This window comes from Actinophytocola sp. (genome assembly GCF_036378875.1).
GTDB lineage: Bacteria > Actinomycetota > Actinomycetes > Mycobacteriales > Pseudonocardiaceae > Actinophytocola.
Genome location: NZ_DASUVO010000142.1, coordinates 1 through 57,516 on the forward strand (window position 1 = coordinate 1; position 57,516 = coordinate 57,516).

General features: G+C 69.9%; 48 protein-coding genes, 1 tRNA gene and 1 pseudogene (1 of these 50 only partly in view). 29 read left to right on the top strand and 21 right to left on the bottom strand.

Translation table 11 applies throughout. The features are described from left to right. From VF106_RS40975 to VF106_RS40990, 4 genes are all read left to right on the top strand, one after another. The coding region (locus VF106_RS40975; protein WP_330845411.1) for a fibronectin type III domain-containing protein at positions 1-1,294 on the top strand (1,294 nt) is incomplete at its 5' end. Between the two features lie 8 nt (positions 1,295-1,302). Continuing rightward, complete coding sequence (locus tag VF106_RS40980; protein WP_330845474.1) at positions 1,303-2,250, top strand: AAA family ATPase; 948 nt, start codon at positions 1,303-1,305, stop codon at positions 2,248-2,250. After that, positions 2,250-3,407 carry a DUF58 domain-containing protein gene (locus tag VF106_RS40985; protein WP_330845412.1) on the top strand — a complete coding sequence of 386 codons (1,158 nt, stop codon included), beginning with the start codon at positions 2,250-2,252 and terminating at the stop codon, positions 3,405-3,407. Before VF106_RS40980 ends, VF106_RS40985 begins: the two co-directional genes overlap by 1 nt. Next, a complete protein-coding gene (locus VF106_RS40990; protein WP_330845413.1) occupies positions 3,404-5,548 on the top strand; it encodes a transglutaminase TgpA family protein in 2,145 nt (714 codons plus the stop codon). The genes VF106_RS40985 and VF106_RS40990 overlap by 4 nt, the downstream gene beginning before the upstream one ends. Here the strand turns inward: VF106_RS40990 and VF106_RS40995 are convergent. Both VF106_RS40995 and VF106_RS41000 read right to left on the bottom strand, forming a co-directional pair. Beyond that, the gene (locus tag VF106_RS40995) at positions 5,537-5,905 is read right to left on the bottom strand and encodes a hypothetical protein (RefSeq protein ID WP_330845414.1); all 369 of its coding nucleotides are present in this window, start codon (positions 5,903-5,905) and stop codon (positions 5,537-5,539) included. The two genes, VF106_RS40990 and VF106_RS40995, sit on opposite strands and share 12 nt — an antisense overlap. A 3-nt stretch (positions 5,906-5,908) precedes the next feature. Beyond that, a complete protein-coding gene (locus tag VF106_RS41000; protein ID WP_330845415.1) occupies positions 5,909-9,412 on the bottom strand; it encodes a DUF8616 domain-containing protein in 3,504 nt (1,167 codons plus the stop codon). A gap of 965 nt (positions 9,413-10,377) precedes the next feature. Here VF106_RS41000 and VF106_RS41005 point away from each other — a divergent pair. The 3 genes from VF106_RS41005 to VF106_RS41015 all read left to right on the top strand — a co-directional run bounded on the left by VF106_RS41005 (position 10,378) and on the right by VF106_RS41015 (position 13,460). Then, positions 10,378-10,704, top strand: coding sequence for a hypothetical protein (locus VF106_RS41005; protein ID WP_330845416.1), 327 nt, complete (start codon positions 10,378-10,380; stop codon positions 10,702-10,704). A 1,502-nt stretch (positions 10,705-12,206) separates the two neighbouring features. After that, positions 12,207-12,335, top strand: coding sequence for a hypothetical protein (locus VF106_RS41010; protein WP_330845417.1), 129 nt, complete (start codon positions 12,207-12,209; stop codon positions 12,333-12,335). Between the two features lie 501 nt (positions 12,336-12,836). Further along, a complete protein-coding gene (locus tag VF106_RS41015) occupies positions 12,837-13,460 on the top strand; it encodes a hypothetical protein (RefSeq protein ID WP_330845418.1) in 624 nt (207 codons plus the stop codon). A gap of 211 nt (positions 13,461-13,671) precedes the next feature. On the opposite strand, the gene VF106_RS41020 is transcribed toward VF106_RS41015, so the two are convergent. From VF106_RS41020 to VF106_RS41035, 4 genes and pseudogenes are all read right to left on the bottom strand, one after another. Further along, positions 13,672-14,775 (bottom strand): hypothetical protein, encoded by a 1,104-nt coding sequence (locus tag VF106_RS41020; RefSeq protein WP_330845419.1) that lies wholly within the window; start codon positions 14,773-14,775, stop codon positions 13,672-13,674. Positions 14,776-15,433: 658 nt separating this feature from the next. Beyond that, positions 15,434-15,820, bottom strand: a pseudogene (locus tag VF106_RS51220) (WXG100-like domain-containing protein); the annotation flags it as partial. A gap of 12 nt (positions 15,821-15,832) precedes the next feature. Further along, positions 15,833-16,189, bottom strand: coding sequence for a hypothetical protein (locus VF106_RS41030; RefSeq protein ID WP_330845421.1), 357 nt, complete (start codon positions 16,187-16,189; stop codon positions 15,833-15,835). Continuing rightward, positions 16,186-16,572 (bottom strand): YbaB/EbfC family nucleoid-associated protein, encoded by a 387-nt coding sequence (locus tag VF106_RS41035; RefSeq protein ID WP_330845422.1) that lies wholly within the window; start codon positions 16,570-16,572, stop codon positions 16,186-16,188. Before VF106_RS41035 ends, VF106_RS41030 begins: the two co-directional genes overlap by 4 nt. A gap of 120 nt (positions 16,573-16,692) precedes the next feature. Here VF106_RS41035 and mycP point away from each other — a divergent pair, with 120 nt between their 5' ends. After that, positions 16,693-17,961 carry a type VII secretion-associated serine protease mycosin gene (mycP, locus tag VF106_RS41040; protein WP_330845423.1) on the top strand — a complete coding sequence of 423 codons (1,269 nt, stop codon included), beginning with the start codon at positions 16,693-16,695 and terminating at the stop codon, positions 17,959-17,961. 65 nt (positions 17,962-18,026) lie between these two features. Here mycP and VF106_RS41045 read toward each other — a convergent pair whose 3' ends face one another. Beyond that, a complete protein-coding gene (locus VF106_RS41045) occupies positions 18,027-18,335 on the bottom strand; it encodes a hypothetical protein (protein WP_330845424.1) in 309 nt (102 codons plus the stop codon). Between the two features lie 30 nt (positions 18,336-18,365). Continuing rightward, positions 18,366-18,677, bottom strand: a complete 312-nt coding sequence (locus VF106_RS41050; protein ID WP_330845425.1) for a hypothetical protein — start codon at positions 18,675-18,677, stop codon at positions 18,366-18,368. A 179-nt stretch (positions 18,678-18,856) separates the two neighbouring features. On the opposite strand from VF106_RS41050, the gene eccCa reads away from it, so the two are divergent. From eccCa to VF106_RS41065, 3 genes are read left to right on the top strand one after another with little or no spacing between them, the layout of a single operon-like run. After that, complete coding sequence (eccCa, locus tag VF106_RS41055; RefSeq protein WP_330845426.1) at positions 18,857-22,831, top strand: type VII secretion protein EccCa; 3,975 nt, start codon at positions 18,857-18,859, stop codon at positions 22,829-22,831. A gap of 24 nt (positions 22,832-22,855) precedes the next feature. Next, positions 22,856-23,173, top strand: coding sequence for a hypothetical protein (locus tag VF106_RS41060; protein ID WP_330845427.1), 318 nt, complete (start codon positions 22,856-22,858; stop codon positions 23,171-23,173). 9 nt (positions 23,174-23,182) lie between these two features. After that, positions 23,183-25,003, top strand: a complete 1,821-nt coding sequence (locus tag VF106_RS41065) for a hypothetical protein (protein ID WP_330845428.1) — start codon at positions 23,183-23,185, stop codon at positions 25,001-25,003. A gap of 52 nt (positions 25,004-25,055) precedes the next feature. Here VF106_RS41065 and eccB read toward each other — a convergent pair whose 3' ends face one another. Both eccB and eccD read right to left on the bottom strand, forming a co-directional pair. Then, positions 25,056-26,468, bottom strand: coding sequence for a type VII secretion protein EccB (eccB, locus tag VF106_RS41070; protein ID WP_330845429.1), 1,413 nt, complete (start codon positions 26,466-26,468; stop codon positions 25,056-25,058). A 1-nt stretch (position 26,469) separates the two neighbouring features. Then, positions 26,470-27,852, bottom strand: coding sequence for a type VII secretion integral membrane protein EccD (eccD, locus tag VF106_RS41075; RefSeq protein ID WP_330845430.1), 1,383 nt, complete (start codon positions 27,850-27,852; stop codon positions 26,470-26,472). Positions 27,853-27,981: 129 nt separating this feature from the next. Here eccD and VF106_RS41080 point away from each other — a divergent pair, with 129 nt between their 5' ends. From VF106_RS41080 to VF106_RS51225, 3 genes are all read left to right on the top strand, one after another. Next, positions 27,982-28,515: a hypothetical protein gene (locus VF106_RS41080; RefSeq protein WP_330845431.1), complete on the top strand. Its 534-nt coding sequence runs from the start codon at positions 27,982-27,984 to the stop codon at positions 28,513-28,515. Between the two features lie 115 nt (positions 28,516-28,630). Then, the gene (locus VF106_RS41085; RefSeq protein WP_330845432.1) at positions 28,631-29,179 is read left to right on the top strand and encodes a hypothetical protein; all 549 of its coding nucleotides are present in this window, start codon (positions 28,631-28,633) and stop codon (positions 29,177-29,179) included. Further along, positions 29,176-31,659, top strand: coding sequence for a protein kinase domain-containing protein (locus VF106_RS51225; protein ID WP_524535874.1), 2,484 nt, complete (start codon positions 29,176-29,178; stop codon positions 31,657-31,659). Before VF106_RS41085 ends, VF106_RS51225 begins: the two co-directional genes overlap by 4 nt. Here VF106_RS51225 and dusB read toward each other — a convergent pair whose 3' ends face one another. Both dusB and VF106_RS41105 read right to left on the bottom strand, forming a co-directional pair. Next, on the bottom strand, positions 31,660-32,787 hold the full coding sequence (gene dusB / locus VF106_RS41100) for a tRNA dihydrouridine synthase DusB (protein ID WP_330845435.1): 1,128 nt from the start codon (positions 32,785-32,787) through the stop codon (positions 31,660-31,662). It abuts the gene before it with no gap. A gap of 26 nt (positions 32,788-32,813) precedes the next feature. Continuing rightward, the gene (locus tag VF106_RS41105; RefSeq protein WP_330845436.1) at positions 32,814-33,338 is read right to left on the bottom strand and encodes a macro domain-containing protein; all 525 of its coding nucleotides are present in this window, start codon (positions 33,336-33,338) and stop codon (positions 32,814-32,816) included. 77 nt (positions 33,339-33,415) lie between these two features. Between VF106_RS41105 and VF106_RS41110 the strand changes: the two genes are divergently transcribed. Beyond that, positions 33,416-33,913: a DUF1707 SHOCT-like domain-containing protein gene (locus VF106_RS41110; protein ID WP_330845437.1), complete on the top strand. Its 498-nt coding sequence runs from the start codon at positions 33,416-33,418 to the stop codon at positions 33,911-33,913. Positions 33,914-34,154: 241 nt separating this feature from the next. On the opposite strand, the gene VF106_RS41115 is transcribed toward VF106_RS41110, so the two are convergent. Further along, on the bottom strand, positions 34,155-37,316 hold the full coding sequence (locus tag VF106_RS41115; RefSeq protein WP_330845438.1) for a DEAD/DEAH box helicase: 3,162 nt from the start codon (positions 37,314-37,316) through the stop codon (positions 34,155-34,157). A gap of 10 nt (positions 37,317-37,326) precedes the next feature. Continuing rightward, complete coding sequence (locus VF106_RS41120; protein WP_330845439.1) at positions 37,327-38,523, bottom strand: MFS transporter; 1,197 nt, start codon at positions 38,521-38,523, stop codon at positions 37,327-37,329. Between the two features lie 103 nt (positions 38,524-38,626). Here VF106_RS41120 and VF106_RS41125 point away from each other — a divergent pair, with 103 nt between their 5' ends. Then, positions 38,627-39,421: an FHA domain-containing protein gene (locus VF106_RS41125; RefSeq protein ID WP_330845440.1), complete on the top strand. Its 795-nt coding sequence runs from the start codon at positions 38,627-38,629 to the stop codon at positions 39,419-39,421. Next, complete coding sequence (locus tag VF106_RS41130; protein ID WP_330845441.1) at positions 39,418-40,203, top strand: FHA domain-containing protein; 786 nt, start codon at positions 39,418-39,420, stop codon at positions 40,201-40,203. Before VF106_RS41125 ends, VF106_RS41130 begins: the two co-directional genes overlap by 4 nt. Here the strand turns inward: VF106_RS41130 and VF106_RS41135 are convergent. After that, a complete protein-coding gene (locus tag VF106_RS41135; protein WP_330845442.1) occupies positions 40,200-41,039 on the bottom strand; it encodes a serine/threonine-protein kinase in 840 nt (279 codons plus the stop codon). The two genes, VF106_RS41130 and VF106_RS41135, sit on opposite strands and share 4 nt — an antisense overlap. Positions 41,040-41,186: 147 nt before the next feature. On the opposite strand from VF106_RS41135, the gene VF106_RS41140 reads away from it, so the two are divergent. The 5 genes from VF106_RS41140 to VF106_RS41160 are packed head-to-tail and all read left to right on the top strand — an operon-like array spanning position 41,187 to position 44,587. Next, complete coding sequence (locus VF106_RS41140) at positions 41,187-41,852, top strand: TetR/AcrR family transcriptional regulator (RefSeq protein WP_330845443.1); 666 nt, start codon at positions 41,187-41,189, stop codon at positions 41,850-41,852. Beyond that, entirely contained in the window at positions 41,849-42,349 is a 501-nt protein-coding gene (locus tag VF106_RS41145) for a hypothetical protein (RefSeq protein WP_330845444.1), read from the top strand. Before VF106_RS41140 ends, VF106_RS41145 begins: the two co-directional genes overlap by 4 nt. Before the next feature lies 1 nt (position 42,350). Beyond that, positions 42,351-43,214, top strand: coding sequence for a DUF1266 domain-containing protein (locus VF106_RS41150; RefSeq protein WP_330845445.1), 864 nt, complete (start codon positions 42,351-42,353; stop codon positions 43,212-43,214). Then, positions 43,211-44,092 carry a hypothetical protein gene (locus tag VF106_RS41155; RefSeq protein WP_330845446.1) on the top strand — a complete coding sequence of 294 codons (882 nt, stop codon included), beginning with the start codon at positions 43,211-43,213 and terminating at the stop codon, positions 44,090-44,092. Before VF106_RS41150 ends, VF106_RS41155 begins: the two co-directional genes overlap by 4 nt. Positions 44,093-44,101: 9 nt before the next feature. After that, positions 44,102-44,587, top strand: coding sequence for a DUF6328 family protein (locus VF106_RS41160; RefSeq protein WP_330845447.1), 486 nt, complete (start codon positions 44,102-44,104; stop codon positions 44,585-44,587). Here the strand turns inward: VF106_RS41160 and VF106_RS41165 are convergent. Together VF106_RS41165 and VF106_RS41170 are read right to left on the bottom strand one after the other, a co-directional pair. Next, a complete protein-coding gene (locus VF106_RS41165) occupies positions 44,584-45,213 on the bottom strand; it encodes a hypothetical protein (protein WP_330845448.1) in 630 nt (209 codons plus the stop codon). The genes VF106_RS41160 and VF106_RS41165 overlap by 4 nt on opposite strands. 112 nt (positions 45,214-45,325) lie before the next feature. Beyond that, complete coding sequence (locus tag VF106_RS41170) at positions 45,326-45,817, bottom strand: bifunctional DNA primase/polymerase (protein WP_330845449.1); 492 nt, start codon at positions 45,815-45,817, stop codon at positions 45,326-45,328. Positions 45,818-45,980: 163 nt separating this feature from the next. Here VF106_RS41170 and VF106_RS41175 point away from each other — a divergent pair, with 163 nt between their 5' ends. Further along, positions 45,981-46,466, top strand: a complete 486-nt coding sequence (locus VF106_RS41175; protein ID WP_330845450.1) for a methylated-DNA--[protein]-cysteine S-methyltransferase — start codon at positions 45,981-45,983, stop codon at positions 46,464-46,466. Between the two features lie 302 nt (positions 46,467-46,768). Here VF106_RS41175 and VF106_RS41180 read toward each other — a convergent pair whose 3' ends face one another. Then, entirely contained in the window at positions 46,769-47,302 is a 534-nt protein-coding gene (locus VF106_RS41180) for a bacterial proteasome activator family protein (RefSeq protein WP_330845475.1), read from the bottom strand. A 76-nt stretch (positions 47,303-47,378) separates the two neighbouring features. Here VF106_RS41180 and VF106_RS41185 point away from each other — a divergent pair, with 76 nt between their 5' ends. Further along, positions 47,379-48,587 (top strand): cysteine desulfurase-like protein, encoded by a 1,209-nt coding sequence (locus VF106_RS41185; RefSeq protein WP_330845451.1) that lies wholly within the window; start codon positions 47,379-47,381, stop codon positions 48,585-48,587. On the opposite strand, the gene VF106_RS41190 is transcribed toward VF106_RS41185, so the two are convergent. Next, a complete protein-coding gene (locus tag VF106_RS41190) occupies positions 48,580-49,563 on the bottom strand; it encodes an NAD(P)H-quinone oxidoreductase (protein ID WP_330845452.1) in 984 nt (327 codons plus the stop codon). The two genes, VF106_RS41185 and VF106_RS41190, sit on opposite strands and share 8 nt — an antisense overlap. A gap of 149 nt (positions 49,564-49,712) precedes the next feature. Here VF106_RS41190 and VF106_RS41195 point away from each other — a divergent pair, with 149 nt between their 5' ends. Continuing rightward, positions 49,713-51,260: a M28 family metallopeptidase gene (locus tag VF106_RS41195; RefSeq protein ID WP_330845453.1), complete on the top strand. Its 1,548-nt coding sequence runs from the start codon at positions 49,713-49,715 to the stop codon at positions 51,258-51,260. 424 nt (positions 51,261-51,684) lie between these two features. On the opposite strand, the gene VF106_RS41200 is transcribed toward VF106_RS41195, so the two are convergent. Next, positions 51,685-52,407: a TetR/AcrR family transcriptional regulator gene (locus VF106_RS41200; protein ID WP_330845454.1), complete on the bottom strand. Its 723-nt coding sequence runs from the start codon at positions 52,405-52,407 to the stop codon at positions 51,685-51,687. A 102-nt stretch (positions 52,408-52,509) separates the two neighbouring features. Here VF106_RS41200 and VF106_RS41205 point away from each other — a divergent pair, with 102 nt between their 5' ends. Beyond that, on the top strand, positions 52,510-53,994 hold the full coding sequence (locus VF106_RS41205) for an MFS transporter (RefSeq protein ID WP_330845455.1): 1,485 nt from the start codon (positions 52,510-52,512) through the stop codon (positions 53,992-53,994). Between the two features lie 633 nt (positions 53,995-54,627). On the opposite strand, the gene VF106_RS41210 is transcribed toward VF106_RS41205, so the two are convergent. Next, positions 54,628-55,761 carry a glycosyltransferase family protein gene (locus VF106_RS41210; RefSeq protein ID WP_330845456.1) on the bottom strand — a complete coding sequence of 378 codons (1,134 nt, stop codon included), beginning with the start codon at positions 55,759-55,761 and terminating at the stop codon, positions 54,628-54,630. Positions 55,762-55,827: 66 nt separating this feature from the next. On the opposite strand from VF106_RS41210, the gene VF106_RS41215 reads away from it, so the two are divergent. From VF106_RS41215 to VF106_RS41225, 3 genes are all read left to right on the top strand, one after another. Then, a complete protein-coding gene (locus tag VF106_RS41215) occupies positions 55,828-56,334 on the top strand; it encodes a SigE family RNA polymerase sigma factor (protein WP_330845457.1) in 507 nt (168 codons plus the stop codon). Positions 56,335-56,782: 448 nt separating this feature from the next. After that, a tRNA-Ser gene (locus VF106_RS41220) sits at positions 56,783-56,867 on the top strand. 430 nt (positions 56,868-57,297) lie between these two features. Continuing rightward, positions 57,298-57,516 carry the 5' portion of an ArsR/SmtB family transcription factor gene (locus tag VF106_RS41225; RefSeq protein WP_330845458.1) on the top strand. It continues 789 nt past the right edge of the window, so only the first 219 of its 1,008 coding nucleotides appear in the window; the start codon lies at positions 57,298-57,300; the stop codon falls past the right edge of the window.

A 57,516-nucleotide genomic window follows, 5' to 3' on the forward strand; every position in this document is an offset into this window, starting at 1 on the left:
CCGGACCACGAACATGCTGGTCACCTATGACGCGCAGGGTGTTGTTCAGCAGAGCAAGGAGCTTCCGCCGGACAAGGGTGATCCGCGGTTGACTCGTGGTGAGGACGACCGCATCTACATCGACGGCGCCTCCGGCGAACATGTCGTCGTGGTGGACCGCGACGGCGACCTCACCGATGTGCCCATCAAAGACGGTGACGTGAAGCCCGCCAAGCCGACCGGCGGCAAGGACCCGGAAACCCCTGTGTCCACACCGAAACCGGACGCCGGCGTGCCCGCGTCGCCGGACACCGGGAAACCTGCCACCTCGCAACCGAACCCCGCGCCGCGACCGCCGGCCGCACAAACACAACCGCCGGTCACTCAGACCACCCCGCCCACCCAGACCACGCCGCCGCCGGTCGTGGAAGAGCAACCGCCGCCGGCTCCACCGGTGGTGCCGCCGAGCCCGCCGGGCGCGCCCACGGTCGTCAACGCGACCGCCGGCGACGCCTCCGCCACCGTCAGCTGGGGACCCGCGGCCGACAACCGGTCCGCCATCACCGGCTACACCATCACCTGGAACGGCGGCCAGACCACCGTCCCGGGCAACGCCCAGACCACCGTTGTTCCCGGCCTGGCCAACGGCACCACCTACACCTTCACGGTCACCGCGACCAACGGTGTCGGCACCGGTCCCGGCGCCGTGTCCAACCCGGTCACGCCCACTGCGCCCACGCGGCCGGCCAGTGCGCCAACCAACGTGAACGCCAGCCACAACCGCGCCAACAGCACCGCGACGATGAGCTGGGCACAGCCCGCGGACCTCGGTGGCGGCACGCTGCTGCACTACGTGGTGAGCGGCAACGGCCAGGAGTCGGTGACGACCGGTCAGACCTTCACGTTCAACAACATCACGAGCACGACGACGTTCACGGTCAGGGCGGTCACCCAGACCCCGAACGGGCAGGTCGACGGCGCGTCGGCCTCCGCGACCGTGAACGTCGTGGCCGGCACGGTCCAGATCTCCCAGGGCGCGCCGACACAGGAACAATGCGCGGGCGACCCCGAATGCGCGTGGGTGAACGTCGTGCTGACCAACATGCTGCCGAACACGAGCTACACGCTGACGGCGCAGGTGAGCGGACCGACCCCGATCAACCAGACCGGGTCGTGCACGACCGACGCGAACGGCTCCTGCTCGGCCACCCCGTTCGCCTACCACGAGGAAGGCCAGACAGTGACGGTCACGGCGCGCGCGCCGGACGGCACCACCACACGATCCAACAATTTGGTTTGGGAGAGCGTTTCGTGAGTCACCCCATGGCCGGTCAGGTGTACGAGCTGATCGCGGCCAACGTGCAAGGCGTGATTCGGGGGAAATCACAGCTGGTTCGGCTCGCGGTCGCGGGGCTGCTCGCCGAGGGGCACCTGCTCATCGAGGACGTGCCCGGCCTCGGCAAGACGACGCTGGCCCGCTGCCTCGCACGCAGCATCGGCGGCAGCTACAGCCGCATCCAGTTCACGCCCGACCTGCTGCCCAGCGACGTGACGGGCGTGCAGGTGTACCGGCAGGGCACGGAGACGTTCGAGTTCCGGCCCGGCGGGATCTTCGCCAACATCGTGGTCGCCGACGAGATCAACCGTGGCACGCCGAAGACACAGTCGGCGCTGCTGGAGGTGATGTCCGAGCGCACGGTGACCGTCGACTCGATCCGGCACGAGGTGCCGCGCCCGTTCCTGGTGGTCGCCACGCAGAACCCGATCGAGATGGAGGGCACCTACCGCCTGCCAGAGGCACAGCTGGACCGGTTCCTGATGCGACTGTCGGTCGGCTACCCGAACCTCGAGTCCGAGGTGCTGGTGATCATGAGTGACTGCGCTGGCGTCGGCCCCGACGAGCTGTCGCCGGTGGTCGACCTCAACACGCTCCAGAAGGCCGTCAACGAGGTGCGCTCGACCCACATCGACCCGGTCGTCGTCGAGTACGCCGCCCGGCTCACCGCCGCCACCCGCACACACGTGGCGTTGCGGTACGGCGCGAGTCCGCGCGGCAGCATCGCGCTGGTTCGTGCCGCGCAGGCGATCGCGGCCACCCACGGCCGGGACTACGTCACGCCGGACGACATCAAGGAAGTCGCGAAACCGGTCCTGGAGCACCGGCTGATCCTCACGTCCGAGGCGGAGCTCAACCAGCGCAGCACGAGCGACGTCGTCGACGAGGTGCTGGCGGCGATTCCGGCTCCCTCGGTCAGCGCAACGGTCGCGTAATGCCCCGGCTCACTCGCCGGGGATGGGCGGTGCTGGTGGCGGCCGTGGTCGCGTACGCCTCTGGCGTGTGGGTGGGTTTCCCCGTGCTCCGGGCGCTGGGCGGCGCCGGGATCGGTGCCGTGGCGGCCGCGCTCGCGGTGACCGCGCGCCGGCCGCGCGTCGTCGTCAGTCGGGAGGTGTACCCCGACCGCGTGCAGCGTGGCCGGCCGGCGTTCGCGCGTCTGCGTGTGCACAACGACAACCAGCGCCGGCACAGCGCCTTCACCGCGGGCGACCGCGTCGACGGCGGCTACCACTCGGTGGCCGTTCGCCCGCTCGCTCCCGGCGCGGACGCGGTCTACCACTACGAACTACCCACGGCCCGCCGCGGCCGCATCCAGGTCGGCCCGCTGACACTCGAACGCGTGGATCCGCTCGGCCTTGGCCGAAGCCACCTGGCCACCGGCGACACCACCACGATGTGGGTGCACCCCAGGACGTACCCGGTGCGTGCGCTGGTCGCCGGGCATCCCCGCCACCACCACGAGGGCCGCACCAGCGACGACTCCCCACACGGCACCCTCGACCTGCGGGACGTGCGTGAGTACGTGCCCGGCGACGAGGTCCGGCACCTGCACTGGAAGGCGATCGCCCGCACCGGCCGGCTGATGGTCCGCGACTACGTCGACCCGAACCAGCCCCGGTTCACCGCGCTGCTGGACACGCGTGCGGCCCTGCTGCCCCCGGATGTGTTCGAGGAGGCCGTGGACCTGACGGCGTCGCTGATGAACGCGGCCGCGGAGGCCGGTTACTGGTGCCGCCTGGTGACGACCGGCGGCGTCGACCTCAAGCCACGCAGTGGACAGCAGGCGGTGCGGCAGGTGCTGGACGAGTTGTGTGAGCTGACCCCGCTGACCGGCACGGCCCCGCTCGTTCCCGCGTCGCTTGGTCAGGCAGCCGATCGCGGCGGCACGCTGGTGGTGGTGTTGGCGAGCGCGTACCACGAGGACCTGGCGGCGGTCGCGACACTGCGGCCCCACTACGCGTCGACCGTGGTGATCACCCTGGCCGGCGGCACCGACACCGGCGTGACGATCGGCGTGCCCGGCGTCCAGGTGATCACGGCCCCGAACGCCCGAGGCGCCACCCGCCGCTGGAACGTGGCGGTGGCCGAATGACCCGCGTGACGCCGGAAGGACCAGCCCGGACCGTTCCCGTTCTCTCCGTGCTCCTCGCCGCCGTCGGGCCAGGGCTGCTCTTCGCGCCCGTCTTCGGGTTCACCCCGCTGCTCGTGCCTCTCGGACTGGTCGTGGTGACGGGGTTCGCCGTCGCCGAGGCGTGCCGGCGCTGGTCCGCGCTCGTGCCGTGGCGCGCGTTGCTCATGCTGTTCCTCGGGCTGGTGGCGCTCGTCGAGACGCTGCTGTTTCCCACCACCACGGGCGGGTTGCCGACCGGCGAGACGATCCGCGCGTTGAGCGCGGGCCTCACCGAGTCGTGGCAGCTGACCCTGCAGTCCACGTGGCCGGCGCGCTCTGACGCCGAACTGCTGCTGTTCGTCCCCCTGGCCGCGCTCGCCGCGTCCGTGCTCGCGGTCGAACTCCTGGCCAGGCTGCCGTGGCCACTCGTCGCGATGTTGCCCGGGCTCGCGGTGCTCGGGCTGAGCCAGGCCTACGTCGCGTTGACCGGGCTGACCGCGATGCTCGTCGCCGTCGGGTTCGCGGTGGTCGTGGCCGTGCTGCTGACGTCGACCGGTGCCAGCACCGCCGGTCCGCGAACCGCCCGCCGCCCGCTGGTCGCGCTGGTGATGACGGTGCCGACACTGGTCCTGGGTGTCGGCGGCGCACTGGTCGGCATGGCACTCGACCCTGCCGAGCGGCCCGCGTACTCGTTGCGGGACAAGCACTTCGCGCCCCTGCCACCCGAGCGCGTGGCGAGTCCACTCGACGAGCTGACCGAGCGCCTGCAGCACGCGGACGACGAGGTGTTCACCTACTCGACGGACGCCCCCGTCGACCGGTGGCGGCTCGTCGTGCTCGACCAGTTCAACGGCGTGACCTGGACGCCGAGCGTGCAGCCCCGGCGTCTCGGCACCGCGTTGCCGCCCGCGCCCTCGGTGACCGTGCCGGCGTCCGAGCACAGCGCGCACATCGAGTACTCCGAGCCGGAAGGGCCGTGGCTGCCGAGCCAGGCACTGCCGGCGTCGGTGACCGGGCTGGCGCCGCTCGTCGACGAGACGTCCGGCACGCTGATCGTCCCCGGCCGCGACGGCCCGGTCAGCTACGACCTGTCGTGGTGGGAGCCGACCGTGGCCGCCGATGTCCTCGGCGGCGCGGCGATCGACGGTAGCGCCCGCACGGGGTTCGGCGGCGTCGGTGAGGTGCCGGACGGCATTGCCGAGCTGGCACGAGAAGCCGTGCACAACACCCGGCCCGCGTTCCAGACCGCGCTGGTACTGGAGCGCTACCTGCGCGAGAACTACACGCTCGCGACCGGCGAGGACCTGCCGAGCGGCAGTGGCTGGCCGCAGCTGAAGACGTTCCTGCTCGACACCAAACGTGGCACGACCGAGCAGTTCGCCACCGCGTACGTGGTGCTGGCCCGCATGATCGGCCTGCCGGCACGGGTCGCCGTCGGCTACCGCGCGAGCGGCGCCGGCGAGGACATCGTCGTGCGGGGCGGTGACGTGCTCGCGTGGCCGGAGGTCGCGGTCGAAGGCGTCGGCTGGGTGCCGCTCGACCCGGCCGGCGCACCGAGCGGCACCGGCTCGAAGGCCAAGGGCCTGGCCGAGGTGACCGCCAAGGCCCGCGAGAACCTGCCGCCCCCGGAGGACGTGCGGGACCCACAGCTGCGTGAGGACCCAGCGTCCGAAGAGGACGCCGACGCGGGCGGATTCTCCGTGCCGGTCGTACCGATCCTGGTGGCGGTCGCCGCGCTGGTGGCCGTGTGGCTGCTCGGCGTGCCGCTCGCCTGGACAGCACGTGGTTGGCTCCGGCACCGGAGACCGGGCGCTCGGTCGGTGGTCGGCGCGTGGGCGGAGGCACGGGACCGGTTGCGGGCCCACGGGGTGCCGTTCACCGCCGGCATGACCGTGCGGGACATGGCGGGTGCCGCGGGACCGCTGGTCGACCAGTCCGTGGTGACCGGCCTGCACGAACTGGCCAGGACCGTCGACACGACGATGTGGTCGAGAAACGGGCCCGCGCAGTCGACCGCGGACGAGGCATGGTCGGCGGTGCGTGAGGTGCGCCGCGGTCTGTCCCGCCGCCCGTGGCGAGCCCGGCTGCGTGCGGCGCTGACCCTGCGGACCCTATTTCTGTAGCTCCGCGAGCGCCGCCCGCCACCCCGGCTCGTCCGGCATCGGGGCCACGTACTCGTGCGCGACGATGTGGGCCAGGAAGTCCGGTTCCGGCGCTATGCCGTGCTTCTCGACGTAGTACCGCAGGCCTGTGCTCCAGATCCAGATGCCGTCGGTACGGGTCGAGATCGGCACGAGCTGTCCGTTCGCCGGCTCGATCCGGTCGACGTCCGACCCGGGCACCCGCAGGATCATCTTGCCGCCACGGAGAAAGCTCGCGATACGAGCCCGCTCGTCCGGATCGGTGATCCGCGGCCGGTCCGGCGCGAACGTCCACTCACCGGCACTGTCTCTCCCGTCGAAGAGTCGGGCGATCCGCATGACTCACTCCCTTCCGGCCGTGACGTTCCTCGGCTCGTAGACGCGCCACGCGCCAGCCGGTTTCTCGACGGGTGACGGCTCGTTGTAGACCTCCAGGGTGCCCGACGACAGCGTGGCGAAGTCACCCGTCACCGCGCTGGCGTTGATGAGGACGGGCACCCCGAGCATGTCCGCGAACCGCTGCACGAACTCGGGATCGACGCTGCCTTCGCGGATCTGGATGCGGATCGGGCCGTCGGTCCAGTCGCCGCTCTCGGCGACGATGTTGGCCAGCTCGTCCGGCCAGAGCCGCTCCGCTCCGGTGTAGACGGTCGGTCCGCTGCGCAGCAGCGCCAGCTCGCCGACCTCCGGGATCAGCTCCATCTCCCGCATCTCACCGATCCGCACCTCTTCGTAGTGCGGCCACGCGAGCCCGGGCAGAGCTGCTGTCGGCGGTGCCGGCGCAGGCGCCTGACCCGGTGACTCCGGCGCGGGCTCGGCGTCGGGCCTCGCCTCGCGCGGGACCGCCGGCTCGAACACGCGCATCCGGCTCGTCGGCGGGATCACCGCGCGGACGCTGCCGTCCGGACCGACCTCGCTCGTGGTCACGATCGCCTGACCGTCCGGGCCGACACCGGCGTGGTCCACCGGCGCCTTCACCCTGACGCCGAGCCGGTCGGCGAGCTGTTTCGCGAAGCCGTTGTCCTGTTTGCCGGTCTCGCACGCCAGCAGCCGAATCGGTTGGCCGCTCCACTTGCCGTCCATCTCGATGAGCTGCGCGAGGTCCTCGACCGTGAGCCGGTCCTCGCCGATGCGCACCGAGTCCGCGTGGCCGTGCATGTCGATCGTGTACCAGCCGGGGTCCGGCTGAAGATCGGCGGCGTCGTCCAGGTTGTCGTCCCCGGGCGCGTAGTACGCCCGACCGGCCGGGGTGTCGACGCTCTGGTTGAAATAGGACTGGAGGTCTCCCGCGGGCCGGGTGCCGGGCTCGCCGCCCCGGAAGCCTGGCGGCTTCCGGTTCGCCCTGCGCTCCGCCGCGTCCTTCAGCAGGGTTTCCTCGTCGTCCGGCAGCGGTTTGCCGTAGTCCTTGTCGTTCTCGTCCGTCATCGTCTTGTACGCCTTGTACAGCTCCGCCATATCCGTGCGGGCCTGTTTGAGCGGCTCGGTGTTGCCGGTCTCGATGGCGTGGGCCTCGAAGATGCGGACCCGTTCGACGAGGCGGGTCATCCGCTTCAGCGCCAGCGCGCGGTGACCGATCAGCGCGATCGCCCTCGGCTCGTGCCGCAGAAGCTCGGTCTCTTCCTTGACGAACTTCTTGATCTGCGTCGCGTCTGTGGGGTCCGTCGGCTGGGTCACCGTCGGCGTCGGCTTCCGCGTCGTGTTGCCGGTTACTGCCGCGTCGATCTCCCGCTTCATGATCTCGAAAGCGATCTCCTTCAGCGCCTCGGCCGTCGCTTCCTCGATCGGCCGTTCCCGGTCGCGGTCGCGGAAGATCGTCTCGTTGACCTTGTTCTGCTCGTTGCGCCGCAACGCGTACTTCGGGAGGAACGTGACGGCCAGCGCGGTCCCCACCGCGCTGATGACGACGATCCCGGTGGGGTTCTGGTTGAACCACTCCGTCGCGCCCCACATGGCGCCGTACAACGAGCCGGCCTGCATGGAGCTCTGCACCGCGAACGCCACGATCCCCTGACGACCCGCGGGCCGTTTCTTCGGGTTGGTAACCACGTCACGCTGCTCAGGACTGGGGACCGGCGTCCGGTCGGTGTCTGGCGGGCCCCCGTGCGCGACCTCCGCGTCTCGGATCAGGTTCTCGAACCCGTCCAGCACGTCGTTCATGAACTCCTCTTGGAGATCCACGTGCTCGGCGATTCTGTTGCCGAAGTCGAACTTGACCTGGTCGACGATCTTGCGGTACTCCCTGCTGACGAACCCCCAGTCCATGAGCGAGCCGATGACGATACCCGCCCCGGCCCGCGCGAGACCGGTGTAGAGAATGTCGATCGGGTTCGCGCTGACCTGGTGATCGGCCCCGATGGGGTTGAAATGCTTGTCCAGCCAGCCGACGACGCCGTCGGGAGCGTCGGGTGGCGGAGCAGGCGGGGCATTGGGATCCGGCGGGTTCATGTGTTTTTCCGCCCAGCCGGTGCCGGCCCGGGCGACGTCACCGGACTGCCCACCGACCTGGTTGACGCCGTACCAGGTTGGCAGGCTCCACTTGACGTCGTTGGGCTTCTCGGCCTTCGTGACCGGTGTCACGGCCGCCGACGCGGTTCCCCTGACACGGTCGACACGGTCGAGGAGGTTGTGCAGTTGGGCCAGGGCTTTCTCGTCGAACTTCGCGACCGTGATCTCGTGCTTGCGGCCCTCGTTGTCGAGCCGCGCCCACTCCTGCGGGACGAGCCTCTTGCGGAGGTACTTCTCGTGCATGGTCCCGAAAGCCGCCGCACCGATCGCGACACCCCAGTGTGCCGCGTAGGTCCACCACGGCAACCCGCCCAGCATGGCGAACGGGGTGGTCGACGCGGCGCCGATGAGCGGCGGGAGACCACGGAAGTAGAACCGTTTCTTCTTGCCGTGGTTGGTCTTCTCCCCACCGTCCGGCGCGTCCGGCTCTCTGGGCGGCTTACTGCGGAGACCGGTGACGTGCAGACGTTGGAACAGCCTGTCGAGGTCGCTCCTGCGGCGCACAGCCCGCGCGTGGGCACGCTTCTGGTTGTTGAGCCCGTGTCCCTTGTCCACCCGGGTCTTGTCACGAAGGCCGATCCACTGCTTGGCGATCGTCCCGCCGATCGCGGTCACCGTGGTCGTCGTCCATACCGCGTACGTCATCACCGGCGGCGCACCGGTCTGCAGCATGGCCCAGCCCGCGGCCCAACCCGTCGCCATCTCGGTGGGCAGTTGGATGAGGTAGAAGGCCTTCCACCCGGGATAACCGTTGGGCGGCTTGGCCCATGCCGGCCGAGGCGTCCCCTCCTTGGCGTATGCGGAAACGATGGTCTCGACGCTTGAGACGGCCTTCCGCTGCTTCGCGACGGGATCGTCGGCATGCATGCCGAGGTTCTCGATGAGCGTCTTCATCTCGTGCGCCATCCGGCGCCGCCGGACCGCCCGGTCGAGGTGCCGAACCTCCGCCTCCCGCCCACGATCCGCAACGGACGGGGTCGGATGGTCACCCGGGTGGGTGTCGCGATCGAGGGCGTTGTCGGTGACCCGCGCGCCGTTCTGCAGGATTTCACTGGCCTGAGCGACAGCGTTGGCAACCACCCGGTCGATGGTGTTCAGCTTGACGTGCGAGGAAATCCGTATCTCGGCGACTTGGCCGGCCTGGACAACCTCAACCTCCGCGTGCGCCCGATTGTCGATCTTCCCGGTAACGGTGACCCGCACCGTGAACGTCGAGTCGTTCCCGTCGTCCCTCGTCACGACGAAGTGATCAGACTGGTTCGGCTCCGGCGTGACACTCTTGATCCGCGCGTCCGCCTTGAGCTGCACGCCAACCATGACCGCGAGCGCCCGCTTCTTCACCTTCGCCGCGGTGTGGTGAGCGATCCGCGTGGCCGCGAACCGCGAATGACGAACCGCCTCGACCCGACTCCGCGTACCCGGCGACAACTCCCGCGACCCGGACGGCGCCGCCTGCTGAGGCTGCGCAGCGGCAGGCGCATTCTGCCCGGCCGGCGCGGCATTCGAACCCGAATTGGCCCGACTGCGTGACGGTTTGGTGGATCCGCTTTGTCCGCTGGTTGGTCCTGCGATTGTGCCGGAGTTTGATCCTGATGCGGTTTGGTTGGGTGTGTTGGTGGATCCGGTTTGTGCGCTGGTTGGTCCTGCGATTGTGCCGGAGTTTGATCCTGGTCCGGTTTGGTTGGGTGTGTTGGTGGATCTGGTCTGCCCGCTCGGTGGTCCTGTAATTGCGCCCGGGTTCGGACTCGACCCGGCTTGACTGCGTGACGCGTTGACGGGCCCGCTTCGCCCGCTGGTCGACCCCGCCGCCGCGCCGGAGCCGGATTGGGTCCGCCCAGACGGGGCAGCGTTGACCGCTGTCGAGCCGGTGGCTGTTGGGCCGGGTGTTGGGCTTGGCTTGGTGGGTTTGGTGCGTGCCGATCCGGTTGGCGTCGCGCCAGTCGGAGTCGAACCCGGAGCGGCTGGGCCGCCGGGTGTCGGTGCGGCGGGGTTGGTTGGGCTGGCCGCGTTGGGTGTTGGACTTGGATTGGCGGTATTGGTGGGTGTCGGTCCGGCTGGGTTCGCGCCAGCCGGGGTTGAGCCTGGTGCTGGCCCGGTGGGTGTTGGTGTAGCGGTGGCGGGGTTGGCCGCGTTGGGTGTGGGGCTTGGGTTGGCCGCGCTCGGTGTTGGGCTCGCGCCGATGGGTGGCGGTGCGGTGGCAGTGGGGTTGGCCGCGTTGGGTGTTGGGCCTGGGGCGGCCGGCCCTGTGGGTGCGGCGGCAGAGGGGTTGGCCGAGTTGGGTGAGTTTGGTCCGCTGGGTGTTGGGCTTGGGGCAGCGGGGTTGGTGGGTGTCGGTCCGGCTGCGGCCGTGCCAGTCGGAGTTGAACCTGGGGCGGCTGGGCCGCCGGGTGTCGGTGCGGCGGGGTTGGTTGGGTTGGCTGCGCTGGGCGCTGGGCTTGGGGCGGTTGGCCCGGCGGGTGCGGTGGGGTTGGCCGAGTTGGTGGGGTTTGGTCCGCTGGGTGTTGGGGTTGGGGCTGCCGGGTTGGTGGGCGTCGGTCCGCTTGTGCCAGACGAGGTTGAGCCTGGGGCGGCTGGCCCACTGGGTGACGGTCCGGCGACGGCTTGCCCGGTGGGGCTGGCTGGGCGCGGGTTGACGGCAGGCGCGTTGCTGCCTGCTGATTGTGAAGCGGTGTGTCCGGGACTGGCTGGGCCACCCGGCGCCGACTGAGTGGGAGCCGACCCGGTGGCGGCTGGACCGCTCGCGGTTTGGTTGGGCGATGCCGCTCCCGTGGCGGCTTGGTTTGTGGGAGTTGAGCCGGTGGTCGGTGTTGGGTTTGGGGTGGTTTGTCCCGGGCTGGCTGGGCTGGTTGGGGCTGCTCCGGTCGCGGCTGGGCCGCTTGGGGTGCGATTGGCTGGCACCGCTCCCGGGGCGGCTTGGTTTGCGGGAGTTGAGCCGGTGGTCGGTGCTGGGTTTGGGGTGGTTTGTCCCGGGCTGGCTGGGCCGGTCGGCGCTGCTCCGGTCGCGCCTGGCCCACTCGGCGTGGGGTTGGTTGACGCTGGCCCGGTGGCAGCTTGGTGGGGGGGAACTGAGGCGGTGGGTGGGTTGGTAGGTGCGGGAGTGTTGTACCCGGACCCGGTTGGGTTGGTTGGGGTCGGTCCGGTGGCAGTTGGGCTTGTGGGAGCTGAGCTGCTCGACGGGTTGTTCGGTGCTGGGTTTGAGGTGGTCTGTCCGGAGCCAGCAGGGCCGGTCGGGCCGCTTGAGGTGGGATTGGTCGGCGCTCCCGTGGCCGCTTGACTCGTGGGAGTTGCGCTGGCGGGCGGGTTGTTAGGTCCTGAGCCGACTGGGCCCGTCGTGTTCGGGCCCGTGGCGGCTGGGCTGCCCGGTGGTGTGGTGTTCGCGGATGCGGCTTGGGCCGCGGAGCCCGGGGGGTTCGACGGCGTTGGCGGGGTGGTCGGCGTCGGGGCCGGGTTTGGTGGCGCGGCGCTGCCGGGCGACGCCGGGGCCGCCGGGTTGGTGGCTGGTGTGTTGGGCGCGGCTTGAGTGGTGCCGCCCGGTGGCGTGGCGCTGCCCGACTTGGCTGGCGGGGCGGTCTGTCCCGTGTTGCCAGGCGCGGGAGTTTGTGGTGCCGGTGTGGCAGGCGAAGCCGCGCCCCCGCCGTGTGATGGGGGCCGGTTCGGGCCGGCGGGGGGGTTGGCCGACGGGCTCGGTGGGGCCTGTGGCGGGTCGCCGGGTAGTTCGGGTGGGATGTTGACGAGGTGTGGGCCGCCTTCTTCGGTGTACTGGCGGCGGCCGGAGAGGTTTCTGACATCCGCCAGCAGGCCCGCGCAGTTCGCGCAGAACGGTGCCAGCACCGGGCCGTCCGTGCGGGTGAACCAGACGTCGGCGAGCAGGTCGCTGAGTTCGACGTCATCGCTCACGTGTAGGTGCTCGTTGGCGGCGCGGACCTCCGCGTGCCGGAACAGCGGCTCGCCGTGCAGGCCCGGCAGGTCCGATCGTTCCGGTCCTGGCGCCGGTGTGCCGTCTTCGTTCCACAGTGGATAGTGGGCCGGCCTTCTCAGCTGCTGTTCGCTCGTGCGGAGCTTCGGGTGTACGTGCGACGTGGGCGTGATCTCGGTGTGTTTCTGCCCGTTCGTCGACTCGAAAACCTGGCCCGTCTTGATGTTCAGCACCACCGCGACCACGTCGCCGGTCTCCACGCCGGACGGGTTCTTCAACAACTTCGCCCGGAAGTACACCTCCGCGCGGTGTTTGGCCAGCTCCCGCAGCTTCTTCTCGACCGGCTGACCGTCGATCGCCGTGATCACACCGTCCACGATGGTCAGTCGGCCCGGGCTGAACGTGCCAAGGAGATGCACTTCCGGCTGGACGGTGATGCCCGGGGCGTCCGGCTGCCGGTTCGGGTCGCCCGTCTCCGGTTGAGCGGCGCGGACCGGCGGTGGCTGAGTGTCCGGAGTGGACGCCTGCCACGCCTCCAACGCCGCTTCCAAGGCCTTCTCGGAAGCTGCGTTGGCCTTCGCGGCAGCGTCTCGTGCGGCCTGGACGTCGTCGTTGGACACCCGACCGCCGGTCTGGTTGGCGGCCTTCTCCGCGACCTGCTCGGCCTGGTTGGCGGCTTCCTCAGCCTGGTAGGCCTTCTGCTCGGCGTTCTGTGACTGCCTCGCGGACTCCTTGACCGCCTTCAGCGCTTCCTTGGCCGCTTCCTCCGTACCCTCGGCCAATGCCCGTTGCACGGCGTCCCGGGCCTTCGCGGCCGCCGCCAATGCGTCCGCGGCCGCCTTCTCGGCTATGCGCGCCTTGTCCGCGACCTTCTGGGCAATCTTCCTGACCTTCTTGGCGGAGATTTCCGGGTCGCCGTCCGGACTGCTCGCGGGACCCGGGCCGGTGGTGCCGGAACCGCCGTTGTTGCCGCCCGCACCTCGGCCAGCCGCGCCGTTGCCCGCATTCGACGGCGTCGCACCGGAGTTGGGATTGCCGGTCGTGCTGGAGTTCCCCTGGCTCGACGGTGTCTTCGCCCCGGCCGGGGGTGTGGCGTTCGGATCGGGTTGGCTGGTCGCCGGACCGGTGCCCGTCGTCGGCTGGGACGCCGGATCCGGGTTCGGGGCCGAACCTCTCAGGCGCGGTTGCCAGCCGGCGGGGAACGACTGCTCGCCGATCCGCACGCGCGTCGGCTTCGCCTTGTTCGTCGGTTCCGTAGTGCCTTCCGGCGGGGCGGCCGCCGCTGCCGCCTGCGCGACAACCGCGGCGCCGGACGCCGTGACGACGAACCTGGTCGACTCCTCGCTTTCCGAGGTGGACTGCTGCTGGACGGTCTGCTCGGCCTCGGGTGCGGCTTTGTCGGCCGCTTCCGGCCGGTCGGTGCTGGCGGCCGGCGGGGTCTTGCTCTGCGGAGCGCTGTTGGTGCCCTGCTGAGTGGCGGCACTCGACTTGCCGGCCTGCGTGGAGTTGTTGGTCTGGTTGGGAGCTGTGTTGTTGGCCTGGCCGGATGCGTTGTTGGCTTGGCCGGATGCGTTGGTGGCCTGGCTGGCCGCGGCCGGTGGGGCGGTCGAGGTGGTGTGCGTCGGGGCGGCCGTGTGCGTCGGGGCCGCGCCCACCGCGCCGAACCCGCCCGTGGACTGGCTACCTACGTTCGACTGCTCGCCGGCCCGCGTCGCACCCTTGTCCACTTCGGACTGGACATCGCCCACCTTGGAAGCGTCGCTACCCGGCTGGTCGCTCGAACTGCCTGCGTCGCCGGCCTGCGAGCCATCGGCATTGGCGCCGGACTCGCCGGGCTGACCACTGCCCGCGTCGCCGGACTGGGTGCCACTCGCGTCGGCACCAGAGCCGCCGTCTTGTGTGCCGCCAGCATTGGCGTCGGAGCCGCCGGTTTGCGTACCGTCGGCGCCTGAGCCGCCAGTCTGCGCGCCGCTTGCATCGGCGCCTGTTCCTCCGGTTTGGGTACCGCCGGCGTTGCCGCCTTGCGTGCCTCCGGCGTCAGCGCCGGTGTTGCCGGTCTGTGTGCCGCCGGCGTCGGCGCCCCCGGTTTGAGTGCCGTTGGCGTTGCCGCCTTGCGTGCCTCCGGCATCGGCACCGGTGTTGCCGGTCTGTGTGCCGCCGGCGTCGGCGCCCCCGGTCTGGGCGCCGCCAGCGTTCCCGCCTTCGTTGCCGCCCTGGGTGCCTCCGGCATCAGCGTCTGCGCCATCGCCCTGTGTTCCGCCGGCGTCGCCGCCGGTCTGGGCACCACCCGCATCGCCCGCGCCCACGCCGGCCCCGGCTCCCGCTCCAGCGCCAGCCCCGGCTCCAGCGCCAGCTCCGGCGCCTGCCCCGGCCCCGGCTCCGGCTCCGGCCCCGGCTCCGGCTCCGGCGCCTGCTCCGGCGCCGGCTCCGGCTCCTGCTCCGGCGCCGGCACCTGCGTCGGCCCCAGCACCGGCTCCTGCTCCGGCCCCGGCACCTGCGTCAGCGCCCGCTCCGGCGTCGCCCCCAGCTCCGGCTCCGGCTCCAGCGCCCGCGTCGGCCCCAGCTCCAGCCCCAGCTCCAGCTCCCGCGCCTGCCCCAGCTCCAGCGCCGCCGCCTGCCCCACCGCCTGCCCCACCGCCGGCGCCTGCTCCGCCGCCTGCGCCCGCGCCGCCAGCTGCGCCAGCTCCAGTGCCGCCGCCACCTGCTCCACCGCCAGCTCCACCGCCCGAGCCGGCACCTCCGCCAGCGCCAGCCCCACCTCCGCCAGCGCCAGCTCCGCCGCCGCCAACCCCGCCTGCGCCGCCTCCGGGGGGTGGTGGTGGGGAACCGGACACCCGGTCGGCCCAGTCGTTGGCGATCTGGCCGCCGTTCGGGTGCATCTGCTGTACGTGGTCGATCACCATCGAGCGCGGGGCGCCCGTGATCGCGGCGGCGGCGCCGTTGTTCTTGATCTCGTTGCCGTAGCCGTCCAGGTCGGTCAGTGCGTCGGGGTTGTTGTAGTTGTTGACGACGTAGCTCGCCGTCGGGGAGGTCACGAAGTTGTTCGCCGCGCCGCTGAGGCCGGTGTTGATGTTCCTCGCCACGTTCGACGGCATGATCCGGTTGAGGCCGGCGCCGGTGGCCAGGCTCAGCGGGTTCAGCGCCTTGCCAACGCCCTCACCGATGATCCCGCCGACGCCGCCGGTGGCGGCGGCCTTGCCGGTACGGCCGAAGTCGAAGCCGTCCTGTAGTCCCATCTGCATGCTGGCGAGCTGGGTGGCGGTGTCGATGATGGCCTCGTCGATCGCCTCTTTGCCGATCTCGACCACGCCCTTGCTGGCCAGACTCAACGCGCGGGCCATGCTGCCGCCCGCGGTCCGGCCTATGAGGCTCGAGACCATTCCGGTCAGGCGGCCGGCGATGGCGCGGGCGAGGCCCTGGGCGAGGAAGCCGCCGGCCGGTCCGAAGGCCATCAGTGCCCCGTACAGGGCGACGTTGGCGGCCAGCTCGACGATGATGTTGATGCGTGCCTCGCGGAGCGAGTCGCCGTACTCCTTCGCGCCGTCGCCGAGCGTGCGCATGTTCTCGCCGACCATGCGGAAGCTCTCCGGCAGTTTCCGCAGCAGGTAGGTGAACTGGACGCCTGCCACGTCCAGCCAGACCGTCTCCGACACCTTGGCCTGCGCCTCGATGGCGTCCGCGGCGTCGTCCATCGTCTTGCCGATGGCCTTCAGCTCGTCGGCAAGGTCCCACGCGTCCTGCTCGCTGTCCGGCGGCCACACCTGGTCGATCGTGTGGCTCTTGACCGCCTCCCACAGATCACCCGCGGGTTCGGTTATCCAGTCCCACCCCATCGCAGGCCGGCCTCAGAAGTCGAACGCTTGGCCGGCCGCCAGGTCGTTCTCCACATAGAGCGGCGGCGCCTCGGAGCCTGATTTCGAGAGCTTGCCCAGACGGTCCACCTGCTGTGGGACGAACTTGTTGATCGCGTCCCACGCAGGGTCGTACTGCTCCTTGAACCCCTCGCCCATCGGGCCGTCGCCGAGCTTGCCAGCGAGGTCCTCGGCCTTCTTGCTGTGGGTGTCCCACCCCTTCTTGACGGCGGTGAAGACATCCGCGATGTCGGTCATCATCTTCGCGGCCGGATCCGGGTACATGTCGATGCCGGCACCGTCGACGTCGACGCCGGTGTAGCCCTGGTCTCCGGGAAGGGGTGGAGTCATCGCCGTCCCTCCTCGGACCTGGCCTTCTCGATCAGCTGCAGCGCCGGGTCGAACATCGGGTCGAAGTCGTCGCCCTGCTTGGCCTGGGGAGCGAGCTTCTTGGCGAACGTCGTCGCCTCGCGCCCTGCGTCCTCGGCCGCGTCGTGGACCGCGGCGACGATCTTGGTGGCGAGCTCGATCGCGTTGCGGTCGCGGTAGATCCGTGGGTCGAGCTCCAGCTCCACCAGCTCACCGCGCCCGCCGACCACCGCGGTGACGAGGCCGTCGTCGGAGTAGCCGGTGCCGCGGATCTCGTCGATGCCGTCCTGTATCGCCCGCACGTGCTCGGCGAGGCGGGCGTACTCGGCGAGTCGCCCGGTCAGCTCGGTGGTCGATCGCTCCAACGGTGGCACCTCCCCAACTCACGTTCCAGGGTGAACGCCGGCTAACGGTTCCTGGCGGCGTTGACCGGTTCCGGCCACGTGTCCCGTGGCACGACACGGGGAACCGGAGGATCGGTGTTCATGAGAGTTCTCGCCGTTGCCGTGCTCGCGGCCACCGCCGCGATCGGGCTGCCGGCGACAGCGGCCGCCGCGCCGCCGGTCGGCGCCTGCCGTGGCGAACCCGATCCGCCGCGGGAGGTCGTCACCCAGCTGCCGTGGGCCCAGCAGCTCCTCGACCTGAACCGCACCTGGCCGCACAGCACGGGTGCCGGCGTCACCGTGGCAGTCGTCGACTCCGGAGTGGACGGTGATCACCCGCAGCTGCAGGGAAAGGTGTTGCCCGGCGCGGACTTCTTCCTCGTCGGTGACCTGCCCGGCAACTTCGACTGCATCGCGCACGGCACCGCGGTCGCCTCGATCATCGCCGCGTCACCGGTGGCCGGGGTCGGTTTCCGTGGTGTGGCGCCGGATGCCCGGATCCTGCCGGTGCGGATCACCGACCGCGAGCTCACCGAGGGCGGCACGACGGTGCCGATCAACCCGAACGTCGTCGCCGACGGCGTCCGCTACGCGGCGGACAGCGGCGCGAAGGTGCTCAACCTGTCGATGTCCGGTTACGCCGACTTCCCGGCGATCCGCGACGCGATCGGGTATGCCCAGGACAAGGATGTGCTCGTCATCGCGGCCGCCGGCAACCACGACGCCGCCGGTGCGCCATCGTTCCCCGCCTCCTACGACGGGGTGCTCGGCGTCGGCGGCATCACCATCGACGGTGTTCGCGCGGAGGGCTCCCAGGTCGGCTCCTATGTGGACCTGGTGGCGCCCGGCGAGGCCGTGCTCGCCGCGTCACGCGTGTCCGGTCACCAGTACCTGGCCGGCACCAGTTTCGCCGCGCCGTTCGTGGCCGGGGTGGCCGCGCTCGTGCGTTCGGCGTATCCGGACCTCACCGCGCCGCAGGTCGCCGAACGTCTGCTCGCGACCGCGGATCCCGCGCCAGGAGGGAAGAACAGTCTCGAGTACGGTGCCGGGATCGTCGACCCCTACCGCGCGGTCACCGAGGACCTCTCCGACCGCGAGCCGCTCGCCGCACCCGCGGTGTCCCCGAAACCGCCGGATCTCAATGAACTCCGCGAGGCCGCGTGGTGGGCGGACATGAGCGCCGGCGCGAAGATCGGCGCCGGGCTGGTGGTCGCGGCCATCGTCGTCGCCGTGGTCCTCGCGGTCGCGCTGCCGAGGGCCCGCCGCCGGCGTTGGATCGCCTCCCGCCGTGAGGAACTCCCCGACACCCCGGGTCACATCGAGACACCGGACCAGATCTTCCTGTTCCCTACCGGCAGCCGAACGCCCTGAAGGGCACCCTTGGGACGGTCAACGTCCTGAGGGTGCCCTTCAGGGCATGGTCGGGTCGGGAGGGATCACGTCGCCGCGATGGCGGCCTGGGAGCGCACCACCGCGCCACGCAGCAGCTCGATGGACTGCTCGACCGCGGCACGCAGGTTCCCCAGGAACTCCTCGTTCAGCTGGCCGTACTGGTCGAAGCCGCTGTTGCGGATCTGGTTCTCCTCACCGGCGGTGTCCGCCCAGCCCACCATCATGGTGCCGGTCTGGAACCGCATGTAGTCCCCACGGGTGGTCGCGAGGTCGGTCTGCGCCTTGAGGATCGCGTCGTGCAGTTCCTGCAGGTCAGCGAACTTGGCTGAGATGGCGTCAGGGCTGACGGGCATGTCTCGACTCCTCGTTCAGGTCGGCCTTGCTCAGGCGGTGCGGTTGATGGCGTTGATGATCTGCTGTGAGTCCAGGTCGGCCCCGGTGGCGTACTGGGCGGACGCCCTGGTGCCCTCCGAGATGCCGAGGGCGTCGGCGGCGTTCGTGCCAAGGTGCCCGACGATCTCCTGGTGCTTGGCGTCGAACGCCACCTTGGCTTGACCGCCCCACACGTTCTTCACCATCTCGGCGATGCCGGTGAGTTGCTTCTCGTAGTTCAGGATCGCCTCGTTGATGTTCGACGACTCAGTGGTCGCCTGCGTCATCGCCGGGGCTTCTTGATGGATGTTCTCGAAGGCCATGGCTCACTCCCTCACAAGGTTGCACCTGTGCCTGCGCCGCTTCCGCGACGACATGAACCCGACGCTAGGTCGATCACCCGCGTCCGGTACCGGCACCGGCACCTTCCTGCCACCGCGAACACACGAGCCGTGACCGCGAGTCAGGATCAATGTGGACGCCTGACACGAGGGAGGTCGCCGTGGGGACCGTGGTCGTGCGCCGCCCGTTGCGCCGGCCCGCACCGGAGATGCCGGCGGGTGAGCTGGTGCTCGACGCGCCGCCGGAGATCCCGCCGCCGCCGAGCCGGCAGTGGCAGCAGGTACTGATGGTCCTGCCCATGGTGCTGATGATGGGCGCGATGATCCTGATGTTCAGCGTCGGGTTCGGCGGTGGCAGCACCTTCACCGCGATCCGCTTCGTCGTGTTCGGCATCTTCGGCATCGCCATGCTGATGATGGTCGGCGCCGCGTTCATGCAGGCCGGCGGGCCGAGCAAGCGCGAGATGGGTTACGCGCGCCGGATGTACCTTCGTTCCCTTGCCCAGCACCGGGTTCGGGTCGGCCGCACCGCACGCCGGCAGCGCACCGCCCTCTGGTACCTGCATCCGGATCCGTTGTCACTGTGGTCGGTCGCCGCCAGCTACCGGTTGTGGGAACGCAGGCGCGGGGACATCGACTTCGGCGTCGCCCGCATCGGCCTCGGCGCGCAAACCCTTGCCACGGAACTGATCGCGCCGGACACCAAGCCGATGGAGCAGCTCGAGCCGCTGTCCGCGCTGGCACTCCGGCGGTTCATCACCGCGTACTCGTCGGTGCCGGACCTGCCGCTCGCCATGGCGGTCAACGGGTTCAGCCGCATCTACCTCCGTGGCGGCGACCGCGTCGACGGCCTCGTGCGGGCGATGATCGCCCAACTCGCCACCCTCCAGTCCCCGGACGACCTGCGTATCGCGGTGTGCGTCAGCCCGGAGCGGCGAGGCGAGTGGGAGTGGCTCAAGTGGCTGCCGCACGCGTTGCACCCGGAACGCGCCGACGCGCTCGGCCCGATCCGGCTGGTCGCCCCCACGATCACGATGCTGGAGGCGTTGCTGGAGGACCTGCTCGGCGACCGGCCCCGGTTCGACCCGGAGGACGGCGTCACCCGCGTCGCCGGGCCGCACCTGGTGGTCGTCCTCGACGGCGGCGAGACCGCGGGCTCCGACCACCTGATGGCCGGCAACGGCGTCGAGGGCGCCACGGTCATCGACCTCACGTCACCGCCGCCGAGGGCCCCCGACCGGTCCGCGGTCGTGCTGCACGTGGCCAGCGACGGTCGGCTCACCAGCTCCACCGCGGACGGCGACATCGACCTCGGCCGCGCCGACACACTGCCGATGGCGAGTGCCGAGGCGCTGGCCCGTCAGCTCGCGCCGCTGCGGCTCACCGAGGGCGCCCGAGGGGAGCAGCCGCTCACCTCCGAGCTGGGCCTGGAAGAACTGCTCGACCTCGGCGACCCGTACACCTACGACCCGAGGGACACCTGGGTGCCGCGCCCGAACCGCGACCGGCTGCGGGTGAAGTTCGGCATCCGGCCGGACGGCACGTCCATCGAGCTGGACCTCAAGGAGTCCGCACAGGACGGTATGGGCCCACACGGCCTGCTGATCGGCGCCACCGGCTCCGGCAAGAGCGAGCTGCTGCGCACGCTCGTGCTCGCGCTCGCCATCACGCATCCGCCGAACTCGCTGAACTTCGCGCTCATCGACTTCAAGGGTGGCGCCACGTTCACCCGCCTGGACCGCCTGCCGCACACGAGCGCCGTGATCACCAACCTGGTCGACGAGCTCCCGCTGGTCGACCGCATGGCCGACGCCATCAACGGCGAGCTGATCCGCCGGCAGGAACTGTTGCGGGCGGCGGGGAACTTCGCCTCGCTGCGGGACTACGAGAAGGCCCGCGCGGCCGGCGCGCCGCTGCCCGAGGTGCCGACGCTGTTCGTGGTGGTGGACGAGTTCTCCGAGCTGTTGTCCGCCCGCCCGGACTTCATCGACAACTTCGTCCAGATCGGACGAGTGGGCCGCTCGCTTGGCGTGCATCTTCTCCTTGCCAGCCAACGACTCGAGGAAGGCCGGCTGCGCGGGTTGGACACCCACCTTTCGTACCGGATCGGCCTGCGCACGTTCTCCGACATGGACTCCCGCACGGTGCTCGGCGTGTCCGACGCGTTCTCGCTGCCACGGGCGCCCGGACACGGCTTCCTGCGCTACGGCGACGAGCCGATGGCCCGGTTCCGTTCGGCGTACGTGTCCGGTGTGCATCGCGCGGACCAGCCGCACGGCACGCCGACCAGCGGGCCGGAACCGTTGGGGCTCAACGTGTACACGACCACCTACGTCGCCCCGGCGCTCGAGGAGGAAGAGGCCGAGGCCACCCCCGACCCGGTCGACGACGACGCGGTCGGCGAGAGCCTGCTGGACATCCTCGTCGACCGGATCGCCGGCCGGGGCGTCCCCGCGCACCAGGTGTGGCTGCCGCCGCTCGACGTGTCGCCGACCATGGACCAGCTGTTCGGCGAGTTGACGGTCGACCCGGCACGCGGGCTGCGGCCGGTCGACCAGCAGCACGTCGGCGCGCTGCGGGCAGTGTTCGGCATCGTGGACCGGCCGTTGGACCAGCGCCGCGACCCGCTCGTGATGGAGCTGTCCGGCCCGGCCGGGCACGGCGTGGTCTGCGGCGGCCCCCAGTCCGGCAAGAGCAGCGCGCTGCGGGCGATCATCACGAGCCTGGCGCTCACCAACACGCCGCGCGAGGTCCAGTTCTACTGCCTCGACTTCGGCGGCGGTTCCCTTGCCACCCTGCGGGATCTGCCGCACGTCGGCGGTGTGGCCGGCCGGCAGAACGCAGGCGCCGTGCGTCGCACAATCGCCGAGGTGGCCACGGTGCTCTCCGAGCGAGAGCGCCGGTTCGCCGAGCTCGACATCGACGGCATGCCGGCGTACCGGGCGCTGCGGGCCGAGGGCCGGGTCGACGACCCGTACGGCGACGTGTTCCTGGTGATCGACGGCTGGCTGACGCTGCGCAAGGACTTCGACGACCAGGAGGAGGTCATCACCAGCATCGCCCAGCGCGGCCTCGCGTACGGCGTGCACCTGCTGGTGTCGACCGCCCGCTGGTTCGACCTTCGTCCACAGGTGCGGGACGTCCTCGGCAGCCGGGTCGAGCTTCGGCTCGGCGACCCCATCGACACGAACATCGACCGCACGGGCGCTCTGCGGGTGCCGGAGAACTCGCCCGGCCGCGGCATCGGCCCGACCAAGCACCAGATCCTGACCGCGCTACCGCGCATCGACGGCCGCGAGACCGCGGAGGACCTGGCGGCCGGGGTGGCCAACCTGGTCGAGGCGGTGCGTCAGTCGTGGCATGCCGAGCCGGCGCCCCCGGTGCGGCTGCTCCCCGCCCGCCTGCCGTACGTGGCGCTGCCGCCCGACGACCCGACGACACACCAGCTGTCGATCGGTATCGCCGAGACCGACCTCGGGCCGGTGCGGCTGAACCTCGGCGCGGACGCGCACGTGATCGCCCTCGGCGACGCCGAGTCCGGCAAGACGACGTTCATCCGCGCGTTCGCCCGCCGGATCGTCGACACGTACTCCCCGGACGAGGCGCGGATCGTGCTGGTCGACCACCGCAGGACCCTGATCGGCGAGGTGCCGCAGAACTACCTGCTCGGCTACGGCACCGACACCACGATGACGGGAGGGCTGGTCGACGCGGTCGCGCAGGGCGTGCGGGCCCGGCTTCCCGGCAAGGACGTCACGCCCGAGCAGCTTCGCAAGCGGAGTTGGTGGGACGGGCCGGAGCTGTTCGTGCTCGTCGACGACTACGACCTGGTCGCCACCCCGATGGGCAACCCGTTGGCGCCGCTCATGGAGTTCCTCGCGCAGGGCCGTGACATCGGCCTGCACGTGATCGTCACCCGACGGATGGGTGGCGCGGGCCGCGCCCTCTTCGAGCAGTTCCTCACCCGCCTGCGGGACGTCGGCGCGATCGGCCTGCTGATGTCCGGCGACAAGAGCGAGGGCGCGCTGATCGGCAACCAGAAACCGGAGGAACTGCCACCGGGTCGGGCAAAGCTCGTGACCCGCCGTGGGGGGCCGCAACTCGTGCAGCTCGCCTGGCTACCACCGACGGAGTGAACGAAGCCAACAAGGAGGGAACCGATGGCGCCACCCAAGATCGACGGCATTCCCGGCAGCATGGGGAATTACAACACCAACGACAACATGTCGAAGTTCAAACCCGAGGCCGTCGTCAAGTCGCAGCTGGCGGAAGGTCAGGCTTTCGCCGCCAAGGACGGGGACGCGAAAAAGTATCTGAAGACGTTCCTCGAGAAGACCGGCGACCGGCTCCGGCAGGACACCATCACGGCGAAAGCCTCGAAGCAGGAATACCTCAACGCGGACTGGGACGCCAGGGACCAACTGCTGAAAATTGCTTTCCAGCCCGTCTACGTGCCCAACAAGAATCCCGACGTGTAGGGGGACGGTATGCCTGAAGACTATCGGACATGGCCGCTCGACCGACAACTCGTGGCGTTGTTGCAGGAGCAGGTCAACGTCCCATTGCTCCAAGCCCAGTCGCAGATGTGGGGCAATGTGACCCTGCTGCTCAACAAGCATGGCGACGAGGTACAGGAGGAGACCGACAAGCTCGAGCCCGACTGGACGGACGACGCGGGTGTCGAGTTCGTGGCGCGTGCCCGTGACACCCGGCGCATGCTGGGCGAGTGGGTCGGCAACATCACCGACGCCCGGCCAGACCGCCCCCTGCTCGACCTCAGCCTGGAGATTCCGAAGGCGGTCGAGCTGGCGACGAAGAACAAGATCGCGCTCGACGAGGTGCTGGACCTCAAGGCCAAGTACCCGGGGGCCGTCGCCGTGACGGACGCCGAGCTGCAGCGGCGGTACGCGGAACCGAGCGGCGTGAAGATGAACGAGATCGCCGAGCTGTACCGGCAGGCCAGCCAGGCGGTGACCAAGGCGGTCGACGGCCGCCTCCCCGGCGAGGTGCCCGAGGACACCCGGCCCACCGGTGGTGGTGGCGGCGGTGGTCTTCCGCCCGGTGGTGGAGGCGGAGGTTTGCCGCCTGGTGGTCTTCCGCCCGGTGGCGGTGGAGGTGGCTTGCCGCCTGGTGGTCTTCCGCCCGGTGGCGGTGGTGGAGGTTTGCCGCCTGGTGGTCTTCCGCCCGGTGGCGGAGGCGGAGGTTTGCCGCCTGGTGGAGGCGGCGTGCCACCTGGCGGTGGTGGCGGCGGCGGTGGTTTGCCGCCCGGTGGCGTTCCGCCCGTGAACGGTGGCGGCTCGGACACCGGGCTGCCACCGGGTGGCATTCCTGGACCGACCGAGGGCATCGACACCATCGGTGGCGGCGGTGCCGGCATCGGCGCTGGTGGTGGGGGTGGCGCGAACCCGAACCCGGAGCTGAGCGGTCTCGGCACCGGCCCGACCACCTCGCCGTCGCTGTCGGGCGGCGGACTGGGCGGCGGCACCGGTCCCGGCCTGCCCGGCCCCACCGGTGGCACCAACACCATCCCACCCATCACCGGCCCGATCACCGGTGGCGGCACGACCAACCCCCGTCCGACCACGCCGATCGGCGGCGGTTCGGGAGGCGGCGGTGGCGGCACCAACCCGCCCGGCCCGCCCGGCGGGATCAACACCATCCCACCCATCACGGGTCCGACCACCGGCACCGGCTCAGGTAGCGGTAGCGGTAGCGGCTCCGGCTCCGGATCCGGCTCTGGTTCTGGCGCCGGCGTCAAGCTGCCCGGCGTGAACCTGGGCACCGGCGGCGGTGGCATCGGTGGTATTGGCGGCGGTGTCGGCGGAGTGGGTGGCGTCGGCGGTGTGTCGACCGGCAGCACCTCGATCCCGGCGGCCGCGGCCCCGTTCCAGGCGCCGGCCGGCCCCGGCCCGAGCGGCGCGGCACCGACGGCGGCACCGCTGAACGGCGCCTCCGGCGGCACCGGGACGACCGGCATGGGTGGCGCCGGCATGATGCCGCCGATGGGTGGCATGGGTGGCGGTATGGGTGGCGGCGGAGGTGCCGGCCTGAACTCCGGCGCGGCGTCCCGTTCCGTCAACAACGGCCGGAACCGCCGCAAGGAGCGGGAGGTCACGCCAGGCCTGCCGGTCATGTTGAGCGGCAAGGCAGGTCAGGCCGACATGAACGCCTTCACCGGCCGCGGACGCAAGCAGGTGGAGGAGTCCGACGTGCCGACCACGGTCCAACTGATCGACGAGGACCTGTGGCAGGTGGAACAGAAGCAGGTCGATGAGCGGGTCGTGGCCCCTGTCCGCAGGGCACACTGACCGGCGCATGAAGAAGGGCCTCTCCGCGCGAGGGGCCCTTCTTCATGCGTTCTTACCGTTGCATCGCTGCCTCGTGGCTCAGGCCGGAGCCGAGCGGGATCCGGGACACGAGCCCGGCCGGGATGCGGACCGGGTCGACCCCGTCGTACCCCAGCACCTTCAGCACGTCCATGGACGCGAGTGGATGCGCGATCCCCTGGTCGGTCACCACGAGGAACGTCCCCCGCTGGGTGTCCGACATCGGTGTCGACTCCACGATCGCCGCGTGCCCCGCCGGCACCACCACCCGGTCCGCGAGCACGGTGCCCTGCGTGGTCCGCCGCGGCGTCGCCGACATCGGGTCGATGGGCGGCATGTACGGCGCCAGTGTCACGTCGGGCACGGAGGCGCCGGGCGCGAACGTGAGGCACATCGTCGCCGTGTCGTCGGTGCGGACGAAGTCCGGGCGGACAGCCGGCGGATCTCCCGGCTTCTCCGGGCTCACAGTGGGTTGCGGCGCCCCGCTGGCCTCGATCAGGCCCATCGGCAACGCCTTGGGTTCCGCGTTCGGGTAGGCCTTGGCCGTCTCCCGGTACGCCCGCTGGATGTCGAACTGCAGCTCGGTGATCTGCCGCAGCTGCCCGACCTCCGCCAGGTAGAACTGCACCCCGCGCGACGTCGACACCGCGAACAGCTGCCCAGCGAGGATCCCGGGCCGCACCACCTGCGCGGGCGCACCCATCTGCGCGACGGGAATCGGCCCGATCGGCCGCCCGGCCGGAATCGCCTCGATGACCGCCGGGCTCACCCGCACCGCCGGCGTGGCCTGCAGTGCGAGCCCGACGGCAAGCTGGTCGGGTTTGCTGATCAGGTGCCGGTACCCGTGCAGCACCAGGTATCGCTCACCGGTCTCCGGCACGTCCGCCAGCACCGCCTGGTTGGTCCCGAGCGTGAAGCCACCTTGCGCGGGCTGGCCCACCATCAGCACGGACGTTGGCACGACCGTCCCGGTCAGGTCCGGCGCCGGCTGCGAGCACATCGCCCAACCGCCGCCGAGCAGACCGTCCTTCGCCGGCAACGCGTCCGGTGCGTCCGGGATGCCGATCCGCGGCCCGCGGGGCACGCCTTCCAGGGAGTCCCGCGACACGCTGACGGTCGCCGCGTGATCCTCCAGCGCCAGCAGCGCGGACGTGTAGTTCTCGACCGGGTGCAGGCGGCCCTCGAGGTAGACGTAGCGGGTGCCGGTCTCCTCCTCGACGACGACCTTCTTGCCGTCCGCCCACTTCGTGTTGCCGCCCGGGTTGATCACCCCGTACACGCCGACCGCGGCCAGCGCGATCACCGCGATCGCGATCCCGCCGAACGCGGCGTTGACCGGCCGGCGGAACGGCGGCTGTTCGGGGTCGGTCTCCCTGGTGACCAGTGCGGAGATCACCCGCTGGACCAGGAACTGGTAGGCGTGGAGCTGGTCGCGCTTCGATGCCATGTCAGCCGCCCAACCCGCGCACGTAGCCGTACAGCCCGAGCACCGACACCGTCACCGGCACGATCGCCAACACCAGGATGATCTCCAGGATCTCCGCGTACCGGCCGAAGTACGGGCTCGGCTCCCGCGTGCTGTGCACGACGCCGAGCAGCGCGGCCAGCACGCCGACGGCCAGCAGCACCGGCCCGGCCATCGACAGCAGCTCGGCCGGATCGGACATCAGCGGTCCGAGCGCGAGGCACACGGCCCCGGTGAGACCAGCGACCAGCAGCGGCACCCGCTGTCGCACGATCGGGTACAGCCGCGCCCGCAGCAGGAACCCGACCGTCAGGATCATCACCAGGATCATCCCGGCCTCGCTGCCGCTGGTGATCAGCAGCACCTGGCAGGGCACCACGGTCACGGCGAGGCCGCCGACCATGCCGGTCAGCAGCCCGTCCGCCCGCAACACCGCCGCGTAGACAGCCGCCCGTGGCGGTTGCGGGTCGTCGCGCAGCAGGTCGGCGGCCGCCTTCGGCAGCACCGGCATCGGCACCCGCGACAGCCGGATCGACAGCGGCGCGAGCACCGGCGAGAACGCGAGCCCGAGCCCAGCGATCAACGCGGCCGTCTCGTGACCCTCGAGTGCGTCGAGCGTGGTGAGCCAGCCGCCGATCACCGCGAACACCGCGACAGTCGCCGCACCGACGAACAACGCGGCCCGGTCCACCACCCCGAGCAGTGCCACCATGGCGGCCAGCAGCAATGCCGCGCCCGCACCGAGCAGGTGCGGCGCGCCGAGGTCGAGGATGCTCCGGTCCCCGGCGAACGCCAACCCACCACCCGCGAAGGCGAACGGCAACGCCACGGCGGCGGCCATGGCACCGGCGCCCGTGTCCCCGGCCGCCCGCGCCAGCAGCAACGCGGCCGCGAGAAGCACCGAGGCGACCCCGATCGACCACCACGCCGGCCCGCTCCACGGTGGACCGGCCTGCGCCACGGCGCCGAGCGCGAGCACGACCCCGAGCGCGCCGATGGCGAGCCCGGTCGCGCGGGTGTGCTTCGGCCCCCAGGCCGCGCCGGTGCGGGCGGAGCCGGTGGCGATGGCGTCGACCAGGTCGTCGTACTCCAGCTCGGGCCAGTCGGTGTGGGCGTGGGTGAGGTGCAGGACCTCACCGTCGCGGACGCGCTGCGCGGCGAGCGTGCGTGCGGACTCGAGCGCGGTGCCGTCGGCGCGGCGCAGCACCCAGCCACCGGACTGGGCGCCGGCGTCCGCGAGGTCCTCTCCGGCGTGCCGCAGCAGTCCGGGCAGCAGCTCCGCGAGCGGCGAGCGTTCGGGTAGCGCGAGGTCGATCCGACGAGCGGGCGCCGCGACGGTCACCCGGACGAGGCCTGTGGTGTTCAATGTCGCTCCTAGCGTCAGCTTCCTGCCGACGGGTCTACCCGTGTTGGTGGACCCACCTACCATGACCGGACAGGCACATCCGGGGAACGGGCTCGGCAGCTAGCGGACATGTGCGAGGAGTTGGACACCGTGGACTTGGTGCCGGTAGGACATGACCTCGGCGTCTATCACGACGGCATGGGCAGTCACTGCCAGCAGGTCCGTGTCGGCGCCACGATCGAGGAGCTGTCCGACGACCAGTACGCGACGTGGGTCGGGGCCCATTCCGGTGTGCCCGCCGCCGACGCGGAGTCGTTGCTGGCCCGAGGTTTGCTGGCCAGCACGGCGGACCAACTGGAGTTCGCGACGAGTCACAGATTCCTGCCGCTGGCGTTGGGGCTCGGCAACACCGAGGACGAGCCGTGGCTGTTCACCGCCGGGCTGCTGTACGAGCCGATGGTGGCGATGACCGGTCCGCTGTTCGACCTGTGGCAGTGGGCGCACCTGTCGCCGGACCTGTGGTCGGCGTGCCTGGAGGCGGCGGCCGTGGCCGAGGAGGCCGGCGCCACCGAGCCAGAACAGACCGATCCCGAACAGGTGCTGGCCGGCGCACTGGCAACGGCGCCGCAGCTGCTGGCCGCGCGAGTAGCGTGTTTCGACGTGCGGATCGGTGGTGTGTCGTGAGCGGAGCTTGCGGAGCGAACCATCGACATTCAGGACGGCGCCGAGCCCGCGGAGGGCGCCGGTGGAGCGGAGCCTGCGGAGCTTTCCGGCGCCGCGGAGCGGGGGCGGTGCTGTCGTGAGCGTGTTGCCCGTCGGCCACTACCTGGGCGAGCGGTACCCCGAGGGCCTGCACTACGTGCGCGTGGGCCGCGATCACCAGACCATGACGGACGACGAGTTCGGCGTGTGGGTCCTGTTCCACCAGGACAACCCGCGAGTGGACGTCGAGGCCGTGCTGAAACTGGCCGCACAGGCGGACCTGCCGGATGCCGAGACGGCGATGGAACGTCTCCTGTCGGCGGGCGCACTGGTGAAGGTGACCGACGAGGTGGCGTTCGCCAAGGCGTACCGCCTGCGAACCCTGCTCGTTGGCCTTGGCAACACACCGGAGGACCCGGACACGTACTACGTGGGCCTGCCGGGCCACGAACCGGCGCAGCTGGGGGCCGGCAGTTACGAGCTGTGGCAGTGGTCGGCGCTGACGCCGAGCCTGTGGCACACGTGCGAGATCAGAGCGAAGGTGGCCAACGCCGAGCTGGCCCCGGCTGACGTCGTGCCGGAGCTGCTGGCCGACCTACGTCCGTTGCTGGCAAACAACTGCGGCTACCTGGACCCGGCCACATGACCGACCTGACCAGGATCGACGACGGTCCGGTAGCGACTGTCTACTCAGGACATCGAGCCGGCGTCCCGGTGGCCGTCAAGGTGTTCCCGAAACGCTTCGACAAGCGCACGATGTCGTCGTTCTCCAAGGAACAGGCCAAACTGGCGACCGTCCGCCGTGTCACGTCGATCCTGATGGTCGACGGTGTCGAGGCCATGCCGAGCGGCGAGTCCGCACTACGCATGGAGTTGTGCACCCAGTCACTGGCGGTACTGGTCGAACGCGTGGGCCAACTGGCGGCCGGCGACGTGGTGGTCCTCGGCTGTGCCATGGCGTCGGCACTGGCCGCGGCACACAGTGTCGGCGTCGTGCACGGCGGTGTGTCGCCAAGCAACGTCCTGTTCCGCGACAACGGCGAGCCCGTCGTGGGCGACTTCGGTGTGACGCTTCGGCAGGCGTTCACCCGGGATCCCTTGCACGCCATCGAGTACCTGCCGCCGGAAACCCTCCGCAACGGCACCCTCAACGAACTGACGGACCTCTACGGCCTTGGCGCGGTACTGCACTTCGCCCTGACCGGCCGCTCCCCCCACCCAGGCCGCCTCGGCGAACAACCAGGCGAACGCGTACTACGCATACTCGGTGAGCCGGTCCCCGCGATCAACCGCCAGGACGTGCCCATCGGCCTGTCCACACTGGTGGCCAGGCTGCTCGCCACCACTCCGGACCGCCGCCCCCAACAAGCAGCCCAGGTGGCAGCCCACCTGACGACAATGCTCCCGAACCCTCCAGCCCAACAAACAACAGAGGACTGGGACGACTTCGACGCGCCAACGCCAGCCCCACCACCCCCACTTCGAGAAGACCCGCTCGACTTCGACGACTTCGCAGCCCGGCCCCCAAGACGACCGGCACCCCCACCCCAGCCATGGCAGCCCGCGTCCCCACGCCCTGCCCACCGGGCGACGCCTCCACCGCGTCCCGCTGAACCAGCGGCGCCGACCGGGGCCCCACCGGCGACTCGAAGTGCCAACACGCCAGAGCCGGTATCCCCCGACTGGTCGGCTTCTCCACCAACGGCCGCTGATCTGGTTCCCGAGCGATCTTTGGCCGGTGCTGCTTCGGAAGGCCCATTTCCGCGGCCTGTTCCCGAGGTACTGGCTGCCACCGGCGTCCCTCCCGAGTGGCCGGCCCCCGAAGCGGTGACGACGTCCGAAGAGCACGTCGTCCCTGAAGTGGCGGCCCCCGAGCCGGCCTCACCCGAGCCGGCCTCACCCGAGCCGGCCGTTCGCGAGCCGGTCGTTCGCGAGCCGGCGGCCGACTCGGTGGCCCCTGATCCTGCTGCTTCAGAATCAGTCGCCCTTGCCTCGCCGGCTGCTGATCCGCCGGTTGCTGCCCTGCCCGCCAATGTTCCGCCGCCAGATGCCGTGCCGGCCTCTGTCGCGCCGGCTTCTGTGCCGCCGGCTGCTGTGCCGCCGCTAGATGCCGTGCCAGCCTCTGTCGCGCCGGCTGCTATGCCGCCGGCTGTTGTCGCGCCGGCTGCTGTCGCGCCGGTTGCTGCCCTGCCCGCCAATGTTCCGCCGCCAGATGTCGTGCCGGCCGCTGTCGTGCCGGCTGCTGTCCCGTCGGCTGCTGTCCCGCCGCCCTCTGTCCCACCAGGCCCCGTCCCGGCTGTCCCTGAACCGGCGGCCTTTGAACCGGCCGTGCTTGATTCGGCTGCCTTTGAGTCTGCGCCCCTCAGTTCGATTGGTTCCGTGCCGGCTACCGGGGCTCCTGTGTCGGTTGCACCCGCACCAGGGACGATCGAGCCGGTGAGGCCGACCACTGCTGAGCCAGAGGTGGTCGCCGCGCCGCCGGTCGGTGACTCCCCGTCGGGTTCCGTCGGTGCGGATACGTTGTTGCCGCTCGCGCCGCCGCCGACGCCGGTTGTCCCGCCCGGCGGTGAGTTCCTCGTCACCGCCCCTGTGGCCACCGCGCGGCGGTCCGGCGTCGTGCTTGGTGGACGGGACTCGGACTTCGGTGACGACTTCGGCGGCGTGCACCGGGCGACGGTGCTCGCCGGGCCGCTTGCCCCGCCTGATCAGCCCGGCCGTCGGCTCATTCGGTATGACCTCCTGGCCGGGGCGGCGCTCGTGCTGGCGTTGCTCGCGCTCGTTCCCCTGCTGCTGTTGCGTGGTGACCCCGACGAGATCCCCAGCAAGGCTCGGCTGCCAGCGGCCGGCGAGTCCAACGCCGACAAGGTGACCGTGGAGCTCGCCGAGCCGACCGATCTCACCGACAAGGTGCAGCTCAACTGGAAGGCCACCCGCGATCTCGACTTCGCGGTCGTTGTGGCGGCTGAGGGGGAGAAGCCGCAGGTCCTGCTTGTTCAGCGCAACCGCACGATGACCGTCGACGTGGATCCGGAGCGTAAGTACTGCTTCCTCATCCAGGCTACGGACGGTGACCAGGTTTACGAGAGTGAGCCGCAGCCCCTGCGTGGGGCCGTCTGCCAGAAGTAGTCAGCCGCCCGAGTGCATCATGTCGGCGCCGGCCGGCACGGTCGGGTCGTCGGGGTCGTCGAGCCAGCCGTACGGGAGCGTGACCTTGCCCGCCGAGCCCTGGCGGCCGCGCGGACCCTCACCGGTGACGGGGAACGGGGCGTCGTGGTCCAGTTCGCCCAGGTAGTCGTCCAGTTCGGACAGGGTGGTGACCATGGCGAACCTACGGCGCAGCTCCGAGCCGACCGGGAAGCCCATGAAGTACCAGGCCATGTGTTTGCGCAGGTCACGCATGCCCTTTTCCTCGCCGTCATGCTCGGTGAGGAGTTCGGCGTGACGGCGTAGGACGTGCGCCACCTCGCCCAGCGGCGGGCCAGCCGGCACCGGCTCTCCCGCGAACGCGGCCTGCAACTCGCCGAAGAGCCACGGCCGTCCGAGGCAGCCGCGGCCGACCACGACACCGTCGCAGCCCGTCTTCTCCACCATCGCGAGTGCGTCGGCGGCCGTGAAGATGTCGCCGTTGCCCAGGACGGGGATGGTGGTGACGGCCTCCTTCAGCCGGGCGATGTGTGTCCAGTCGGCCTGGCCCGAGTACCGCTGCGACGCCGTTCGTGCGTGCAGTGCCACCGCCACCGCGCCCTCGGCCTCCGCGATCCGACCGGCGTCGAGGTAGGTGTGGTGCTCGTCGTCGATGCCGATGCGGAACTTCGCGGTCACCGGGATGTCGCCGGCCGCCTCCACTGTCGCGCGGATGATGTTGGCGAACAGCTTGCGCTTGTACGGCAGGGCCGCGCCGCCACCCTTCCGGGTGACCTTGACGACCGGGCAACCCCAGTTCGTGTCGATGTGGTCGGCGAGCCCCTCACCGACGATGATCTTCACGGCCTCCCGCATGGTGGCCGGGTCGACGCCGTAGAGCTGCACCGACCTGGGCGTCTCGCTCGGGTCGAAGGTCATCATGTGCCAGGTCTTGGGATCCCGGATGACCAGTGCCCGCGCGGTGATCATCTCGCACACGTAGAGCCCGGCGCCGTACTCACGGCACAGCCGGCGAAACGCCACGTTGGTGATCCCGGCCATCGGCGCCAGCACGACGGGCGGGTCGACCGCGTACGGTCCGATCTTCAGCGCGGGAGTTGAGCTAACCACCACCCAAGGCTAACCCGAGGGGTCGTTCAGGATCCCGGACGCTCCGTGCTCGACCGTGCGAGTGCGGCGGTGAGCAGGTCCCGTGTTCGCTCGTCGAAGGCGACGAGTCTGATCAGGTCGAGCTCCACGGGGATCGAACGGACCGCTGTGGCCGCGACCTCGGCGGCCAGTTCGGCCGGGAACCCGTACGTCCCGGTCGCGATGGCCGGGAAGGCGACGCTCCGCACACCGAGCTCCTCGGCCAGCAGCAGGGCGCGCTGGTAACAGGACGCCAGGACCCTGGCCTCGTCGTGGTCGCCGTCCTCCCACACCGGGCCGACCGTGTGGATCACGTACCGGACGGGTGCCAGGTCGAACGCGGGAGTCGCCACGGCCTCGCCCGGCGCGCACGGGCCGACCTCGGCGCCCGCGGCCGCGAGTCGGGGGCCGGCGGCCCGGTGGATCGCGCCGTCGACACCGCCGCCACCCAGCAGCGACTCGTTCGCCGCGGTGACGACGGCATCCACGTCCTGCCGGGTGATGTCACCGAGCACGACCTCGATCGCTGCCACGACCTGAGCATGGCACCGAACGGCGACACATCGTCGAGACTTCTCGCCGGGCGAACAGCGAACGTACGATTTCGGACATGGGGGACGAGGCCATTCGGGTCAGTGACGCCGAGCGCGACGAGGCCGTGACGGCTCTGTGGACGCACTACGAGAGTGGCCGCCTCCTGGCCGCCGAGCACGAGGAGCGGAGCGCACGTGCAGCGGCCGCCAAGACACGCGGCGACCTCGAGGCGTTGTTCGTCGACCTGCCGGCGCCGCACCCTGACCTCAGCGCCGCGGTCACGGTGAAAGCCGCCGACCCCGACGAGACCACGCCGACAACCCGTGATGAGACCACCCCAGCAACCCCCGACGAGACCACCCCGGCCACCCGCGGCGAGACACTCGCCGGCGCCGGCCTCATGGTTCTGGTGTGCGGCGTGGTCGCCGCCACCGTCCTCACCGTTCGCGAAGGCATGTGGTGGACCTTCTTCCCGGTCGTCGGCCTGACCACGCTGTTGTGGGTGCTGTCGGACGTGGCCGACCGTAAGGACGCCGCCGCACGGAAGGAAAGCGCGCCCGAGCCGGACGCCTAGAGCAGGTGTGCTGAGGTCGCCGATCTTTGGCGAGGGCGGCCGCCACACGATGCCAAGAGCAGGGGCGAGGAACGAGCCCCTGGCCGCGGGCATCGTCGCGCAACCACCCACGACAAGCAACCACGCACACCGGCCCGCAACCCGCTGCGCAAGCCGACTCGAGGCCGTCGCCGAAGGCGATCGGCGGCCCTGCCTGGGATAAAACACTTCCTAGCCACGCACCCCTCGGATTGGGGCGGGGTCAGGTGAACAGGCCTCGGACGTCCTCCGCGTTCAGGGTTGAGCTGAACATGTCGCCGTCGTCCATCACGCTTGTGAACAGTTGTGCTTTTCTTTCCTGTAGGGCCATCACCTTCTCTTCGATGGTGTCTTTCGCGATCAGTCGGTAGACCATGACGTTGCGGGTCTGGCCTATTCGGTGGGTGCGGTCCACGGCCTGTGCTTCCGTCGCCGGGTTCCACCACGGGTCCAGCAGGAAGCAGTAGTCCGCCTCCGTCAGGTTCAGTCCGAAGCCACCCGCCTTCAGGCTGATCAGGAACACCGGGGCGTCGCCGTTCTTGAAGCGGTCCAGCACCTCCTTGCGGTTGCGGGTGCGGCCGTCCAGGTAGCAGTGCTCGATGCCATCGGCCGTCAGGCGTTCCCGCACGGTCGCAAGGAAGCCCGTGAACTGGCTGAACACCAGCGCCCGGTGCCCGCCGTCGAGCACGTCACGTAGTTGTTCGGCCAGGGCGTCCACCTTGGCGGACGGCATACCGCTGTGCTCGTCGTCGACCAGGCCGGCGTGCAGGCTGAGCTGGCGCAGCACCGTCAGCGACCGCAGGATCGTGAACCTGTTCTTGTTCATGTCCTCCAGCAGCCCCAGCACCTTCTGCCGCTCACGCTGCAGTGCCGTCTGGTACAGCTTGCGGTGCCGTGGATGCAGCTCCACCTCCAGCACCTGCTCCAGCTTTGCCGGCAGGTCCTTGGCCACCTGTTCCTTCGTGCGCCGCTTCATCAGCGGTTTCACCCGTCGGCGCAGCTGTGCCAGCAGGCCGGTGTCGTTGTCCTTCTCGATCGGGCGGGCGTAGTAGTCGCGGAACCGGGTCGGGTGGGGGAACAGGCCCGGTGCGGTGATCGACAGCAGCGACCACAGCTCCATCAGGTTGTTCTCCATCGGTGTGCCCGTGATCGCGAGCTTCACCGGCGCCGGCAGCCGCCGCAGGCACTGGTACACCTTCGACTGGTGGTTCTTCGTGTACTGCGCCTCGTCCATGATCAGGCCCGCCCATGACCGGGACGCGTACTCGTCGACGTCCAGCCGCAGCAACGTGTAGGAGGTGACCACGACATCGGCGTCCGGTAAGGACTGTCCGCGTCGCGTGACCGTGGCCACGCGGAGGTGCGGCGCGAACCGGGCCGCTTCCGCCGCCCAGTTGGACACCACGCTCGTCGGCGCCACGATCAGGAACGGCTCGTCCGCCTGAGCGTGGCAGATCAACGCCAGCGACTGCAGTGTCTTGCCCAGTCCCATGTCGTCGGCGAGGATGCCGCCCAACTGGTTGTCCCACAGGAAAGCCAGCCACCGGAAACCGTCCACCTGGTACGGACGTAACGTCGCCGTGAGCGCCGCCGGCACGTCCACGTCGGGCACCGAGTCGAGCGACAGCAGGCCGTTGACCTGCCGCTCCCACGCCGCCGCCTGCCGTTCCACCACGCCGAGCGACGCCAGCTCGTCCCACAACCCGGCCTGGTAACGGCTGATCTTCAGCGTGCCGTCGGAGAACTCCTGCAGCGCCCGGGCTTCCTCGATCAACCGGCGCAACGACTGCAGTTCCGGCTTCTCCAACGAGAAGTACGCGCCGTCGGGCAGCAGCAGGTGCGACTGCTCCCTGGCCAGCGCCACGAACACGTCGAGGAACGGCACCTCGCGACCTTCGGCCCGGATCGTCACGCCCAGGTCGAACCAGTCGTTCTCGCCAGGAACCGAGGACGTCGACACGCCGATCGTCAGCGAGTCACCGACCTCGCGGTAGTCGGCCGTCTCCCCGTCCGCGCAGACCACGACCCCGGGCCGGTCGAGCAGCGGCAGCACCTCGGTGGTGAACAGCATCGTGTCGATGCCCCGCACGTCGCCCGGCCACAGTGTGCCGTTGGACCGTAAGCCGAATCGCTCCAACGGCACGTCGTCGAGGTTCGCGAGCAGCGCCTCCTCGGCCGCCACGTCCCGGTACGGGGCGTCCGGCGCGGCCGGTGACCGCGTGCCGTCGATCTCGTACTGCCACTCCCACCGCAGCGCCAGCCGGTGCCCGGCGCCGTAGTCCGCGTGCAGCGCCAGCAGCGGCGCGGAGATCGCCGGTGGCGTGTAGGACTCGTCCGACGAGACGACCGGGGCAAGCCGCCGCAGCCTCGGGTAGTACTCGGTGGCGAACTTCGGTTGCTGCGCAAGGGGAATCTCGAGCCGCTGGTTGTCCACCGCCATCCGCCGCAGCGCCTCCGGCACGGGCTCGTCCAGCCGCGCGAGCCCCAGCCGCCACTCGCGGTGGTCGCTGACGGCCTGGATCTCGGCGCGGTCGACGTAGATCACCCCGTGGTCGCCGACGAACGAGACGGGCACCGGGTCCACATCCACGCCGTCGACCCGCAACACCGGGCCCAGCACCAGGTTCTTGCCGGTACGGGTGGCGTCAAGGATTACGCGGGCGGCGGCACGCCACGGCACATCGCCCAGCCGCTTGCGTGCGTGCACCAGCCGCAACCCCGCCGACTCGGCGTCGTCCAACATCGACCACAGCCGCGTGCTGCCGAACGCGGACAAATCGATGCTCTGCGCCTCATAGTCCGACTGGTGCAGTGCGTACAACTCCCGAAGCAGCTGGACGTGTTCTGGGACGTAACCGCTGTGGTCGTCCAGACGCGACCAGCTCAACCCGCCGGCCACCCAACCGGAACGGCCCGGCCGCACCACTCTGGCGTACACCCGTGGCACGGACCCCTCCGCCGACAGCGACAGCTCGATGGCCAACGGCGTCGAACCCCGTTGGACGGTGTCGGAACCGAGGAGCGCGTCGAGTGTCTGTTCCCACGTCAGTGCCTTCGGTTTCCGGCTCTCGGAGGCACGCACGAACCCCGTGGCCGTCAGCACCAGCGCCACGACGTGCTTGCAGTCCAGCCCCACGGGACAGCTGCACTCGCCTTCCGCGAACACCAGCGCGGGCCCGTAACCGGAGGCGAAGTACCCGGTGGTCGTGTAGACCTCGTCGTGCGAGCCCTGCACGCGCCCACGGACCGCGCACGCAGCCTCGTCCCACCACATGGAGAGAACGGCGTGCTGACGCGCGTAGGCCAGGCCACGTCGGTACGACGTGGGCCCGGCCGCGTCCTCGAGCCCAACGAGGTCCGCACCAGCGAGCATCGCGTTCTGCATGGCCGCCAAGTTAGCGGGCCGCACCGACAATTTCGGTTCGCCGCGCCAGCAGCCAGCCAACCGCCAGGCACGACACCGCTCCGGACACCAGGAGCGTCACCCGAGTGCCGGCCCACGTGCCCAGCACCCCGCCGAGCAGGCTGCCCACCGACATCACGCTCCACACGGTCAGTTCCATGGTGGCGTTGACCCGGCCGAGCAGCTCCGGCGCGCACACGGTCTGTCGGATGGTCATCATCACCACGTTCGTCGCGATGATGCAGAAGCTGGAAACGAATCCGCTGGCCACCCACCACACCAGACCCCACCCGGGTGTCGTGAACGCCTGAGCCAGGAACGCCAGCCCGAGCAGAAACACACCCCACAGCAGCACGCGTGCCTGCCCGAGCCGTGCGACCAGCCGACGCGTCACCGCCGACGCCAGCAACGCGCCCAGTAGCCCCACGGTGCCGAGCAGGCCGATCACGCCGGCGGACAGGCCGATGTCCCGCACCAGGAACACCATGCTCACACCCATGCCGCCGGCCTGGCCGAGCACGATCGTCGCCGTGCTCATCGTCAACGAGCGCAGCACGGGATGCCGGAACACGTACCGCACACCTTCGGTGATCTCGCGGCCGAGGTGCCGGTCCGGAGCGGGGGCCACCGGCGGCTCGCGGTGTCGGATGGCCCGAACCCACAGCGCGGACCACAGGAAGGTCAGCGCGTCGAACGCGAACACGAACGGCGCGGTCAGCAGCTGGACCAGGTAGCCACCCGTGCTGGCGCCCGCGACCGCCGCCACCGACGCGTTGGCCGCCAGCTTCGCGTTCGCGTCGACCAGCTGGTCGGCCGGGACCAGCCGGGGCAGATACGACTGGTGCGCCACGTCGAAGAACACCGTGAGCACGCCGACCAGGAACACCACCACGTACAGCTGCCACAGCGTGAGGACCCCGAACACCGCGGCCAGGGGCACTGTCAGCATGAGGATCGCGCGTCCGACATCGGTGATCACCAGCACCGGCCGGCAGCGGGTCCGGTCGACCCAGGCGCCGGCGAGCAGGCCGAACAGCAGCCATCCCAGCGTCTCGCACGTCCGCACCAGCGCGACCTCGAACGTCGACGCGTTCAGGTACAGGACCGCGAGCAGTGGCGCGGCGAGAAACGTCATGCGGGTGCCGACCTGGTTGACGGCGTCCGCCAGCCACAACCGCCGAAAGTCCACGACCACACCCTGCCAGTTAGCCCGGAAGTGTGGACGGGGTGCGGCCGGGGACCGGTCCCGGGACGGTCGGCTGATACTGGGTCAGACGAGGAGGGAGGGCCGCATGGACGGGAGCATGCTGGTGGAGGGGCAGCGGTTGTCCGGCAACCACGACAGTCTGGCCTTCGGTGTGCAGCGGCCGACGCCCGGCGCCATCTACGCACTCGCCATCGGCGGGGGTTTCGCCGTCGGCCCGCGGGAGGGACGCCGTGTGGTGTTCGGCCGCAACAAGCCCGAGGTCCACGTCTGCATCGGCGAGGACGACCGCAGGGTGAGCCGTCAGCACGGGCTCCTGACCTGCCAGGACGGCAGGTGGTGGGTGAGCAACACCGGCCGCCTGCCGATCCGGCTCCCCGGCTCGCAGTACCTGTTCAACGACGAGGACTCCCTGCCGCTGGCCGCCGGCTACACGCCACTGTTCGTGCCGGGCACCCGGGGCCGCGAACACCTGCTGGAGCTGTATGTCGCGGGAGACGACGGCGCACGGCCGGCGCCCCGCCCGAGCGATGTCACCGATCCGCCCCGCACCTGGCGGCTCCAGCAGGACGAACGGCTCGCCCTGGTCGTGCTCGGCCAGCGCTACCTGCTGCACGAGGCCGACCCGCAGCCGATGGGCCGCCAGCAGACCGCCGACCAGCTCATCGAGTTGCAGCCGGAGGCGGGATGGACGGCACGCAAGGTCGAGCACATGGTCACCGCGGTGCGTGCCCGCCTGTCCAAGGCCGGTGTGCCTGGCCTGACCCGCGAGGAGGTCGGCGAGCCCGTCGGCAACAAGCTCAACGACAACCTCCTGCGCGAGCTGCTGCTGTCCACCACGCTGGTGCCGCCGGACCTGCGGCTGCTGGAGGACCTGCCGTGACCGACTTCCGTCCCCAGCTGCTGCCCCCTTCCGTGGGCGGGCTGGCGGGGCGGGTGCCCGCCGCACCACCGGGCAGCATCTTCGTGCTGGCCGCCCGCGGCGGGTTCGCGGCGCCGCCACAGGCCAGTTTCGAGGTGGTGTTCGGCCGCAAGGAACCGGACGTGCACGTGTGCATCGGCGCGGACGACCCCAGGGTCAGCCGTCTGCAGGGCCGGCTCGTGTGCACCGGCACCGAGTGGTGGCTGCGTAACGAGGGCAAGCTGCCGATCCGTCTGCCGCAGTCCCGCTTCCTGTTGACCGGCAACGAGATTCCGCTCGGCGAGGGGTACAGCCCGCTGTTCATCCGCACGTCCGAGCGGCGTGAGCACCTGCTGGAGGTGCGGGTGGTCGGCGCGGGTCGCGGGGACGCGTTGGCCGGCGCGGACGACCAGACGGCGACCGCGGCGGCGGACAGTTGGCGGATCGACGGCACAGAGCGGATCGTGCTGACCGCGCTCGCGGCGCGGTACCTGCGGCAGGAGCCCCATCCACAGCCGCAGTCCTGGAAGCAGGTCAAGGAGGACCTGAACAGCTCGAACGTCACGCACTCCGACTGGACGGAGAAGAAGGCCGCGAACGTGGTGCTGAAGGTCCGCGAGCGGCTCCAGCCCTATGTCGCCGGGCTGCGCCTGGAGGACTGGGGCGACCCGGCCGGCAACATGGTCAACCACCAGCTGGTCCAGGAACTGTTGCAGACCGCGACGTTGCGGCCGCCGGACCTGCGGTTGCTGGACGCCGACTAGCGCCGACGCACGGGGCCGCCCGCTAGCGCGTTCGCCAGTTCCTCGGCCAACGCCCCACAGGTGCCGTACCGGTGCCGCGGCCGCTTCGCGAGAGCGGTGGCCAGGACCTTGTTCAGCGTCGACGGCAGGTCCGGGCGCAACGCGGTGACCGCGAGCGGGTCCTCGTGGAGCTGCGCCCACAGCAGCTCGGCGGCGTCCGTGTGCTCGTGGGGTGGACGGCCGGTGAGGCATTCGTAGAGCACGACGCCGAGCGAGTACACGTCCGCACGCGGGTCGACCGGTGCCGCCTTGTCGATGGGAATCAGCTCAGGCGCGACGTAGCCCGGGGTGCCGACGCGTCGGCCGGCGGCCGCGATCCCGAAGTCGCACAGCAGGACCTGCCCGGTGCGCCGGTCGACGAGGATGTTGCTCGGCTTGACGTCGCGGTGCACGACACCAGCCGTGTGCGCGTGGTCCAAAGCGGACGCCACCGAGTGGGCCAAGTGGACGGTGCGCACCGGGTCCAGCGGGCCGGACCGGAGCAGGTCGCGCAGGTTCGGCCCGTCCACGTACGGCATGACCAGGTACAGCGGTTCACCTTCTGTGTGCACGGAGTACACCGGAACGATGTTGGCGTGTCCGAGTTCTGGCGCCATCTCCTGACGGAACCGGTCCCGGAAACCGTCCTCTGTGGCCAGTCGAGGCGTGACGACCTTGACCGCGACGAGCCGGCCGCCACCTGCCTCTTCCGTTGCGAGGTAGACGACGCTCATCCTGGTCTCGGACAGCTTTCGGATCAGCCGGAACCGCGGTAGTTCCGGCTGTTCTGGGAAGTGGTCGTCGGTGATTTGACCCATGATGCCAGGCCCCTCACCGGTGTCCGCTTTGCATTTGAATAATTCTCACGTTCAGCCTTCCAGGGTTGACTGGTTGTCTGTACAGTCAACGCGCACAGACAGTGACGGAAGGGGGCATACAAGGCGCGAATGGCGAGGTAGCAACGCGTGTCGCCACGATCGGCGAAGGTCAACCGGGAGCTCAGGGCGCAGTCGCGCGAGCGGATCCTCGACGCGGCACTGGCCGTGTTCGCCGAGAAGGGCTACCACAACGCGACGATCTCGGAGATCACCGCGCGGGCCGGGGTCTCTCGAGGACTTCTCACCTACTACTTCCCAGACAAGCAGCAGTTGGTGCACGAGCTGCTCAGCCGCTACCTCGACCGTGTCGCGCAGCTGACGAACGTCGTCGGCACCCCGGACGAGCGCCTCGGCGCGATCATCGACGGGGTCCTGCTCGCGGTGCACAAAAGCCAACCGCTGCAGCGGATGGTGCTCAGCCTGATGACCCACCCGTCGACCCATCCGGTCTTCGTGCAGGTGGAGCGCCAGAAGCACGACAGACTGGCCGCCATCGAGGACACCCTGCGCGAGCTGTTCGCCGCCCGCGGCGCCGCCGACCCGGCGCTGGAGGAGGTCATGCTCCGCAGCGTGCTCGAGGGCGTCATCTTCAAGGCGTCCGTGTACGCCGACGGCTACCCGCTCGAGCGGATGCGCCGCCGGCTCCATCAGATGTACGACCTACCCGCACCCGACCGTGCCCTGATCGACGAGGACCCACCACCGGTCGGCCGCCTGCGGGCACAGACAGGTTTCTTCCAGGAGGACAAGTGAACGCTGAGGCACTCGCCGCCAGCTTCGACAACCCGGCAGGCTTCGCGGCGGTGATCAAGGGGATGTTCTCGGGTGGCAAGGCCAAGAAGGCCCACGCCATCTGGACTTCCGCGCAGAGCAAGGGCGTCTATCCGGCCGTCGAGCTGCGGTTCTCGACGCACGAGTCGACCGGCTACGCCGTGATGGCCTTCTCCGACCGGGGACCCATCGACCTGAACACGCGGGAAACCCTTGCGGCACAAGCGGAACGCTTCCCGCTCGGCACTCTCAGATACGAGTCGTGGGTGTACTCGTCGCTGGAGCCGCACGGCTGGCACCCGCGGCTCAACTGGGACGCGAACGACCACACGATCGACGCGATCGCCGACCCGTTCCCCGGCATTCACGTGTTCACGGCCGTGACCAAGGCCAAGGGCGCCGACCGGCCGCTCGTGGCGCACTGCGTGGTCGACGGCAAGGACTACATCTACCCCATCCCCGGCGATCGGCTGCGCTGACATGATCGAGCAACTGCAACAGCAGATGGGCGGCGCGTTCTGGGTGGTCGCCATCGCCGCGCCGGTCCTGGTCCTCGTGGTGATCCTCCAGATCGTGTTCAAGACCCGGGCGAAGGTCAAGCAGGTCAAGCAGGTCTTCCGGTCCGGCTCCATCGTCACCGACAAGTCCGCGGCGACGACCGGGCCCATCGCGTTCGGGCTCGCGTGCGGCGCGCACATGGCCGTGAACCAGGGCGTGGCGTGGAACGACATGGAGGGCGTCGGCTTCGCCAAGCTGGAGCTGAAGATGGACCTCGCCGAGATGTGGGGCGTGCACGACCGCACCGACTGGCGCCGCGTCAGCGAGGCGAAACTCTCGCCGCAGACGGACAACCTGGAGCACGTCGCCGTCGAGCTGCGCCGCGAGGTCGGCGCGACCGACCACGCCGGCTGGCAGAAGGCGATCCACGAGGCGGCGAACATCGGGCGGGTGCCGCTGCACAGCGTGCCGGCACTGGTCGAGGCCGCGGAGCGGATCACGCGCTACGAGGAGCGGTTCCGCGCCGACGGCATGGTTTCCGGTGTGGTGTCGAGCGTTCGCGTGTACGACTGGGGTCGCGCGGTCAACCTGGCCCGCTGGGGCCTGCGGCTCGGCTACTGCGACCGCACCCAGGCGGAGAACGTGGTCCTGCGCGTCGGTGAGCTGTGCGCGACGCACTACAGCTCGTGGGCGGACCTCTCCGCCGGATTCGCCATGGGGCGCCTGCTGTTCTTCGACGACGAGGACTTCCCGGTCCACTACGTGACCGTCCGGGAGGCACACCGCAAACTCCTCACCGAAGCGGAAAGTCCATTCCGGACACTGCCCTGGCCGGCCAGACGATGAGCTGGCCCGAAACCGTCGCAGAGCGGCGGATGCTGCTCTTCGCGGTGCTCATGGGACTCGTCATCGCCGGCTGGATGTTCTACTTCATGAGGAACGCCTGGCTCAAGACGTGGGAGGAACGCGAGCGGCGCAGGCCAAAGCCGGACAACCCGGTGTACGCCGGCGCCGCGCCGCCCACCGGCCCGTACGTGGCCGCACTCGGCGTCGGCGCGATCCGGGCGGCCGAGTACGAGGAGCCGGTCGACAAGCTCGACTACACCCGCTCGAAGAAACGCGCGCAGGCGCTGCTGGTCGAGGAACTCGGGGAGAGCGCGCGCGACAACGTGCCACGAGCGCTCCGCGCGTTGCTCGGCGGCGAGGCCGAGGATCCCGCCAGCGGCATCGCGCTGGTGGAGGAGGCGTTGCGGCAGCGCACGAAGTCCGGCCCCGAACTGTGGACGTTCGCGTTGGAACAGTTCGCCACCGCGCGCGGCCTGCCTTACGCCGAACGGCAGTCGATGCTCGCGATCGCCGTGGACATCGGCCGCGCGGAGGACCGGCTGCGGCTCGACGGGCTGCTGGGACCGGGCGAGTACATCCCGTCACTGCTGGCCAACCACTGGGCGGACGGTGTCCACGTCGTCCGGTGCGCGATGCGGGCCGGCTGGCTGCCGACGCCGCAGGGGCTCGAGTACCTGGAACGGGCCGGCGGGTTGACCGCGAAGTGGTACCCGACGTGGTCCACGGTGATCAGCGCACAGCTGCTGCCGGCGTTACTGAGCGATGACGCCGCGGAACTGGTGTGGCGGGTGCCGGTGGCGCGGCGCCTGATGAGCGACGGGCCGAGCCCGTTCCGGGTGCCGCTGCGCGGCGGTTTCGGGCTGGCGGGCACGAGGTAATCCAGGGGAATGGCGGTCGAGACCCACGAGAGCACGGAGTCCAAGGACGAGCGGTTGGCTCGCAACGTCAGCGAGCTGCTGCAGGAGCTGCGCGTCGCACAGGCCGGCGTGCAGTTCCTGTTCGGCTTCCTGCTCGCGGTCGCGTTCACCGAGCACTACGCCCGCGCGTCCGGGTTCGAGCAGGTGGTGCACCTCGTGGCGGTGGTGTTCGCGACGGCGTCCGTCGCGCTGTTGACCGCGCCGGCGGCCTGGCACCGGCTGCTGTTCCGTCAGGGCCAGCGCCCGGAGATCCTGCGCGTGGCGAACGTGCTGATGGTCGCTGGCCTCGTCTGTCTCGCGATCGCGATGACGGCGACGGTGCTGCTGCTGTTCAAGGTCGTCGTCGGCACCGCGATCGCGACCGTCTTCGCCGTGCTGGTCGCCATCCTGTTCGCCGTGCTGTGGTTCGTGCTCCCACTGCGCACCCGCCGCAACGGGGACGGGAACGGTGACTAGTTGATCAGGTCGTCGTACCACTCGCTGATCGAGTCGCGGTCGGCGTCCGGAGCGTCCTCGAGCGTGTCGAACAGCTCGTTCGTGTCGTCGCCGTCCTCGCCGCGCGGCTCGTAACCGCTGCCCTCGTCGCTGTCCGTGGGCATCCCGGGGTTGCTGTTGGCGTCGGTGTCGTCGTCCGAGCCGTGGCCCTCCGGTGTGTCACCCGGCGCCTCGCCGTCCTCTTCCTGGTCGGTGCCGTACGGCTCGTAGCCGTTGTCCGTTTCGGGCGAGTTGGGATCCGTGTCGTCGGCCGGTCCGGGTGACGGCTGCGGCGTCGGCTCCGGCTGCGGCTGCGGTGCCGACGCCTGCGGGCTGCCGCCCTGGCCGTGCGCGTTCCAGGTGCCCATGCCGGTCGGGTCGTGGTAGGCGTCCTCCGCGATCCCGTCGTCGTTCTGGTCGAGCACCGCGGTGTCGGCGACGCCGTCGCCGTCCGAGTCCCACATGACGTCGTCGACCCGGCCGTCACCGTCGAAGTCCAACGCGACGGCGTCCGCCGTGCCGTCGCCGTCAACGTCGACGTTCGCCTCCGAGTGGTGGACGTTCGGGGCGCTCTCACCGGTGCCGAACGAGTACTCGATGTCGGGCATGTCTCCCCCCGGGGCCGGGTCGGTTGTCTGGAACGTAGATGCACGGCGTGCCGCTGCGGTTCCGTTGGGGAGTCTGCCAGTTCTGCCCTGGTACGACGACGAAATGTTCCGGTCAGGCCGCCAGGCGGTGCTGCGCGGTGAGCCGGCGCGTCATCCCGATCACGGCGTACGCCGGCGGCAGCGACCGCATCGGGTTGGGCGGCTCGAGCCAGTGCCAGTGCGTCCCGGACCGCACATGCGGGCTGGTGGGCACGACGACGTGATGGCCGTGCGGCACGACGAGCACGTGGACGTCGGAGAGGTCGGCCGCGATGTTCGGTCTCAGCCGGTCGATTGGTTTCGTGAAGAACGTCCAGTAGCCGCCGTCCGGGTCGGCCATCACCGGACCCAACAGCAGTGCGATGCACAGCTCGGCACGCACCAGCGCACCAAGACGCGCCGGCATCCGCACGGCGTCGATGGTGTGGCCGACCGCGACGGTGAGTACCCGCTCACCGACGCGAACGGAGACGGGCCAACCGAGCAGTTCCTCATAGGTGGCGCGGCCGCGGGCGAGTTCTCGGAGCCACGCCGGCGCTGACCGGTTCGTGATCGAGGTTGTCATGGTGATTCCCGGGTGGTTCGGCGCGCCGGAGTCGAACTCCGACGTTCCTCAGGCTTCCACGACGCGGATGACGGACGATGGAGCTTCCGTGGAGCCTCCGTCAATGCATGTGCATGTCCGAAAACGGCCAGCCTCGACGCGCCGACACGGGCACGGTAGAGGCATGCGGACACACACGGTGATGGACAGCCCGGTGGGCCCACTGACGCTGGTGGCCACCGACGGCGTGCTGAGCGGCGTGTACATGGACGAACAACGCCACCGTCCGATGGCGGAACTGTTCGGCCCGCGCGACGACAGCCACTCACACGACGCGATCGAGCAGCTGGCGGCGTACTTCGCCGGCGACCTGAAGGAGTTCGACGTCCCGCTCACGTTGGCAGGCACGGACTTCCAGCGCCGCGTGTGGACCGAGCTACGCCAGATCCCTTACGGCGAAACGATCAGCTACGGCGAGCTGGCGCAACGCCTCGGTCGGCCATCCGCGTCCCGCGCGGTGGGCACGGCCAACGGCAGGAACCCGATCAGCATCATCGTCCCGTGCCACCGGGTGATCGGCTCGACCGGCAGCCTGACGGGCTACGGCGGCGGCCTGCCGCGCAAGCGCTACCTGCTGTCGTTCGAACGAGGCGAGCCGGCACTGCTGTAGTTGTCCACAGGCGGGCCCCGACAACCCAGAAACCGTCGTACCCCACCGCTAGGCTGGAAATCGGGGGGCCCCAGGCGCACGAATGGGACTTTCGCTCGGGTTGGGCGGGTGAACTGTTTGCCGGTTGCCTGTTGTGTGGCCAGAAGTGTCGGTGCTCGCCGTTACGCTGGATTCCGGGGGCCGGACGCATTTCTGGTTCCGCGGACAGACGCCTGGTCAACCCGCCGCCGAATGCCCTGAAGGGCCACCCTCGCCAGAGACCGAACCCGACGCTCGCCGCTGGAAACCGGGAGCCAGAGGCGTCAGAGGTACTGCCCGGTTCCCCGAAGCCCGTGCCCCTCGGCGCCTTCCCCACCGGAAACCCCAGGCGGCAGCCCGCGCCGCATCTGCTCCAGCTGCGTTCGCGCCGCCATCTGCTGGGCGAACAGCGCCGTCTGGATCCCGTGGAACAACCCCTCGAGCCAGCCCACCAGCTGGGCCTGCGCGATCCGCAGCTCGGCGTCCGACGGCGTGTTCTCCTCGGTGAACGGCAGCGACAGCCTTTCGAGCTCCTCTTGCAGCTCCGGCGCGAGCCCGTCCTCCAGCTCGGCGATCGACCGCTTGTGGATCTCGCGCAAACGATTGCGGGAGGCATCGTCCAGCGGTGCGGCCCGGACCTCCTCGAGCAGCTGCTTGATCATCGTGCCAATGCGCATGACCTTCGCCGGCTGCTCGACCATGTCGGCGATCTGCTCACCGGCGGTGCCGTCCTTGAGCGCCGCGGCGCCGACCGGGGTGCCGTCCGGCCCCATCACGACCACGTGCTGCGGCTGCTCGTCGTCCTGGTCACGGTTCATCTGCACGGGTCCGAGAGTAGCCGTCACGAGCACCCCGCAAACGAGGCCCCCGCGCGCCTCCGTACGGTGTGGTGCCATGGCGTTCGACGTCGCTGCGATTCGGGGCTGGTTCCCCGCGTTGGGTGATGGCTGGATTCATCTGGACGCCCCCGCCGGCATGCAGGTACCCGAACAGGTCGCCACCGCCGTCTCCACGGCCCTGCGCGCCCCCGTTTCCGGCCCCGGCGGCGTGTTCCCCGCCTCGCAGCGCGCGGAGGCCATCGTCGACGCCGCCCGCCGCGCCATCGCCGACCTCGTCGGGTGCGACCCGGCCGGCGTCGTGCTCGGGCCCAACCCCGCCGTGCTGCTGCAGCGCGTCGCCGAGGCCGTGGGCGCCGGCTGGGTGATCGGCGACGAGCTGGTCGTCTCCCGGCTCGACCACCAGCAGAACATCGCGCCGTGGCTCGGGGTCGCCCAGCGGGCCGGCGCCACCACGCGCTGGGCGGAGATCGACATCGAGACCTGCGAGCTGCCGGCCTGGCAGTACGAGGGACTCATCAACCACCGCACGAAGGTCGTCGCCGTCACGGCCGCCTCCGGCGTCGTGGGCACCCGCCCGGACCTCAACAAGATCACCGCCCTCGCTCGGGAGGCCGGTGCGCTGGTCGTGGTCGACGCCTCGTCCGCGGCGCCGTTCGTGCCGATGGACATCAAGGCCATGGGCGCCGACGTGGTCGCCGTCAACGCCTCCGCGTGGGGCGGCCCGACCGTCGGCGCGCTGGCGTTCGCCGACCCCGGCCTCATCGAGCGGCTGCCGGCCTGCTCACTCAGCCCGAACCAGTCCGGGCCGGGTCGGCTGGAGCTCGGCCCGCACGCGTACCCGCTGCTCGCGGGCCTCGTCGCGTCCGTCGACTACCTGGCGAGCCTCGACGACGCCGCGACCGGCACCCGGCGCGAACGCATCCAGACCTCGATCGGCTCGGCCAAGTCGTACCAGGCCGGCATGCTCGGCAAGCTCATCTCCGAGCTGCGTGGCCTGCTGCACGTCACGGTCATCGGCGACGCCATGCGTCGCATCCCCGCGCTCGCGTTCACGGTCGCCGAGGTCAAGGCGTCCACCGCGATCGTGCACCTCGCCGACCGCGGCGTCTGCGCGTTCGCCGACGACGTGCCCAGCGGCGTCTTCGCGGCACTCGGGGTCGCCGAGGTGGGCGGCGCGGTCCGCGTCGGCCTCGCGCACTACACGACCTCCGTGGAGATCGACGCGCTCGTCGAAGCGGTCGCCGCCCTGACCTCGATCAGCTAGGCATCCTCAGTACGAGTTTGCCCAGCACGCCGCCCTCTCCCAGCTTGCGGTGCGCGTCCGCGGCCTGTTCCACCGGCAGCACCTCGTGGACGATCGGCTTGACCGCGCCGGCCTCGACGAGCGGCCACAGTCGCGTCGTGACCTCGGCGCAGATCGCGGCCTTCTCGGCGACCGGCCGGTACCGCAGCGAGGTCGCGGTCACCGTGCCGCTCTTCGCCAGCAGCTTGCCGATGTTCAGCTCGCCCTTCACCCCGCCCTGCATGCCGATCACGACCAGCCGGCCGAGCCGGGCGAGCGCGTCGACGTTGCGGGGCAGGTACTTCGCGCCCATGTTGTCGAGCACGACGTCCGCGCCGTGCCCGTCCGTGGCCGCCCTCAACTCCTCGACGAAGTCCTGTTCGCGGTAGTTGATGAGGATGTCCGCCCCGAGCTCCCCACACGTCGCCAGCCGTTCCGCCGAGCCGGCGGTCACCGCGACCCGCGCGCCGAGCGCCTTCGCGACCTGGACCGCATGCGTGCCGATGCCGCTGGCGCCGCCGTGCACGAGCAGCGTCTCACCGGCCTCGAGCCCGGCCACCATCACGACGTTCGACCACACCGTGGCCGCGACCTCCGGCAGCCCGGCCGCGGTCACCAGGTCCACACCGGCCGGCACCGGCATGACCTGCCCCGCCGGCACGACGACCTTCTGCGCGTAGCCGCCTCCCGCCAGCAGCGCGCAGACCTCGTCACCGACCGCGAGCCCCTCGACGCCATCACCCAGCGCGACGATCCGGCCCGAACATTCCAATCCGGGCACGGTGGTCACTCCCGGTGGCGGCGCGTAGTTGCCCTGGCGCTGCAACAGGTCTGCCCTGTTCACCGCCGTTGCGACGACATCCAGCAGAACCTCGCCTGGACCGGGCTGCGGATCAGGCTGCTCCGTCCAGCTCAAGACTTCCGGACCACCCGGCTGGCTGATCGTGATCGCGTGCATGGGAAGACGTTAATCGAGCGGGGTAACAGTCTGTTGGAGGGTCTTGACCAGCGGGTGAGTTCGGACAAGGGTGTGCAAGCCGGACGCGGTGATCGCACTCGGGGGAGATCATGCGCCGGTGTCTGAGCCTGTGATCGAGAGGAATCTTCATGCCGTCCACCAAGACGACATCCCGGGTCGGGGGCGCGCTGGTCGCGGTCACGACCTTCCTGGGAGTCGCGGTCGCGCCCGTATCGGCGGCACCCGCGGCTTCGGCACCGATCCCCGACGGTCCTGCCCTGGCCCGCCAGCTGGTCAGGAAGGTGGACGTGGCCAACACGAACCGCCACCTGATCGCGCTGCAGCGGCTCGCCGACCGCAGTGGCCGTAACCGCGCGGCCGGCACGGCCGGGCACATCGCGTCCGCGGAGTACATCGCCACGAAGCTCGAGGCCGCCGGTTTCGTCGTGGAGCGCCAGGAATTCCCGTTCGTGTATGACGAGACCCGCGGACAGTCACTGACTGTCAACGGCGTGACCGTGCCGATCATTCGGATGAGCTACAGCAACTCCACGCCGGCCGGTGGCGTCACGAGCACGCTGCACGTCGTGCCCCTCGACGCGACCCCGGGTTGCGAGGCGACCGACTTCGCCGGTGCCGCGGGCAAGGTGGCGCTGGTCCAGCGCGGCGGCTGCACGTTCGGCCAGAAGGCGGTCTCCGCCGCCGAGGCCGGTGCGCTCGCGGTGATCGTCTACAACAACGTGCCGGGCTCGGTGAACGGCACCCTCGGCGCGCCGGTTCCGGCCGCCGCTCCGGCCGGTGGTGTCACGCAGGCCGACGGCCAGGCCCTGTCCACACAGAACGGCGCCCCGGTGACGATCAACCTCCAGGGCTTCATGGAGGACCGCACCTCCTACAACGTGGTCGCCGAGACCAAGACCGGCAAGAAGAACAACGTGGTCATGGCCGGTGCGCACCTCGACAGCGTCTCTGTTGGACCGGGCATCAACGACAACGGCTCGGGTTCGGCCGCTCTGCTGGAGACCGCGCTGCAGCTCGGCAGCTCGCCGGCCGTCAACAACACGGTGCGTTTCGCGTGGTGGAGCGCGGAGGAGCTGGGCCTCGTCGGGTCCGAGTACTACGTCCAGAACCTGGACTTCGAGCAGCAGCTCGACATCGCGCTGTACCTGAACTTCGACATGATCGGCTCGCCGAACGCCGGCTACTTCGTGTTCGACGGTGACGACTCCGACGGCGTCGGCGCCGGTGCCGGCCCGTACGGCTCGGCGCAGATCGAGGCCGCGTTCACCTCGTACTTCGACTACGTCGGCATTCCGTTGGAGGGCAAGGACTTCGACGGCCGCTCCGACTACGGCGAGTTCATCCTGAACGGCATTCCGGCCGGTGGCCTGTTCACCGGCGCCGAGGTCGTGAAGACCGAGGCCCAGGTGGAGAAGTGGGGCGGCATCGCCGGCCAGGCGTACGACCCGTGCTACCACCAGGCGTGTGACAACCTCGGCAACATCGACCGGGTGGCGCTGGACGCCAACTCGGACGCGATCGCGTTCGTGCTCGGTTCCTACGCGATCAGCACCGAGGACATCAACGGCGTGCCGGCGAGGGCGTCCCGGGCCAAGACCCGTGCCGCCGCGGCTCGTTCCGCGGCCGCGTCGCTGGCGGGCGCTGAGGCGGACGACCACCACGGCGTGTTGATCTAGCAACGCGCGACAAGGCCCGCATCCAGGCAGAAAAACACCTGGGTGCGGGCCTTTCGCTGCCGCACCCAGGTTTGTCGTCGGTCGTGGTGTTCGTCGTCTTCCAGACTGGCGTGGATCCTTTCCGGACACTTTCCGACAGTGTCCTGAATGGAGGGATCAACATCGTCGTGGCGTGCGGGACGTGCGTTGGTCACACTCGCACACCCAACTCTGGTGCTGCTCCGCAGTCGCGACCGAGTCGATGCTGTCGTCTCAGTCGCGGGGTCGCAGCGGACGGCGATCCACCACGTCCTCTACCTGAATTGCCACGGCACCACCTGCCCTTCCCGGCGGGCTCTTCGCATCAGCCGGCCGTGGTTCAAGCATGCACCCGTGTGGTGGCAGTCACAACCCCATCACGATGTCCTGAACCGGTGAAAGAGCATTACTGTCCGAAGCGGACGGTCGCGGCGCGTGCGGCGAGCCCGTCGAGCACGCGCTGTAGGCCGTAGTCGAAGTTCTCGTCGCGAACCTTCTTCGGGTTCCGGTCCTTCATCGCGTCGAACCCCGCCCGGATCATCGGAAACTCGCCGGTCCGCTCCCAGATCGCGTGCTGTAGCAGCACAGCGAGGTGCTTCTCGACCGATCCCGACCGTTTCACCATTGCCAGGTAGGCGGTCTCGCTGACCGCTATCCCGATCACGTACGAGAGCATGGCGTTCATCGCCTGGTCCGCCTCGACCGCGTCGAAACCGGCGGCGATGAGCACGCGCAGCATCTTCTCGCTGAGTCGCATCACGTTGGGCCCGAGGCCGGCCTGGCCGAGCACCGGTCCGACCCACGGATGCCGCAGGATCATGGCCCGCACGCTGTGCGCGGTCTTCTCCGCCGCGGGCCGCCAGTCCCTCCCCACGACGTCCGGCACCTCGACCTCGCCGTAGACCACGTCGACCACCAGCTCGATCAGCTCGTCCTTGTTCTTGACGTGCCGGTAGAGCGAGGTGGCGCCGGCGCCGAGCCGCGCGCCGAGCTTGCGCATGCTCAGTTGCTCCATGCCTTCCTCGTCGAGCAGCTCGAGCGCCGCACGCACGATCTGCTCCGTGGTCAGGCCCGGCTGCTGCTCCTTGGGGCGTCGCGCCCACACCGACGGGAGAGGTTCCTCGGTCATGCCCCCAGTCTAGCGCACGGCGTGCGCACTTGCGCACACTGTTCCTTCATGCGTACAGTGTGCGCACTAACGGAACACCGTTCGCATCCTGGAGGTAAACTCATGGAAGCCCGCGACCCGCGCAGGTGGTGGATCCTCGTCGTCCTGTGTCTCAGCACGTTGGTGCTGGTCATCGACAACATGGTGCTGACGGTGGCGGTACCGCCGCTGGCCGAGGACCTGCACGCCAGCGCACAGGACACGCAGTGGATCCTCGACTCCTACATCCTCGTGTTCGCAGGCCTGTTGCTGACCTCGGGCAGCCTGTCCGACCGGTTCGGCAGGCGAAGAGTCATGATCATCGGCTTGGCGCTGTTCGGCGCGGCCTCACTGCTGGCCCCACTGGCCAGCACCCCGACGGAGCTGGTGCTGGCCCGTGTGGTGATGGGCGTCGGCGGCGCACTGATCATGCCGAGCACCCTCTCGATCCTGATCACCGTCTTCGACGACGCGGAGCGCCGCAGGGCGATGGCGGCGTGGAGCGCGGTCGCCATGCTCGGCCTGGTCGGCGGCCCGGTGCTCGGCGGCGTATTGATCGACGCGTTCTGGTGGGGCGCGGTGTTCCTGATCAACGTCCCGGTGGCGGTCCTGGCCATCATCGCCGCCGTGGTGTTGATGCCGGAGTCGAAAGGCCCGTGGCGCAAGGCGGACCCGCTGGGCGCGATCCTGTCCGCGGTCGGCATGACCGCACTCGTCTGGACGATCATCGAGCTGCCCAAGCACGGTCTGGCCGATGTCCGCACCCTGGCGACGCTGACCGTGGCAGTCGCCGCCCTGGCCGGCTTCATCGTCTGGGAACGCCGCACGCCGTCGCCGATGGTGCCGCTGATCCTGTTCCGCAACCGCAACTTCAGCGGCGGCAGCTTCGCGCTGACGCTGGTACAGATCGGCAACGGCGGCCTGCTTCTCGTGCTGACGCAGTACCTGCAGTTCGTCCTCGGCTACTCACCCATGACGGCCGGCCTGGCGTTCATCCCACTCGCTCTGGCTTCGCTCATGTTCAACACGATCGGCGCGATACTCGGCCAAAAGATCGGCAACCGCGCCATGGCGGCAACGGGCCTCACGGTCATGGCGGTCGCTTTCGCAGTACTGGCAACAGTCTCCGCGGACGATGGCTTCCTGGTGGTCGGCGCAGGCCTGCTCCTCCTCGGCGCGGGCGGCGGCCTGGCCATGCCGGCAGCAATTTCCATGCTGATGGGCGAGGTCCCACCAGAGCAGGCGGGCGTGGGCTCCGCACTGAACGACACGATCCAACAGGCCGGCGCCGCACTGGGCGTAGCCATCCTGGGCAGCGTCGTATCAGGCGTGTTCACCTCCAACATGCCGGCCAACAGCCCAACCTCAATCGGCGACGCCCTCGCCACCGGCAACCCAACCCTGGCAACAGCAGCCCGCGAGTCGTTCACCACAGCAATGTCCACAAGCTTCGCGATCACCGCATGCGCTGTGCTGGCCGCCGCCGTGCTGGCACTGTTCGTACTCCGCGACCGCAAGCCCACAACCACCCCCACCGAGCCAAACGACCGCGAACTAGTAGCGGCGTGAGGAACCCCATGCGGTCCGACCCCAACATGACCGGCATGTTCCGCCTACGTGCCCAAGCAGCGGGGTCGGACCAAACAACTCCGCGCTGCCGGACCGCTGATCACCCGTCTGATTCGGACTCTCGCCGCGGTCACCCAGCCGCTACTGCGCTTCCATTACCGCTACTTCTTCTGGGCCATGCGTCTCTACCTCGTGGCCCCGCCGAAGGGATGCCGATCATGTGGTGTCTGGCCACCCCCAAACGCGAGGCGATGCAAGCCCTACTCGAGTCGACGTCGGTGTGCACCCGGTCCGCCCGCCCCGCGCCGGGGGTCGCCGCGATCTAGCCAACACCCGCATCGACGCACCCCGCAACGATCCCCCGAGGCAACCTGGCCCACCTGCGGTTGCGGGGTATCAGGTGCACCATCCCGGAGAGGTTGACCAGATCCGCAACCCGCAAGAACAAGAGGAGCCTTGCCAGGTCAGCCGGCATAGCTTCAGCGGTTCGGTCCCCGTTGAGCAGGACGGCGCCGATGTAGGCAAGCTGGCTGTGGAACCGCACTGTGACCTCGGCAAGTCCGGATCACCCGCGCCAGCTTGCGGCCTTCCCTCTTCGACAACGCCCGGACGAACACCTACTGCGAAGATCCACTAGATGGCGTATCGCCAAGCGGTCAGTGCGTAGCCGCCGAACCAGCCTGACAGCACAGCGGTGGCGGCCAGCACCGCCAGCACCGTGCTGGTCCGTCGCCTCGCCAGACCGACGGCGACCGGTAGGAGCAGCGTGAACGCGGGCACGAGCAGTCGCATCTTGGAATAGGTCACACCGCTGGACCCGGCCGTCATCACGAACAGCCCGATGCCGTAGACGACCAGTGGCCACGGCATTCTGCGCACCACCGTGACCACGCAGAGCGCCAGCGCGCCGAGGATCACGAGCACGTTCGTCGTCTCCATCACCGAGGCGTCGGACGTGAGGACGTTGCCGACGAACTCACCGGTCGCCTGCCCGCCGTCGAACCCCGTGCCCCACCCGGCCAGCTGCAGTTCGAACCAACCGAAGAGGCTGCCTGTGCGGTCCGCGACGAAGAGCAGGAACCCGCCGAGCCCCAGCGGGCAGATGATCGCGGCGAACAGCCCACGCGAGGTGCGGCCATGCAGGAGCACCGCCAGGACGACGATCGCGATCAGCACACCCGCGCTCGGCCGCACCAGCCCGGCACCGACACAGCACGCCGCGGCCAGCCACCACCTGCGCTCCATCACGCCAACCAGCACCCAGGCGGCACACGCGCTGAACAACGCCTCGGAGTAGAACATAGACAAGGTCACGGCCATCGGCGTCGACGCGAACAACGCCACACAGATCAGCCCGACCCGCCGGTCGCCGGCTAGGCGCGCGATGCCGTACGCGGCGACGACGCCCGCGCCGAGGCTGATCGCCAGACCGACGAACGGCAGCGAGGCCGAGGTGAGCCAGCCTCCCAGCGCGACCAGCATCGGGTAGCCGGGGAAGAACGCCAGCGTCGTGTTCGGTGTGGAGTTGCCGGCCGCGTCCACGAGCCCGTCACCGGTCGGTGCGTAGCCGCGCTCGGCGATGCCGAGGTACCAGTCGCCGTCCCACGACGTCAGCACGTCCAGCAGCGTGCGGTCGTGGGTCGCGGCAAGCACCGACAGCACGACCAGCCCGACCAGCCGAACGGCGAGATAGATTCCGGCCGGGGCGAGCATGTGCCTGGTCAGTCTCTCCACACGCGACTCGGTGACGAGGAGTTCCGTTTGCATGTGGCTATCTATGCCGCGACGACACTCGGGGGTTGCACGGAGTTTCCGCTGGCATACTCGACGTCGATGACCACCGGGGGCGACGACTTCAGCGCGTACTTCGCGGCGCGGGCGCATACCCTGCGGGCCACGGCGTACCTCCTGTGCGGCGATTGGCACCGGGCCGAGGACATCACCCAGACGGCCATGACCAAGCTGTACCTCGCGTGGCCACGGCTGCGGGACCATGGCATGGACGCCTATGCACGCAAGGTCGTCGTACGGACGTTCCTCGCCGAGAACCGGCGGCTCTGGCACCGACGCGAACATCTCACCCACGAACCGCCGGAACCGGTCTCGGACACCGGTGATGTCACCCAGCGCCTGCTGGTGGAGGCCGCGCTCGCCACCGTGCCGCCGCGGCAGCGAGCGGTGCTCGTGCTGCGCTACTGGAACGACCTGTCCGTCGAGGACACCGCCGACGTGCTCGAATGCTCAACCGGCACGGTGAAGAGCCAAGCCGCGCGGGGCATCGCAGCACTCCGCAAACGACTCGGCCCGCACTTCGACATGCTGTCCAAGGACGGGAGGTGACCCGTGAACCGAGACGATGAGCAGATGAGAGCGTTGCTCGCCGAGGTAGGTGGGCAAGAGGGACCACCGCTGGGTTTCAGTGCAGCCGGAATCGCCCGCCGCAGCCGCCGCATCAAACTCGCACGCTGGGGCGCCGGTGTCGCAGGCAGCGTCGTGGTGGCCGCCATCATCACGTTCTCCGTGGCCCTGGCAACAAACCGCCCCGCCCCACCAGCAACCCCACCACCAGCCACCGCCACAACAACCGATTCCCCAGCAGCCACCGAGACCCCAACCACCACCTCAACCACAACCGCCACGACCACGGACGGCATAACCGGGGGCCCAGCGCCCACCTGAGCCGCCCTGCTCGACGGCAGCGAGTACGTGCCCCTCGCGGCATGCGACCACCCCAAAGCACCGGCCACCACCCACCACCGGCACGACCACCCGCTACCCTGCAGGGCAGGGAGGCGTGGCAGAGCGGCCGAATGCACCTGTCTTGAAAACAGGAGTCCTTCACGGGACCGGGGGTTCAAATCCCTCCGCCTCCGCTTCAGGCCTTTGACCAGCGGAAACGTTGGTCAGGTCACCCTTCCGGAGTGCTCAGTTGAGCGGGCACAGCGCTTCCAGTGCACCCGACCTGGTGATATTTCGACACCAGGATGGAGATCATGAAAGCGCGTTACACGGCCCCGGCGAGTGGATCGAGACTTGCCTGTACGCGGTGCGCCGGCTCGGCGGGTGGGCGCAGAGCCAGGAGGAGCTGCTCGACCCGATCACGACTCGCGACGAGCGCCGTGTGTAGACGTGATCCGCAACTTCCGATCAACAAGAAGCCTTCCCCGCCAACACATCCAGACCTGGATGAAACGGCTCGCTGGCGACATTGCAGATCGTCCACATGAAGAGGCCACGATGGACTGAAGCAGCGATACTCCTCTATGTCTGTGAGTTGAAGGATAGGTTGGGTGGGCACAGGCGATGGGGGACACCGTGTTGCGCATTCATTTCTCGACCGAGGATCTGTTGCGGATCCGGATCGCGGCGGAGCCGCATCCCATGTGGGAGGCCCTGTTGAGCCTCCATATGGCGCAGACCCGCCAGGGGGAGCACGTTTTCGGACTGTGGCGGCGGTCACTGCGTGCCCGGCTGGCGCCGTGGAGCGGGCTGCTTCGCACGCTCTACCGCCCGAAGGGCTAC

Excerpts from the sequence above, each read along its gene's own strand:
- VF106_RS41065 (WP_330845428.1), top strand. The coding sequence starts at position 23,183 with ATGCCTGAAGACTATCGGACATGGCCGCTCGACCGACAACTCGTGGCG.
- VF106_RS41190 (WP_330845452.1), bottom strand. The coding sequence starts at position 49,563 with ATGCACGCGATCACGATCAGCCAGCCGGGTGGTCCGGAAGTCTTGAGC.
- VF106_RS41015 (WP_330845418.1), top strand. The coding sequence starts at position 12,837 with ATGCGCGCCTTGTCCGCGACCTTCTGGGCAATCTTCCTGACCTTCTTG.
- VF106_RS41195 (WP_330845453.1), top strand. The coding sequence starts at position 49,713 with ATGCCGTCCACCAAGACGACATCCCGGGTCGGGGGCGCGCTGGTCGCG.
- VF106_RS41135 (WP_330845442.1), bottom strand. The coding sequence starts at position 41,039 with ATGGGTCAAATCACCGACGACCACTTCCCAGAACAGCCGGAACTACCG.
- VF106_RS40980 (WP_330845474.1), top strand. The coding sequence starts at position 1,303 with ATGGCCGGTCAGGTGTACGAGCTGATCGCGGCCAACGTGCAAGGCGTG.
- VF106_RS40985 (WP_330845412.1), top strand. The coding sequence starts at position 2,250 with ATGCCCCGGCTCACTCGCCGGGGATGGGCGGTGCTGGTGGCGGCCGTG.
- VF106_RS41205 (WP_330845455.1), top strand. The coding sequence starts at position 52,510 with ATGGAAGCCCGCGACCCGCGCAGGTGGTGGATCCTCGTCGTCCTGTGT.
- VF106_RS41215 (WP_330845457.1), top strand. The coding sequence starts at position 55,828 with ATGACCACCGGGGGCGACGACTTCAGCGCGTACTTCGCGGCGCGGGCG.
- VF106_RS41165 (WP_330845448.1), bottom strand. The coding sequence starts at position 45,213 with ATGCCCGACATCGAGTACTCGTTCGGCACCGGTGAGAGCGCCCCGAAC.
- VF106_RS41160 (WP_330845447.1), top strand. The coding sequence starts at position 44,102 with ATGGCGGTCGAGACCCACGAGAGCACGGAGTCCAAGGACGAGCGGTTG.
- VF106_RS41110 (WP_330845437.1), top strand. The coding sequence starts at position 33,416 with ATGGGGGACGAGGCCATTCGGGTCAGTGACGCCGAGCGCGACGAGGCC.
- VF106_RS41210 (WP_330845456.1), bottom strand. The coding sequence starts at position 55,761 with ATGCAAACGGAACTCCTCGTCACCGAGTCGCGTGTGGAGAGACTGACC.
- VF106_RS41125 (WP_330845440.1), top strand. The coding sequence starts at position 38,627 with ATGGACGGGAGCATGCTGGTGGAGGGGCAGCGGTTGTCCGGCAACCAC.
- VF106_RS41045 (WP_330845424.1), bottom strand. The coding sequence starts at position 18,335 with ATGCCCGTCAGCCCTGACGCCATCTCAGCCAAGTTCGCTGACCTGCAG.
- VF106_RS41030 (WP_330845421.1), bottom strand. The coding sequence starts at position 16,189 with ATGACTCCACCCCTTCCCGGAGACCAGGGCTACACCGGCGTCGACGTC.
- VF106_RS41150 (WP_330845445.1), top strand. The coding sequence starts at position 42,351 with ATGATCGAGCAACTGCAACAGCAGATGGGCGGCGCGTTCTGGGTGGTC.
- eccB (WP_330845429.1), bottom strand. The coding sequence starts at position 26,468 with ATGGCATCGAAGCGCGACCAGCTCCACGCCTACCAGTTCCTGGTCCAG.
- VF106_RS41060 (WP_330845427.1), top strand. The coding sequence starts at position 22,856 with ATGGCGCCACCCAAGATCGACGGCATTCCCGGCAGCATGGGGAATTAC.
- VF106_RS41170 (WP_330845449.1), bottom strand. The coding sequence starts at position 45,817 with ATGACAACCTCGATCACGAACCGGTCAGCGCCGGCGTGGCTCCGAGAA.
- VF106_RS40995 (WP_330845414.1), bottom strand. The coding sequence starts at position 5,905 with ATGCGGATCGCCCGACTCTTCGACGGGAGAGACAGTGCCGGTGAGTGG.
- VF106_RS41155 (WP_330845446.1), top strand. The coding sequence starts at position 43,211 with ATGAGCTGGCCCGAAACCGTCGCAGAGCGGCGGATGCTGCTCTTCGCG.
- VF106_RS41050 (WP_330845425.1), bottom strand. The coding sequence starts at position 18,677 with ATGGCCTTCGAGAACATCCATCAAGAAGCCCCGGCGATGACGCAGGCG.
- VF106_RS41180 (WP_330845475.1), bottom strand. The coding sequence starts at position 47,302 with ATGAACCGTGACCAGGACGACGAGCAGCCGCAGCACGTGGTCGTGATG.
- VF106_RS41200 (WP_330845454.1), bottom strand. The coding sequence starts at position 52,407 with ATGACCGAGGAACCTCTCCCGTCGGTGTGGGCGCGACGCCCCAAGGAG.
- VF106_RS40990 (WP_330845413.1), top strand. The coding sequence starts at position 3,404 with ATGACCCGCGTGACGCCGGAAGGACCAGCCCGGACCGTTCCCGTTCTC.
- VF106_RS41185 (WP_330845451.1), top strand. The coding sequence starts at position 47,379 with ATGGCGTTCGACGTCGCTGCGATTCGGGGCTGGTTCCCCGCGTTGGGT.
- VF106_RS51225 (WP_524535874.1), top strand. The coding sequence starts at position 29,176 with ATGACCGACCTGACCAGGATCGACGACGGTCCGGTAGCGACTGTCTAC.
- VF106_RS41115 (WP_330845438.1), bottom strand. The coding sequence starts at position 37,316 with ATGCAGAACGCGATGCTCGCTGGTGCGGACCTCGTTGGGCTCGAGGAC.
- mycP (WP_330845423.1), top strand. The coding sequence starts at position 16,693 with ATGAGAGTTCTCGCCGTTGCCGTGCTCGCGGCCACCGCCGCGATCGGG.
- VF106_RS41175 (WP_330845450.1), top strand. The coding sequence starts at position 45,981 with ATGCGGACACACACGGTGATGGACAGCCCGGTGGGCCCACTGACGCTG.